Below are 57521 nucleotides of genomic sequence, written 5' to 3' on the forward strand. Positions count from 1 at the left end.
ATCAGATTGATAGTACTAAGCCAGTACGAGTGCAACTTGCTGGAGCTGAAGACACCTTCGTCGGCGAAGTGGAGCTGATTGAGGCAGTGAACCGCGCTGAATTGGCGAAAGACCAGGCCCAGGCTTTAGTGCCTGCGGTCGCCTCTAATTTAGTTGGCCAACCCTTAGCCAAGGTGACTGTACGCATTCCTCCTGCGCCTCAGCAGTCTCAGACCAACCAGTTTTGTGGCGTGGGCCAATCAGCTCGCATGACCTTTGGCACCAAACTGTTCGCAGGTAAGTAGTTTTGGGTTGCTTCGGGTTGCAATGGCGGTCGCCTGCTTCCGCAACTTTCAATTCCTTCCGTCCAGGCATCAGGGTGCAACGAGTCAGTCTCTCTCATGCTTTGTGCTGCTTACTCAGGAATTATTTGAGTCATTATGAAATCTACTGCATCAGCCACTCCTCAACCCCTGAGCGCCCAACTTAACTTGTTGGCATTCCTGTTTTTTCCAATCTTGGGTTTGACAGGTCTCTACGTCTTACAAAACCCTGGCAACTTAGCCATTTGGGATGTGTTTGGCCTGATTAGCTTGGGCGTAGTGGGTGTATGGCGCTGGGCTTGGTTTCTCTTACGCCTGTTGCGATCGCGGATTTACCTGCACTGGGTCTTTCCTAAGTGGCGGCGCTGGGCCAATAAAGTTCCGGTTGAGCATTTGCCCCACGTTTGTTTGCTCGTCCCGACTTATAAAGAGAAACCCTGGATTACCGAGCGAGTGTTTCGGGCGATCGCGCGAGAAGCTAGAGATTTGGTGCACCCGATTACTGTTTTGGTCAGTAGCAGCAGCGACGAAGAAAATGCCTCGATTGTAGAGATCCTCAAAGCCGAAGATCCAGAACTCAAAACCGTTCGCCTGGTTTTAATGACGCAGAAAGACGGTAAGCGCAAAGCGATGGCCGATGGTCTGCGGGAACTCGCGCAACTGAACTTGCCTGCGGATACGATTGTGGCGTTGATGGATGGTGACTCAGAACTAGCTCCCGGCACGCTGCGCCAGTGTCTACCCTTTTTCCTCATGTTCCCCAAAATGGGAGCCTTAACCACCGACGAGTTACCAGTGGTCCAAGGTTCTTACTTGTTCTCCGAATGGTTTCACCTACGGTTTGCCCAACGCCACAGCCAAATGTGCTCGGACTCGCTGTCGCGCAAGGTGATGTGCTTGACAGGCCGCTTTTCCCTGTTTCGGGCCGAGGCAGCGTTACATCCTACCTTTGCGATGCAGTTGGAAAACGACACGCTGGATGATTGGCTCTGGGGACAGTTTAAGTTTCTGTCTGGAGACGATAAGAGTACTTGGTTCTGGCTGCTGCAACGTGGCTATGAAATGCTCTACATCCCCGATGTAGTTGTCTACTCGATTGAGACGATTTCAGGTTCCTTTGTCGATCGCGCTTACCAGAACATGCGGCGCTGGTACGGCAACATGCTCCGGAACAACAACCGAGCGATCGCGCTTGGCCCTCATCGCATCGGCTGGACTGCCTGGTACAGCTTGCTCGACCAACGCATTAGTATTTGGACTTCTCTGATTACGCCTGGTCTACTAGTCATTTCGTTTCTACAAGGGAATTGGGTCGCGGTTGGGATTATTTCGTCCTGGATTTGCTTTAGCCGTCCGCTGATGTTGCTGCTGATTTTCTGGGGTCGGAGTTCTGAGCTGCGCCCGATTCACTTCCCCATTTTGCTGCTGTCGCAGTGGGCATCAGCTTTAGTCAAGGTGTGGACGCTGATGAATTTAGCCAAGCAGAATTGGTCCAACCGGGGTAATCAAAGTATTTCAGCAGAAGGCTCTGGTTTGGAAAGAGCCGCCAAGCTGGGCACTTCTCGATTTCTGCTGGGGGCTCAAGCTTTTAGTTTCGTGATTTTCCTCTTATGGCTATCTGGCTCCCTTAGCCCCATTTGGGATTTGGAGGGCTGGTGGCTCAACCGCCAAGTGGTAGCGCAGCAAATGCCGTTGGAAATTGTGGAGGCGATCGATCGCGGGGTGATTCCTAACGATAATCGAGACGATTCTGCCGCTTTACAGGCGTTAATTGCTCGCTTGCCGCAATCCAGTCAGGTGCAAATTAATTTGCCCATTGGTGAAATTGATTTATTCCAACCTGTAGAAATTAATCGCAGCGACATCAAGCTCAAGGGCCAAGGGATGTCGCGAACGATTTTGCAGGCTCATTTCGATCGCGAAGCTGGAGAGGCGGTGCTTTCTATTCAACCGAAGGGACAAGGCGATCGCGTCACGAAAGCTACAGCTCAGCCCGTCTCTCACACCGCTAAGGCCGTTGTAGACAAGCTAAGAAATGTGGAGTTAAGTGGCTTTACGATGCGGCAGATTTTGCCCAAGTCTGCGGTTGTTGCCGAATATGCGATCGATAGTATTTACTTACGACAAGTTGAGCAAGCCACTGTGAAGAATCTGCATCTGGAGCGGAGTGGTCGCAATCCCCTAGTGCTGAACTCAACGCAAGATGTAACGGTGGAATATGTAGCGGTAGATGGCAGTTTGAATCGGGGTGAGATTGTGATGGAGGATGCGGTCAATACCCAAACGAAAGGGGTGACTTTGCCGACTTCGTTGTCTCAGGGGGCTTAGATTTCATTTGCTAAAACCAAGTCCTTGAGGGCGCTTGCCCCCAAACCCCCGCTGAGGGACGCAACCGTCCCTCAGACTCCCTCCAAAAGTAGGTTTAGTTCAGTAGGTTAGCGATCGCTTCGCCTACTGCTTCAAGAGCGAAGGTTAGTTGACGGCTGCGACTGCAAAGTCGGCGAAGTCTACGTATACATCTTTGCGGGTGGCCCAGGAGGGGTCGTTGCCGCCGAAGAAGGTGGAGAAGAAGATACCGTCAATTTTAAGTTTGTCGGTGGAGCGGAAGGTAAGCCCCTCCTGGTCAAGCACTTGTTGGCCATCGAGCCACACCCGGACTCGCCCATCTTGTTGACCGGGTTGATTCAGTACAACTTCTTGCTCTAGGCGATACCAAACCCCTGGCTTAAAGCGCCATTGGCCGCGCCCGATGGAGGTGCCATATTCGTCGCTGGTTGGGAGGTAGGCGTACAGTTCTCCCGCTCCGTTTTTGCGCCACATGAAGCGGGTGGAAAAGCCATCGGTACCATCGGGAGTATCGCCACCGCTGTTGCTGTCACCCCCAAATAAGCCGGGAAGTTTGCCTCCCCGAATGTAATCGAAATTTTCTGAGAAGCGGACGTAGTAGCTGAGCCGCAAGGTGTCTCTAGGTTGCAAGTTGAGATCGGCAAGAAACTGGCAACCACCCAACGGAGCTTTGTATTTGCGGGCGACGGTGGGGCTGGCAGAACGAGCAGGATAGTTCACGCGCAGCACTTTGCTAAACTTTCCGGTTGGGTCTGGAATAATTTCGACGTTTTCGAGTCCCCAATCTTTGCGCTTGCTGGTGCCCCAATGCTGCTGCCAGTCGGCTTCGTCAAAGCTACTAGACCAGAGAAGATTGCTAGAGTTTGTGGCAACCTGCTCTGGTCTAGTTTGAGCAATATCGGTTGGTACGGGTGAGGAGTCTACTTGGATGGGGTCGAGGATGGCACAACCGCTCAGTACGGAAATGGCTAAGACTGTACCGAGGGTAATGGGTCGTTGGGAAAGGCACAGAAATGTCAATTGTCGGTGTAGTCGCTGAGCTAGCTGCTCTAATTTATGAAGCTGAGATAATTTTGAATTCAAAACGATCGCACCAATAGAATCGACGGCACAGTGCTAACTCATCAATTCCAAGTTAGTCAAGGGTAATGCCGCTGCTTTAAGGGCGATCGCGCTTACTCAAGCTTCACAAATCCATCCCTAACGACCAAGCAGTTTTACGCAACCGATGCCACCAAAGTAAAGCCCCACAACTGCTCCTCCTAAGAGGCTCTGAGTCAAAGGATCGGTGGAGGGGGTCAGCACTGCACCTAGAATGGCAGCGCCTAGAATGACATATCGCCAACCTGAAAGCATTTGAGCTGAGGAGACGATGCCTATCAGCCCCAGCAGCAATTGAATTACGGGAATCTGAAAGGCTAAACCAGTGCTAAACAGAAGCAGCAGGACAAACTCGAAGTAGCGATCGATGGACCAAAGCTGCTCAACTACATCTTCGCCGTAGGTAATGAAGAAGTTGAGAGCAGCAGGGATGAGAGCAACATACGCAAAAGCCAAACCCGCAGCAAATAGGACACTGGAACCCAGCACAATGGGTCCAATGAATCGGCGTTCACGTCGCGTCAAACCGGGCAGAACAAACTGGATGATTTGGTAGAGGATGAAGGGACTCGCAACCAGTAGCCCGCTATAACCCGCGACTTTGATGGAGACAAAGAAGTATTCACCTGGGGCCAGTTGCAGAAATTTAACGCCTTGGGCGGGAACTTCTAGTAGCTGGACGATGGGTTTAACGAAGACGAAGCAACCAATAATCCCGATAACTGCTGCAATTAAGGAATAGAAGATCCGTTGCCGCAACTCTTCTAAGTGATCGAACAAGGACATTTCGACTTCATCGGGTAACTCGTCGAAGTATTCGGTTTCGTCTTCACTAATAGGACTAACAGGAGTTTTGGGTGCAACGCTCAGATCCTGTGAGGCTGCGGGGTCTGAATTAAGGTCCAAACGCTGCTCGGATGCAGTCTCTAGTTCTGAGGGAGCCGTCATGGGTTTGCGTCAGTTCAGGGTTTGTTGACTATTGTATCTGGGGATTTGCAGGGTGGAACTTTGGGGTGCTAGGTGTTGAATTTGTTGAAATCCGAGCCTTGGGGGCACTCGCCCCCAAACCCCCGCTGAGGGACGGTTGCGTCCCCCAGCCCCCCTCCAAACGAGTTTAAGTGTGGGTGTTTCGAGTTTTAGGGTGGGTAGTTGGCTATTAGCTTTTGGCTTCTCACTCTTCACTCCTCTCCCCTCACTCTCTGACTCCTCACTTTTCATCCCTCCTCCTTCCCCCTTCCCCTCAACTCCGTCGGATCGTGAGCACAAATAATTTCTACTGTTCCTGCTTGTTGCTGTTTCAGTTGTCGTAGGCGCTCTTGGTTGTGGAGACGGGTTGGGTTATCGACTGCACCGACTCGCTGCACTAAGGCTAGACCAAATGGGCAATGGGGACGAGTAGGATACATTTCTGCATGGAAGTAGTAGGCGTCGCCTGCATGTAATAGCCAACCTGTGGGGGTTTGGATGGCTACGCCTGTGTGACCATGGGTGTGGCCGAGGAGGGGGACAAGGAGAATTTCTGGGGGTAATCCGGTGAGTTGCTGGATGCACTCGAAGCCGAACCAGCGATCGCCTTGCACTGGATAACGCACCCAGTCTGGCTCATGTTGCCATTGCAAGGGGCGGTAACGATAGCGATCGCGTCTGGTTTTGGGTTGGGTGGCAGCGAGGTATTCGGCGTCGAGTAGATGCACTTTGGCTTGAGGAAAGTCTGCGATGCCGCCTGCGTGATCGAGGTCTAAATGGGTGAGAATGATATGCCGCACGTCATGGCGGGAGAAACCTAATTGCTCTACTTGATAGACTGCTGTTTCTTCTGGGATGAGCTGTGGGCCTGCTAGAAAAAGGAAACCACTGCTCAGTCGCTGTTGAGGTTGGGCAATGTCTTGTAAGCCTAAGCCAGTATCGACTAAAACTAAGCCAGCCTCGGTTTCGATCAACAGGCAGTGGCTCACAATAGGAACTCGGTGGAATAAACCGCCTTTGCCACCGACTAATCTTCCACCTAGGATGCACTGCGTGGCACAGTTGAGGTGATGGATTTTCATACTTTTAACCTAGCGTTTTGTGGATAGGTTGGTTCAGGTTTATGAGGATGGCGGGTAGTCACGATTCTGACGTTGAGTAGACAGAATGGCTTGGGCAACCGCTAGACTATTGAGACAGTGCAAATGTACTCTGACTCTCCAGTAAATGAGTGTTGCACTGCTGCTTGAATGATTCCGTTGCAACTTAGTCTCAAAAACTTTCTCAGTTACCGTGAAGCGACTCTAGATTTTCGGGGTCTGCATACGGCTTGTGTCTGTGGCCCGAATGGGTCGGGGAAGTCGTCGCTATTGGAGGCGATCGCTTGGTCGCTGTGGGGGCAGAGCCGTGCTAGCTCTGAGGATGACATTATTCACTTGGGCGCGAAGGAAGCTCAGGTGGACTTTACGTTTCAGAGTCATCAGCAGATCTATCGGGTAATTCGGACGCGATCGCGGGGACAGGCGAGTTCTCTAGAGTTTCAGGTGGCGATCGCAGGGCTAAATGGGGGTAGTGCCGCACCGACGTTTCGACCTTTGACGGAGCGGGGGATGCGGGCGACACAACAGTTGATTTTGGATCACCTCAAGCTGGACTATGAGACGTTTGTCAATTCGGCTTATCTGCGTCAGGGTCGAGCCGATGAGTTTATGCTGAAGCGGCCCAGTGAACGCAAGCAGATTTTGGCGGACTTGCTGAAGCTGGATCAGTATGATGAGTTGGCGGAGCAATCGAAGGATTTATCGCGGCAAGCCAAGGGTCAGATTGAGCTGCTAGAGCGCAGTTTGGAGTCGATTCAGGAGCAGTTGCAGCAACGGGAGGCGATCGCCCAGGAACAAGTGTTGCTGGAAGCAGCTTTAGCGGCGATGCAAACGACGCAAACGGCGAACCAGGAGCAGTTGCAGCAATTGCAGGCGATGCAGCACCAGCGCCGCACTTGGGAGCAACAACTGACTTGGCAGCAGCAGCAACAGCGCAACCTCAGCCAGGATTATCGGCGGTTACAACAGGATCTAGCCAGTGCTCAGCATCAGGAGCAGGAGTTGGCGGCGCTTCTCGGGCAAGAAGAGGCGATCGCGGCAGGTTACGCGCAGTTTCAAAGTTTGCAGGCGCAAGAGGAGGAGGAATCGACTAAGTTTCAGTCGTACCAATCGGCTCAGACCCAACGGCAACGGTTGCAGCAACAGCAAGCACAGCAGATTGGTGAAATTAAAGATCAACTGCGTCAAGTGGAAGCTCAACTAGAGGCGTTGCGGCAACAAGAGCAAGATGTACAGCATACCTTGAGTAAGGCGGCTGAGGTGGAAACTGCGATGGAGCGGTTGCGGCAGGCTCGTGCTCGGCTGACAGAACTGGATCAGCTACAAACTCAAGTGGCACCGCTACTTCAGCGCCACCACCAATTACAAAGCCAGGTTGAGCGGGCTCAAGATCGCCTCACCGCGCGTTTGGAAGAGTTGCGAACCAGCACACGACAACTGCAAGCCCAGCAGGCTCGCCAACCCAAGTTGCAACAGGCAGCTGTGGAAGTGGCTGAGCAAATTGAGTATTTAGAGAAACGCCAAGTTTACCAGCAGCGAGTTCGAGAGAAGGGACTGGAACGGCGCAGTTTCTTGGAGCGGTTGCAGGTGCATCAGCGCGACTACGAAGCGCAACTGGCAGAACTCGAAAACAAAGTCCAACTGTTGCAGCAACCCAACGCAGCTTGCCCTCTCTGCGATCGCCCTTTGGATGAGCATCACTGGCAGTTGGTGCAACAGAAAAACGAAGCGGAGCACCAGGAAATTATTGATCAGCTTTGGGTGGTGCGGGAGCAGCTCGCCGTCTCAGACCGTGAAATTCACGTGCTACGGCAAGAATATCGCGACTTAGACCGAGAATTGGCGGAGCACAAGAGTTTGCTAGAGCGGCGGGGCCAATTGCAAGAGCAATTGCAGGTCAGCTTAGAGATGCAGGAAAAGCTGCAACAGGTGCTCGCGGAGCAGGAAAAGCTGCAACAAGCCCTCAGCGCAGGCCACTACGCCACGGAACTTCAGGAAGAATTAGCGACATTGGTGCAGAGCTTACAGCAGCTTAACTATGACGATCGCAACCATGCTTTAGCTAAAGGAGAGGCAGAACGCTGGCGTTGGGCGGAAATCAAACAAGCCGAGATTAAACAAGCCCAACGTCGCCAAGCCAACTTAGCGGCTCGCCAACCAGAGCTAGAAGCCCAAATTGCGGCCATACAACAGCAACTAGAGCAACAGCAAACCGACTCGCCACTACAACAGTCGATTAATGAACTCAATCAAGCGATCGCGGAAATCGATTACAACTTGGATCATCACAACGCTTTGCGGACTCAGGTGCGCCAAGCTCAAGCGTGGCAGTTTCGCTATCAATCTCTGTGCCAAGCGCAGCAGCAGTATCCCCAAGTGCAACAACGCATTGCTGAATTGAGCGAATTGCTAGAAGTGCGATCGCAACATCTCCAGCAAGCCACTACTCAACTGGAGCAACTCATCCAGCAGCTAGAGCAAATGGCTGATCCAGCAGAGCAAATTCGTAGTTTGGAGCAACAGATTCAACAGCAGCAAGCCCAACTCAACGGTCAATTAGCTCGTTTGGGCCGCTTGCAACAACAACAGCAGCACTTAGAAACGTTGCAAGTTCAGGCAGAAGCGCAACAGCAGCAACTCCAAACCGCGCGACGGCAATATCGGGTTTACCACGAGCTATCCCAAGCCTTTGGCAAGAACGGCATTCAAGCCTTGATGATTGAGAATGTTTTGCCGCAATTGGAAGCAGAAACGAATCAGATTCTGGCTCGCCTCAGTGCCAATCAGTTGCACGTACAGTTTGTCACCCAGCGAGCAGGACGCGGTAAAGGCACCAAAGCTAGCTCCAGGCTAATCGACACCCTGGATATTTTAATTGCAGACATTCGGGGTACCCGTCCCTACGAAACCTATTCGGGGGGTGAAGCTTTCCGGGTGAACTTTGCTATTCGCCTTGCTTTGGCCAAACTTCTAGCGCAACGCTCTGGCACCGCTTTGCAGATGTTGATTGTAGATGAAGGCTTTGGGACGCAAGATAGTGAAGGATGCGATCGCCTGATTGCCGCGATTAATGCGATCGCTTCTGACTTTTCTTGCATCTTGACCGTTACCCACATGCCCCACTTTAAGGAAGCCTTCCAAGCTCGGATTGAAGTCCACAAAACTGAGTCAGGCTCTCAACTCCACTTGTCGCTCTAAGGAACCGACACCCTCAAGGGTGCGGCTATTGCAACAAAGGCTGCGTAGGCAGCCTCAGTAAATGTGGTTCTATAAGTTGGCGATCGCATCGGGTAGCGCAAAGATGCCATCCGGTTCAGGTGCCCAGGATACAACTTGGGCGACAGCATCTAAGTTGAGAGGTCCGTAGATGTGAGGATAGGCTTCATCCCCAACCAGCGCTTCGTATTTAATTTCGGCTTGAACTTGATCAGAATTAATGCAGAGCAGTAGTAAATCAGTTTGTCCTGTAAAGTAACGATTCGCCACTCCCTCAACCTGCTGAAGTGTAGAGCAGTGGATAAATCCTTCGGATGCTAAGGTGTCCCCTTGGTAAATTCCTGCAAGTTGGGCTTGCTCCCACTGAGAGGTTGAGGTGATGTGAAAAATGACTGGCATCGCGATCGCGGCTGAGCGCTTCCCTAAACGATTGGCCTAAATATTATCCACCACAACTAAAGCGCCATATCCCAAACCCAAAACTCCCACGAGCAACACCACCAGGGTGAACAAGGGGTTGAAAATCCACAAAGCATTCACCAACCAGCACAGCAAGCAAGTTAGCAGGAACAAGACTACCAGTTCCATGAGAAATGTGAAATACACCATGACTCGAATTCCATACCAGCGAAAAATGCTGGAGAGAGAACTATCTCTGATCCTAGAAATTCGTTAGGGGCAACGCCTTCATCTGAATGGGGGAATCACTCAGATGATTCTGGAAATTGATGCTCTGGTAGATACTTGGCTGGAATGGGTTTGTCGCTCTGCTCATCGTCCCACAGCAGGTTCGTAATCCACCAGCGATCGCCATACCGCATCAGTTGAATGCTATGGATGCCACGAGCCGAGGATGAGCGGTAATCGGTGACCAAGCGGGTTTCAAACGTACTGAAGACTTGAGCAATATTGCCAAAGCTTTTAGTGTGACGAGCTAGCTCTGCTTCGATAAACTCAGTCAAGATGCCAGCTTGAATCTGCTGAACCAAGCGATCGATAAAGGTTTCCACATCCATCGTGTCCGCAGCATCCGTTTTGACATGAATTAGGTGGGCTCCAGGCATAAACAGAGAGCGTAGCCGATTCGAGTCAGGCTGCTCTCCAGCCCCAAAAGAAATCGAATTGTAAAGTGCGCTAATGATGCTGTCCACGGACTCAACATCAGCAAACTCAGAAGTTGGGATCGGCTGTGGTTCCTGCACCATAGTTTTGGCCCACACTCGTAGGTCGATAGGTTGGTTAGTTCTGTTCTATCTCTTCTGCGGACAATTAGCCAAACCGCACGCACGAAATTAGCTATATCAGTAGGGAGTAGGCAGGCTCGGAAACAGAGTATAGCGATCGCCTTCTGCACCAGATTGGTAACTTGCGGCGATCGCGCAAATCCTTTGGCAGAGCTTGATTTCCTTCGCCTCAAGGCAGAATAAAGTCAGTCCTCCAGCTTCCAAAAGTGAACCTGCTTAAACTGAAAGTACTGAAATGGAATATGAGAAGTGGCTGCAAATTCTAGGGGTAGCTATGTTTCCCCAGAAGCCTATTTGGTAGGGGAAGACAATAGCCCTGTGAAGCATGAGTACAGGGGCGGTCAGATTTACGCAATGGCAGGAGCGAGTAATGCTCATGTCCTGATTGCTGTCAACCTCGCCACAACTTTAAGAACGCATTTGCGTGGCAAAGGCTGCCTCACCTTTGCTTCGGATACCAAAGTGCATATTCAGGCAATCAACACGTACCATTACCCAGATGTAATCGTTACTTGCGATGAGCGCGATCGCAGCTTCAGCGACTTTGTCCGCTACCCTTGCTTGCTTGTGGAAGTTTTATCAGATACGACTGAAGCTTTTGATCGAGGTGATAAATTTGCCGATTACCGCCAGCTTGAGAGCCTTCAGGAATATGTTTTGGTGAGCTAAAAACGGATGAGTGTAGATGTGTTTCGTCGCAACCAAGCCGATCAGTGGGTGCTAACTCCTTATACTAATAGCGCCGAAATTCACCTGGCTAGCGTTAATTTCCAAAGTCCGATCGCAACTCTCTATGAGGACGTGGCGTTGATGGGCAACAGCGATTAAGCGCAGGATTTTATTCAGTGGTAGGGAGGATGAGTTTGCCTGATGCGATCGCCACTGTAATAATTTGCGAATCAATCAAACGGGTTTTGGCAGGAAAGGCACCTGTACCAGGATTGACCGGATAGGCGGGGAAGCAAGCTCCACTAATGCTGAGGCGGAGAGCATTGCCTTGAGCGATTTGCACACAAGTCGCTTGCAGCGGAATCGTGAGGGGAGCTATTGTTTGGCCTGGATTCACTCGCATGTAGCCTTGAGTCAAGTTGTAGACACTGCCATTCGGTTTGATTTCCGAGAGCACGACACACAGATCAAAGCTAGGTTGGTCAGCGGTGCAATGGATTTCTGCGATCGCCTCACCGACAATATGCAAATCTTCGATTAGCGGGGCAGAGGTATAGGTGACGATATCGGTACGGCAATCGAGAGTGGAGCGATCGTAGGAACCCGCAGGCAACGGAGCATGACCACCTGACGCTGGCACAGGTCGCCAAGGATCGTGCACAAAGACATCGGGGGCAATCGCTTCTGGAGGAGTTTCTACCAGAGTTCCTGTTTGGTCATCTAGGCTGGCAAGACCATTGCTAGCGAGAAAATAGGCTTTGGGTTTGCCTTCAGGCCATTGCTCAAAAAAGCTCCATTCGTTGCTGCCCATCTCGAATAGGCGGACAGGCAGTTCGTCCTGTAATCCTGTGTTGATGCCTTTGAGAAACTGGTCAAACCAGCGAATTTGTAGTGTGTCAATCGGGCTATTGGCTTCTGGGCCATAATCGATCGCGCCCAACTTGCGGCCCCAAGGCAAATGTGCCCACGGCCCCACCACTAAATGCTGAGGATATTGACTGCGAGCCGCTAAATCTTGATAGAGGTGGAGGGTTCCGCGCAGATAGGGGTCAAACCAGCCACCGATATGCAACATCGGCAAATCAATATCCTGATTTTGCATATGAGTTTTCGGCGACAATTTGGCCCAATAATCGTCTGGTGTGGGGTGCTCTAACCAATCGTGGTAGAAAGAATCGGGCGCTAAGTCTTTCAGAACATGGGGACGAGCAGGGATGGGCTCGTGCAAGGGTAAATTACGAGCTGCTACGTAAAGCTTTTGGAAGGCTGCTTCATCTCCTCGCAATCGGGCAGTTTCGGCAGCGAGTTGAATCGCCCAGCCTAGGTTTGCCTGCAAGCAAAATGCCCCATTTTCATAGGCCCAATCGCTGTAGAGGTCGTAACCAATCATGCTAGGACAAAGCGCTTTCAAGGCAGAAGGACGGGCGATCGCGGCATACAGCTGGGTCATCCCTTGATAGGAAAAGCCGTACATCCCCACTTGGCCGTTGCTGCCAGGTAATTCTGCCGCCCAATTGACGGCATCAAACCCATCCTCGATTTCGTGGGCAAATAAATCAAACTCGCCTTCAGAAGTGCCACGTCCCCGCACATCCTGAATCACCACGATGTACCCGTAGGCCGCATACCAAGTGGGATGGGCATACACCACCGTCGAAGCGATCGCCCGCCCATACGGTTGCCGCATCAATAAAACCGGAAACTCACCCACCGCATCGGGTCGATACACATCCGCATCTAAACGGACGCGATCGCGAGTCAGCATTGAAACGGTTTCTTTAGGACGCACAGAAAACATAGAAAGCCTAACGTGCCCCCCACCCATCCGATCGCTGCAAAACGGCTAAATCCTCCTCGTCCAATTCAACCGAGGTGCCACTACGAATCAGTTCGGCAAAGTCTTCGTTGGGTACCATGACACAGAGGGCGTACAGCCGACCCATGCCTATATTTTCAATGGCGTGGGTGCCTGTGGGCGGGACCAAAATACTATCACCCGTCCGAATCGCTACAACTTTGCCATCACAATGGGCCAGCCCTTCCCCTTTCAAGATAAAAAACATTTCCACGGCAAATTGATGTCGGTTAGGTGGGGTTTTGCCACCAATATCAAAAATCTCGACACACATAGTGACCGATGCGTTGGCAATATTGGGATCAAATACGATCGCCAAACGATTTGTATCTTGAGGGCTGATGCGAAAAGCTTGATAATCGTTGGGAGTTTTAGCAACCGGAATCACACAAGCATTCATGACATTAGACTCCAAGGTTGAGGGGGAAGGTAGCTATTGACTAGTTGCTGGTAGGGCTAATGGTTTTAATGCCATCAATCAGGGCATGGGAGTTACTGACAAAACCAAAGCACTGCTTGACGTTATAGAGTGTGGCTTGCCAGCAAAATTCTGGAGAAGTGGTCGCGGTACAGTCTTGCAGCAAGATGCAATCGTAGCCGAGGAAATTGGCATCCTGCAGCGTTGCCATGACACATTGGTCAGCATTGACGCCAGTAAAAAATAGAGTAGTTCGACTCAAGTTCCGCAAGATACTATCGAGCGGGGTATCCCAAAAGCCACTCATGCGGTACTTATCAACGGCAATATCTTCTGGCTTTAGTTCTAGTTCATCAACGACTGCTGCGGCCCAACTATCTTTCCTCAGCACTGGGGCACCATTTGGCAGGCGATCGCCCAAACCCACCCCATCACCCGTGGGATTGTAGACGTGTCGAGTCGCAGGACTGATATTCATCAAGTCGGGGCGATTGCCCCAGTTGAGCCAAATAACTGGAACCTGAGCGTTGCGGAGCACAGGCAGCAAGCCCTGCAACGGTGCGATCGGTTGTCGTGCTGGGCTAACATCTACGCCAATGGAGGCCAGCCAACCGTCGGGATGACAAAAGTCATTTTGCATGTCGATCACCAAGATCGCCGCTTTAGCCAGGTCTAGGCGTAAAGTTTTGGTTTCGGTAGCTAGTGTAATGAGTTGGTGATCAAGCGGTGGACGGGTAAGGTCGGCGATCGCAGCGTCTACATACCAAGCATTGGGTGGGACTCCGAGCGATCGCAACGAGGGATGATTCATAAAAAGCTATCAAAATAGTTTGCCAACAGTTCAAGCAACCTAGGATGAACCAAGTGTTTACAGCTTCACCTTAAACGGCTTTTGCAGTTGAGACAGCACTTTTTAATACAGCTTCAAAGCCTCAATCAGCAGTGAGAACGATACGTTCCTACTCCCCATTCCCTAGAATCAAGGCAGAGTCGAGCCCCCTCAAAACATCACTTGGGTCAGGTTTGTGAGCTTTACAATTCAGAATGTTTTAATCCCGGTTGACCAAACTTACGAGACGGTTAATGTCCAAATTAACGCAGGACAAATTGCAGCGGTCGGTTCTCAGCTAGAAGTGGTTGGGACAGCAGTAGATGGCCAAAATAAGCTGCTATTACCAGGTTTTTTCAATGCTCATACCCACTCCTCGGAAATGTGGCAACGCGGCATCATTCCGCCCGTTCCCCTGGAGTTATGGATTGCTGAGCTATACGAATTTTCTCCACTCAACCCAGAGCAAATTTATTTGAGTGCGTTGGGCACTGCGGTGGAAACCCTACTTTCTGGCGGTACTAGTGTGGTTGACCACCTAGTTTTAATTCCGGGACAAGAACTAGAAACCGTAGCTGCGGCAGTTCGGGCCTATCGCGAAATTGGCATTCGCGCCTTTGTCGCGCCTCTAATTCAAGATGAAGCTCTCAGCGCTGGGGTGCCTTCTGGTGGTGCAGCTATCGACCATGACCCTTACCTGCGCTCAACCACAGCTACTCTGAACCTAGTTGAGGAGATGGTGCAGCAATTTCACCGTCCTGCTGAAGGGATCAATATTTTGGTGGCACCAACCGGAATCCAACTTTGTTCGGATGCCTTGTTTAAGGGCTGTATTGAGCTGAGCGATCGCCATAACCTCTGCCGCCATGCTCACCTACTCGAAACCAAAGCCCAAAAGCTATTAGCCCAAGAAAAATACGGCTGTAGTGCGGTCGAACATTTGCAGCAGATTGGTTATCTCAGCGATCGCACTTCTTTGGCCCACTGTGTCTGGCTAGACGATGTTGATATTGAAATTCTGGCCGAGACGCGATCGACTGTGGTCCACAATCCTTTGAGCAACCTGCGTTTAGGTAGCGGCATTGCCCCCCTGCTGAAATATCGTCAGGCTGGAGTCAACGTCACGTTTGGTTGCGATGGTGCAGCCAGCAACGACTCGCAAGATTTGTTAGAAGCAATCAAAATTGGCTCACTTCTACACAACGTCACCGATCTGGACTACCAACACTGGATTACCCCCCGTCAATCAGTGGAAATGGCTTCCTTGGGAGGTGCCAAAGGCTTGAATGTCAGTGATCAATTGGGTTCTCTGAGCGTTGGCAAACAAGCAGACTTAGTAATGTATGACCTCACCAGCTTGTCTTTACTACCCCGCACTGATCCCGTCGGTTTATTGATCTTAGGGCGACCCACCAATGCAGTGGATAGCGTTTGGGTGAGAGGCGATCGCATTGTGGCGGCGGGTCAAGTTACCACCATTGATGTGAATCACTTACGCCAAGAACTATTCCAGCAAAGCGAATGGGTTACTCAACGGCGATCGCAGGAATTGCGGCAGGTTGAAGCTCGTTATCGCTCTGTCATGGGATTACCAGAATCGTCTTCAGGCTACTCATAACTTAACGAATGCCTCCATAAGTTTTCAGCAAACTCTACCTTTTGGTGGTGTTAACAACCGTGCAATTAAGTTATCTAAGAGTCGTTTAGTACAACTAATTCCGTATTTTCGCGTACAGTTTCGAGTTAGCTCTCTCCGGAAGTCACTCCCTAAAAGTGTGTATCTATAACTAGGCTGGAACCGAAATTCAGTTGGGACCAAATCTGTTTAGCTGAGTCCCCTTAAGGCTGCTAAACGCTCGAGACAAGGAACTATAAGCATGCCAGTGGCACTTTAGGGATCGAATCTCTCTGCGTGTAGGTGTATTCGTAAAGTATCCTAAGGCATTCTAAATCTGGCAAAATTACAGATCAGCCCAGCTGTGACTTCTCTCAATTTCAGGCTCCTCTGCCAACCTTTGCGTAAATCATATTAATCATTACTTTTAATTTGCTCCTGCAACTTATGATTACTTGTCCAAATTGTGCTCATCCTAATCCAGAGGGAGCCACTCAGTGCGAGGCTTGCTACACACCCTTGCCTGAAACCGTAGCCTGTCCCAACTGTAAGGCTGCTGTTTCGGCTGGAGCTGAATATTGTGGCCAGTGTGGCTATGCCATGCAAAGTGTTAAGTCTGTCCATAGCCCTGTACCCCAAACCATCGTGAATCCTCCCACCGCAGCCTCCAACCTCCAAGCCGAAGTGCAGCCCAGCCCTGTTGAGCCTGCCATAACGCCACCGCCACCGATCGCCGTCATGCCTGATGCAACTGTGGCACCCGCTCCGCTACCACCATCGCCAACCGCAGCTAAAACGCAGTTACAGCAATTTACAGCTCGCTTACTGCATGTGCAAAGCAATACGGTTCTGGAACTACCCCCGCATTTGGATGTGATTCATATCGGTAAACCCAATGATCGCGTGCCTCCGGATCTGGATGTGTCAGGTTTTGCAGATTCTGATATTGTGTCCCGTATTCATGCGGATATCCGAGCTGAAGCGGGTGCCTACTATATAGAAGATATAGGCAGTTCCAACGGTACTTATGTTAACAACCTGCCCTTGCGTCCCGGCGATCGTCATCGGTTACGTCCCGGCGATCGCATCTCACTAGGCAAAGGAGATAAAGTTACTTTCCACTTTCAAGCGTAATATTTCTAACCATAGGGGTTGTAACCCAGGTAGGAAGGGTTGGAAATTTTAGGTACCCTATACACAAGTCAACTTGCTAAGAATTCGTCACCCGCCTTAGCTCCAAGTTTGGTTCCTGAACAACTTTTTCATTCAACCTTTAAGGATCACTGATAGCAGGTCTGGATATTGATAGAGCCAACGGAAACTTGACTTAGACCACTGAGTTCGCAATTACAATCACGCCATCCTAGGGCTTGGCAGCAATGACGGGAATTTGAGGCAGTTTGATCATGCTTGTTTGTCCCCAATGTCAATTCGAAAATTCAGATACCAATAATTTTTGTCAGAAATGTGGCACTTCTCTGACCCAGAAAATTTGCCCAGACTGTGGTGGTTCAGTGCCATTTGAGCTTAAGCAATGCCAAAGCTGCGGCGCGACGACGGCAACCGTGTGGCAAGCGATTGTTTGTGGGCAAACAGCGATTAAAGTAGATAGCGTTTCGACTTGGGGCTACTTAGACTCCAACCAGCGTTACCAATTGCTAGAGCCTTGGCCAACCCAAGACGTTGCACAGCAGGGCTTAGCGATTAAAGTGTTGGATTGCCAACCGTTTCAGATGTCGCTTTTGGAGACTCTGTTCTACCAAGTCTACAGCGGCAGTGATGCCCAGCCTCCTTCAGAGACAACAGCAGAGATAACAGCCTCGTCCCCAATCACTTCTGAAGCAACTTCTGAGACCAATCTTCAGGAAATGATAGATGCAGAGGCGATCGCAGCTAGCGCGGCAACCAATGCGATGCCCTCAGAAGACGCAACGGCTCTAGCCATTCCAGCGATCGCGGAGCCTTATTTAGCTTTGCAAGCAGAGTTTTACCACACGTTGCCAGGAGTTCACGATGCTTGGCAACAAGACCAGCAATCGGTGTTACTGCTAGAGGACCGCTCTCACTTGCCACTGCTGGCTGATTTATGGCGGGATAGTGCGATTTCGCCATTGCAGATTTTGTATTGGCTCCGAGAAATCTCCGAGATTTGGGATGTCTTAGCTGCTTGGAACTGCTGTCAAAGCTTGTTGGAGATAAGCAACTTGCGGGTCGATGAAGACCAAGTCTTTTGTTTGCAACGCTTGTATGGAGACCTTGAAGGCTCATTGCCTACCTTGCAGAATTTAGGCAAACTCTGGCAAGGGTTATTCGAGCAGTCACAACGGACCCAGATCGCTGCACTGGCCCTGCTAATCCGCGACTTACAGGAAGGTAGTATTCAGACGACAGATCAGCTCCGTTCTCGCCTGCAAGCGATCGCCCAGGAACTTCAAAGCACTTTCACAGCCCCTATGATGAATCCTGAATTCTCTGACCCTAACTTCATGGATGCTGGCAAAGTGGGTCCAGTGAGTCACGCCCCAGCTCAAACTACAACTGTAGCGACCAACAGTTCGTCAGAGAGTTCTAGCAATCCTCTTGTTCAGCTGTCAACTCTGTCAGATACAGATGACAGTAGTGCCGACGATGCACCCACAGTTGTCCTGCCAATGCAGTTAGTCAATCTTGAAGATGCGGGCCGCACCGACATTGGACGACAACGCGAGCACAACGAGGACTATTTTGGCATTCACACCGAACTCAAGAAGATCGAAAGCCCCCAGGGACGAACGATGCAGGGGAAAGGTCTATATATTCTCTGCGATGGCATGGGGGGTCATGCAGGCGGTGAAGTGGCCAGTGCACTGGCTGTAGATACGCTACGGCATTATTTTCAAACTCGTTGGCTAGAACCCCAGAACTCAGACAACTCAGAGCGGCGCGAACCGCCTCTCCCTTCAGAAGCAGAGATTCGGGAGGCTGTTCGTCTAGCCAATCTAGCCATTTACGACATCAATCAAGAAGATGCTCGTTCTGGTAGTGGACGAATGGGAACCACCTTAGTCTTGGTCTTAATCCAAGGCACCACTGCTGTCGTGGCCCATGTGGGTGACAGCCGCCTGTATCGTCTCAGCCGTCGTCAAGGTTTAGAGCAAGTGACGGTTGATCATGAAGTCGGGCAACGAGAAATTCAACGAGGCGTTGAACCCGAAATTGCTTATGCTCGCCCAGATGCTTATCAACTCACCCAAGCGCTAGGGCCACGGGACGAAAACTTTATTAATCCCGACGTGCAATTTATCGATTTGACTGAGGATACTCTGCTGCTACTTTGCTCTGATGGCTTATCAGACCATGACTTGCTAGAAACCCATTGGCGTACTCATTTAGAACCCTTACTGAGTTCTCAATCCAACTTAGAGCGGGGTGTTAATCAACTGATTGATTTGGCAAACCAATACAACGGGCACGACAACATTACGGCGATCGCAATTCGAGTCAGAGTACGGCCCAATTTAGCCCAACTGCGCCAATCTGCTGCTTAAGTGGCAAGCCGAAAGCCCAACTACTCCCTTACAATAAAAGACTAGATTGATACCTATCGTGGCAAGGATTTCCCGATGTGGTTACCTTGACCTTATTAGAGCCTCAAGCCCTGATTCCCCCTCAGCGTTGGTGTTTCGAGAACGAGCCAATTATTCGCATTGGTCGCTCTCCTGACAACCACATAGTGCTTAATAGCACCCTTGTCTCTCGCTACCATGTAGAACTGCGACAGACCGATGCGACCGATCTCGAAAGTCCTTGGGAGATGGTGAACCAAGGTAGAAACGGTACGTTTCTCAATGGGATCTTGGTGACCCAAGGGTTGCTGTTGGACGGAGCCTTGTTGCAGTTAGCTCAAGGTGGTCCTACGCTCAAGTTCCAAGTTCAAACCACCATAGTTCAGAGTTATCAACTTCCGGTGGCGGGATGCCCACATCCGGGCAATCCACCAGACAATCTCTTTTGCCTTCATTGTGGTCAACCCTTAAGAGTGGAGCGGCAGATCCATCAGTATCAAATTCTCCGGGCTTTAGGTCAAGGCGGCATGGGCACAACTTATTTAGCTTGGGATGCGGCCAACGCCTCAACAGCCCAAACCGCTCCGCAGCAGCTAGGAAGGTCGCCACTCCGGGTGTTGAAAGAAATGAATGCTGATATGGCTACAGTGGCAAAGGCGCAAGAATTATTTGAGCGGGAAGCTCGAATTTTGCAGACTTTGCAGCACCCTGGCATTCCTCAGTTCTTTGACTATTTCGTTGAGGATGGCAAGAAGTACCTGGTGATGGAAATGATCCAGGGTCAGGACTTGGAAAAGCGGATTTACCAGCAAGGCCCAGTCGGACTTAAACTAGCTCTAGAATGGATGGTTCAGGCTTGTCAGGTGCTGGATTACATGCACAGGCAACACCCTCCGGTGATTCACCGAGACATTAAACCCGCAAACTTGATGGTGCGCTACCGCAATCAGCAAATTGTGGTGCTGGATTTTGGAGCAGTCAAGGAATTTGGCACTCCGTTGGGCACCCGCATTGGGGCAGAAGGATACAGCGCTCCTGAGCAAGAGCAAGGTCAACCTGTGACGCAGTCTGATTTATATGCGATCGCCCCTACTCTAGTATTTCTCGTGACTGGGGAAACTCCTTATAAGTTTTATCGGAAGCGAGGCACTGAGTATCGCTTTCGCCCAGAAGGAATTCCCACCATTACACCAAGGTTACAAGCGGTGCTAGAGCGAGTTACCCATCCGCAAGTGGGCGATCGCTACCGAACAGCCCAGGAATTAGCCCAGGCGTTGGCTAGTTGTCTTTAATTCAAAGTTTGGGCTTACACGTTGGTGAACTAGAACTATGAAGGCAATCGCCCAAGATTGCCCTCAAGCTATAGCTGTTTTCGTGAATTACTCTTCGTCTTCCCAAGCCTCAACCTCTAAGAGGTCAATAACTGGATCTTGCATTGTGAAATCGTAAGCTTGCAGTTCTTGCTTCCAATGGGGCCACTCATCGCCATATAGAAAGGCGATTTTCCAGATGCTGTCGGTTGGCTTGATCAAATTTGAGTCAACCAGCGATCGCACCTGACGCTGCAGCTTCACCATTGGGTGAATAACCTGTTGGTTCATAACAACTTTCGTCATCGATAAATTTTGCAAATACTTCTACTGACCAACTTCCCAGGTAGATTCAGCACCTACGCGTAGATCTCTGTGCTGACGGGAAATCTTGTTCCAACTTCTTAATATAGCACAAGTGTTTGAAAGCGCCAGTCCCCAACAAAAATTTCTGAGTTTGAGCAACATTTCAAGAGGTTGGTGACTCTAGAGGTGCGATCGCAGAGCCATCTGAGTAAGAACGGGTACAAGGAGCCAACGTGATTAGATCTTCGATGTTGCGGAGCATAGTGCTGCAAATGGCATCCAGCGGTAAATCGTTGGGATCGCGACCAAAGGGATTTTCAATTTCAATTCCAATTTCTTCGATGCCAAACAAGGTAAAGCTAACCAGCGCTACCACTGGCCCCGTAAACCAAGCGATTTCAGCCACTAGGGGAAAAGGCAATAGGAGGCAATAAATCAAGAGCAACTGTTTGAGGTGAATAGCGTAAGCCATCGGCATCGGAGTTTTAAGAATCCGTTCGCACCCACCCAAAGCGTTGACCATTTCATCAAGGAGGTGGAGCATGCCTGAGAGTTGGTAGGGGTTGAGGCGATCGCGACTATATTGCTCCTGTAGATAATCCCCAATCCAGAAGGCGATTTCTAACGGCGGGTGATTCATTTCCTGGAGCTTGAAATATTGCGATCGCTGCACTAAGGGTTCGAGCTCACTATTAACGGGTTCTTGGCGCAGATGCAGCTTGGTAGCAACCGCAAAGGCAACGAGTAAGCGTAGGGCAGCAATTTTATTGGTGCGGTCTTGGGGACTTTGCTCTACGACCCCAATCCAAATCTGGCGGGCGAGGTTCCGTACCGTGTTAACTAAGTGTCCCCAGCACTTACGACCTTCCCAAAAGCGCTCGTAAGCAGTGTTGGTCCGAAAAACGAGCAGCAAACCTAGGACGATGCTAGGAATCACATTCGCGAAAATCGGCTGCGCCACTGGTAAGCCAAAGTGGAACAGAATGGAAATAAAAACGCCAAAAAAACCACATAACAGGGTTCGAGGAAATACAGACGGAATGACTGAGCCTTTTAGCTGCAAAGCCATTTGTAGCCAACGTCGTTTCTCCATTACCATGCAGCTTGAATATTTGAACGTTACTTGCAGCTAGTCTACCCGCTCTAGCTGCCAGAGGATCTGGTTGCCTTCACGGCGCACTCGCGAGACGACCCAGTTGCGCCAAACCCAGTTGTCACCTCGGCTGGTCACGGCGCTGGCGTTGACATCCATCAAATCAGCTAATTCGGAACTACTAATTAAATATCCCTGCTTAGCAATCTCATCCGAGATGCGGAGCGTTTCAATTAAGTTGCGGAGTTGGGCAACACGAACCTCGCGGGGCAAATTATCGAGGTTTTCTAAAGGGGCGGGGGCAATGGAATCTGTCATAGTCACATCCATCGTGGAAAGCTCAGCAAGATTGACACTGGATTGTACGGCGTTGGTGCTAGCAATGTCAGTTGTGTCTGATTCAGATGTGGCAGTTGTGGGCAACCCTGAGGGTGTATTCGCGACTAAGTCTAACTCTGGCTCTAGGGAATTTTTAGAGTTTGCTGTTTGGGGCGAGCGTTGCTTCAAGGCTATAGGTCTGCCCAGAGAAAAGCTACGAGCGATCGCATCACAGCGTTCGTTCCCCACATCTCCCGCATGGCCGCGAACATATCGCCACTCTACCTGTTTCGAGTTCAGTTCATCTAGGGTTTGCCACAAATCTTGGTTCAAGACGGCTTTGCCCTGCGCGGTTTTCCACCCTTTCTTTTTCCAACCCGCGACCCATTTGGTTACGCCATTTTTGACATACTCGCTGTCGGTGTAAAGGCTAATCGGTTCGCTTTGTTTAGCAGTGGCAAGAAACTCTAACGCAGCGATCGCGGCTTGCATTTCCATGCGGTTGTTGGTGGTTGCCGCTGCGCCACCGCCTAATTCCTGCCTGGAACCATCGGTGAAGTAAACGACGACTCCCCACCCACCGGGGCCAGGATTGCCAGAGCAGGCTCCATCGGTGTAAATGCTTTGAATTTTGGCAGAATCAGGCATGAGTCATCAGTGCAAAGAGAGACGCTGCATCACTCTAGCAGGTTGTGTTTCCGATGGGTTTTGAGAGGCTGTTTAAAATAAACGTAGGTCCAAAAAATTTACGATCGCGTCAATTTGCATCGAATAAACTTAGAGCGATCGCAGGCCGCAACCATGCTGACAGAACTGATCCAAGCGCTAGAGCAAGATCCTCAAGAATGGATTGAGCAAGATGTCTGCCTACTCATGAATAAGGTGAGTTGGCTCTACTATGCTCACTTACTCAGCAAGTTTCAGGAAAATGCTTCACTACGTCTCAACTATTTGGATGGAGTTTTAGAAATTGTGGCCCCAGTCGCCGCCATGAAGGAATTAAAAAACGGATTGCGACGCTGTAGAAGCTTAATTTTGAAGAAACTGATACTGAGTACTTTCCGCTTGGCTCGACGACACTCCGCAGTGAGGCTCAAAAAGCAGGAGGTGAACCAGATGAAAGTTATTGTTTGGATACAGAGACGCCAATTCCTGATTTAGTGATAGAAGTAACGCTGACCAGTGGCGGCATTGATAAGTTGGCAGTTTATCAACGGTTGCGGGTACCTAAAGTTTGGTTCTGGCAGGACGATAAGCTGGCAGTTTATTGTCAGCGAGGAGAGCAATACGAACGGAGCGATCGCAGCCAGTTACTTCCTGAGTTAGATTTAGAAGCTTTGCCTACGTTCATCAACCATCCCCAACCTCTCGCAGCGGTTAAGGAATTTCGTCAGAGTATTCGCAACAAGACAGAGTGACCTATATAGCTTTTGGGCCTAACTCTAATCAACTTAGCCTAGATGAAAAGTTAAAAAATTTACCAGAGATTTGAACCTGCCTGATTCATTAATCGTTCCAAGAAATCTAGCTTGTCAAATTCATAACTTATTTTTTCGAGCCTATATTCAAGATATTCAACAAAAGCCTCTAGCTCATCAACTTGCTTGATCAACGTGTCATCATTATTTTGCAAAGAGGCTGTGAATTCTTTTCTGAGTTTCTCCTTATCCTCAGTTAAGGTGCAGATCTGCTCAGCTGCTATTTTGGACTGCTCTCGTATGTCTATTTCTTCGTTCTCGTAATGTGTTTTATTTACTTGATTCTTGTGGGCTGGTTGAAGCTTGATTTGATATGTGGAATTTAGTGTTGTAATTTTATTTTCCCGAAGGTCGGAAATTTCTGCTTGAAGCTCCCTTATCCATGCTTCAAGGTCTATGGTTTTAGTAGTTAAGGATTTGTTTTCTAGTTTAGCTCTTTCAAGATGAGCACATAATTCATTTTCTTTTCGATTGAATTTATCTGATTTTGACTTTAAAGTTTGATTTAAGTCTATTAGTTCTTTATGCAAAACTAATTCCTTCTTAAGAGCTTTTCTCTCTCGGTTTGAGCATTGTTTTTCTCTAAAATTAGGGACTTGACTTTTGTTGTCATCCATACCCACGTCAATAATTCCTTGTCTGTTTCTCCATAAGTTCCATTAAGCTCTTCAATCAAAGCTTGCTTGTTTACTTCGAGCTCAATTAATTTTGCGTTTAGGGAGTTATTCTCAGTTTTTAAATTACTAGATGCTTGTTTTTCTAGTTTGAGCTCTTTTGTCAAGTTTTGCTTGTCGTTCTCAAGCTCAGATTTCTTCTTACTTAAAGATGTGTTCTCAGTTTGCAGTTTAACTACTTGATCTTTTGCTATTTGAATTTCTTTTGATAGCTTATTATTTTCTGTTTGTGCGATTTTAAGATTCTTCTGTGCTTTTCTAAGTTCTTGCTCGGCTACCTTAAGCCTCTCCGGAATCTCCTCGGAATTGCTTGAGTTTTGAGCAAATAATAACTTAGATGCTGTAAAACCTAATAACAAAATAGAAAAAATCAAGAGCGGTGTAAAAGATGGATTGCTAAGCATACCGAATTAAGCCCGATTTTAGATCATGAGGACTTCATTAGTTTTCCCTTTTTAATTTAAGCTTTACCTTTCATGACGTAAAACCATAGTAAAGCCCTGAATTGTTGACTCACTTTCCTCGCATATCGAAGCCAATCTCACCCGCTGGTACCACGCCGAACTACAACAAGCGAGTTGAAAGGACGATCGCATTCCTCACACAATCTCGAAATCACTACGATAAAATAGACTAAAACGTTTGTACTATTAAGCCTTTTAAGCAATCCTATCTGACCTAGCGTTTGGCTACGCAGAAAACTTGCTTTCAAACTGTAGGATTGCAGTGGTTAGAGTATAGAACTCTATACTGATATCTGCTCTGCCATTGCCGCAGATTTTTTTGACTCCCGAGCTTTGGGACTGCCCTTAAATCAATGCCCTACGAACCGCTACACCACAAATATCGGCCCCAAACTTTTGCAGAACTTGTGGGGCAAGAAGCGATCGCCACGACACTCACCAATGCTTTGCGGCAGCGGCGGATTGCTCCCGCTTATCTATTTACTGGAGCGAGGGGAACGGGTAAGACCTCCAGCGCCCGAATTTTGGCTAAATCGCTGAACTGCCTGCAAAGTGACGTACCCACAGAAACCCCTTGCGGCAAATGTGAAGTGTGCCGAGCGATCGCCAACGGTTCTGCCCTAGACGTAATTGAAATCGACGCAGCCAGCAACACCGGGGTAGACAATATTCGGGAATTGATCGAGCGATCGCAATTTGCCCCGGTTCAGTGTCGCCACAAGGTTTATGTGGTCGATGAATGTCATATGCTTAGCACTGCCGCATTCAACGCGTTGCTGAAGACGTTGGAGGAGCCGCCCGATCGCGTGGTGTTTGTGTTGGCGACAACTGATCCGCAGCGGGTACTGCCTACGATTATTTCGCGGTGCCAGCGGTTCGACTTCCGACGGATTCCCCTAGAGGCGATGGTGCATCATTTAAGCGCGATCGCGCACAACGAATCGATCAACATTGCTCCCGATGCGGTGCAGTTGGTGGGGCAAATTGCCCAGGGCGGATTGCGGGATGCCGAGAGCTTATTAGATCAACTGAGCTTGCTAGAAGGACAAGTGACAGTTGAGCGAGTTTGGGATTTGGTTGGAGCGGTGCCAGAGCGAGACTTGTTGGCTTTGTTGCAAGCGATCGCCACCAACGACCCTGCTCAAGTTCTAGATGGGGCACGTCACTTGATGAATCGGGGTCGTGAACCCCTGATCGTCCTGCAAAATCTAGCCAGTTTCTACCGCGATCTACTCATTGCCAAAACTGCGCCGAGTCGAGGAGATTTAGTTGCCATCACGCCGCCGACTTGGGCGCAATTGTGTCAGTTTGCTCGGCAACTCCCGATCGCCCTAATTTTAGAGGGGCAAAAGTATCTCCGAGCTGCCGAGGTGCAAATTAAAAACACCACCCAGCCGCGTCTATGGCTGGAAGTCACGCTGCTAGGTTTGTTGCCTTCTGAGTTAGGGGTAGAAACGTCTGTCGTGAGTGCTGCTCCTGTTGCACCCCAATGGATTCCAGCTCCACCGACAATTCAACCTGTCACAACATCTTCAACTTCCTTAGCTGTTAAACCAACAGCGATCAGCTCGTCTAATGGCAAAACACCTAATGTGGCTGGTCAGTTGCAGCAATTGTTGACTCAGGTTGCCAGCAAATATCAGCTCTCTACTCCAGCGGCAGATTTGGAAGTTTTGGCAGGTGCGATCGCCCAAGCTCTCTTGCACGACCAGGAATTTCGCAGTGCATTAAGTGCGTTAATTTCTGCCCCTCAGCCCACTATTGCATCGATTTCAGAAACGGTAGAAACCAGCAGTCATATTCAAGCGGCAGTTGTAACTGAAACTGTAGTCCATGAAACCGCTCAGAATGGCGCAGCTCATGTGGTTGAAACCACTCATGTAGAAGTTGATAAAGCGATCGCCGCTGTAGAAACCACAGCAATCGAATTGACAGAGCCTGAACCTCTGATTACCTCTACTGACGAACCCGATAATTGGCAGGAAGCGGCTGCACAGGAGGCCGTATTAGTTGATCCGACAGACAACGAAATACCAGTGGCTGAGGCGACATCAGCATTGAATTTAGAGCAGTTATGGCAAAAAGTTCTAGGTTGTATTGAGTTACGGGGTACACAAGCATTATTGGGTCAACAGTGCTACCTGCTAGGGCTGGACAAACAACAAGCTAAAGTGGGAGTGCGATCGCAACCTTTGGTCAAGATTGCTCAGCGCAGTTTGCCAATAGTCGAGGAAGCGTTTCAGAAAGCCGTGGGATATCCCGTCAAAGTAGCTCTAGTCGTAGCCACTGCCGCTGAACCCGCGCCTGCCATCCAAACACCTCCTGAGAACAATGCTCAATCTTCTGGAGCGATCGCACCTCAGCCCCCTCGACTGACCGAAAGACCACCACAAAGTAGTTCTCAACCTCCAACCCCAGGGCCACAAAACGCTAGTCGTCCTGTTGTTGCTCCTGAGTCGAGCTATTCCCAGCCGACCCAAACTACATCTACCACCGCTGCTCCATCAGAACCCGTTGCCACAGCAGATGCGAGTGCCGCGATCGAGCCGCCATCACTGCAAAACATTCCTTGGCAAGAAGAAGACGAAGTCACACGGGCAGCCAAGCGGCTAGCAGAGTTTTTCGGAGGCAAGGTAGTTGATTTAGAAAGCGGTTGGACTTCTGACGGTGATGAGTTAGTAGTCGCGCCCCCGATTAGCGAGTGGGATGAAACCGATCCAGGCGCAGAAGCAGATGAAGTGCCATTCTAAATAAAAAACGGCTGGCATAACACCAACCGTTTCCAGAAATTCTATTTACAGCGATCGCGATCGCCCTTTCGTCCGCTTAGGTTTGCTTTGGCAGATCAAGCCAAACTTCATCTTCAGCGCCCTGATGGATGGTCTTGATCCACTTCAAGCGCTTCGGTCGCACTGAAATACGCGCCGTTGTGCTGGCTACAACCACCAACCAATGGAACATATAGATAGTTCCTTGCAAAGATTGCGACAGCCTCGTCCAGAAAGAAGTGTCTAAATCTGCCTGAGCCTCTACTGAAGTTGCCGCTAGTTTAGGTTGTTGGTAGCGGCGTAAACCGACAAACATGCCCATAAACGAGAGCATCAGCGTTAAGCTAGCCAGCGGGCTGAGGAGAGGTGAGCTATTACGAGCGATCGCCATCAGCAAATCAGGTACGGAAGCGGTCGGCAAAATGTACTGAATCAGCCAAAAAACGAATAAATCAAACGTCTTCCGAGGGCTGAGGCGACGATTCCGAGCCAAAAAGCGCCAGTAATCCAAATACCGCTGGTAGCCCCCTTCAGCCCAACGATTGCGTTGATGCCAAAGGGCTACTGAGCGAGTCACCCCTTCTTCTTCAACCGCAGGCACCGCTAGAAAATCGATGTCCCACTGATCGAGGTGTAAGCGGAAGGTGAGGTCTAGGTCATCTGTAATGGTTTCCTCATTCCAACCACCACACCGCTCTAGAGCTAAGCGCCGAACAAACTGACCATTACCGCGCAGCTCACCAATTCCGCCAAGGGCAATACGTTGCTCTTGGAAAAAAGCATCCAGCGCCATTTCAATCGATTGCCCTCGGGTCAAAAAGTTGGCGCCAGCATTCGCGATCGCCTTTCGCACCTGCACCGCACCCACTTGAGGCCGTTGAAACATGGGTAATACACGCTTCAGCAAGTCCTGAGACACCTGAGCATCTGCATCAAAAACAGCCAGAATTTCCCCTTGAGTTAAGGGTAAAACTTGGTTTAAAGCTCCTGATTTACCACCACCTGCACCTGCCGCTCGGTGCAGAACCTTAAGTTGCGGGTACTCCCTGGCCAACTGATCAAGCAAAATTGGGGTGCGATCGGTGCTGCTGTCATCAATCACCCAAAGCTCGTAGCGATCGGCAGGATAATCCAGATTACACAGCGTCTTGACCAGCTTGCCAACCACTGCCTCTTCGTTTTTGGCTGCAACCAGCAGAGAGACGTAAGGCCAATCTGCTTGATCCGCTTCTGCCAGAGGTTCTGGAGTTGGTAAAGGTCGTGCCAGCATGATCCGCAGAGCGTGGATTCCCACAACCGTGGTTAAGCCAATCACTACCCAAATGCCCCAAGAAAATAAATGGAGGGCGATCGTGCCACTCCAAATCATTGTGAGTGTAAAAGCAGCTTTGCGTCGCCGACCTCTAAAACCCTTATAAGAGGGAGTTTCTAAATCCTCTTCTACCTCCGATAAGTCAGTCAAAAGAGAGCCAAGGGACTCAAACTCGCTGAAGGAATCGTTTCCGGGCCAGGAATTCTCCCGCATAGGTTATTTGATTCAACCACCAATATTTATCTACACCCTTGAAGAAGCTGGGAATGAGATAGCACCAAACCGTACAGCCTTCACAGACAGATAGTTTGCCCTGCGACTGACGATATTCCTCTACCACCTCATTTTGGCGATAAAGTTCATACAGCCGTCCTTCAATCGGGACACCCGTTTGAGCAAAGTGATAGCAGGGTAGGAGCAATTTGTCGTCGGGTGAAATAGCGATCACAGCATCCACCGCTTTGCAGCGTGGATTTTTGGTGTCATTACCACCAGCCTCAATAAAAGCCAGGGCAGCCTTATTGTAACCAACATTGTTAAATTTCTTAGCAGCTGCTTCGATCGCGGCCACCATATCAGGCGTTGGGTTTTTCTTATCGTTGTAGTTGCTGTGAGCGGTGAAAGCAGGGTTGAGCCAAACGCGCGCCCCTAGCTGAAGACCCAGTTCACCCACTTCGCCAATACGCTCATAATTTTGAGCCGTCACTGTATGGTTAAGAACCGGGTGCTCTCCTAAGGAATGAGCGAGTTTGACCGACTCAACTAGGGTGTCAAAAATTCTCACACCCCGCGACTGATCATGGGTCTCAGCGTCGCCACCATCCAGTGAGAAATTAAGAAAATCAACCAGACCTTGAATCTCTTTCGCCTTCTTGGGATAGAGAATCGTGTTCGTCGTCATGCTGGTCTGGAAGCCCTGCTGCTTTGCTTCCGTATAGATCTGCGCTACATCGGCTCGCAGCAGTGGTTCACCACCTGTAAAGTCTACATATTTAACTCCTAGCCGTCGTAGATCTTGGAGATTCTGCTTAATAGTCTCAAAGCTCGCTTCATGTGGCGGCTCCAATGCCCAGATGTCACAGAAGTGGCAGCGGGCGTTGCAGCGATAGGTCAAGTAGTAATTTGCAACCAGAGGTGCCATAACTTTAATTCTGAAGCAGGTGTTAAATATCAGAATAGGCAATCTAGCTCCAGATGCAGAAAAAAATTCAGCAGAAGCATCTGGAATCCGGGTCGTTTGCCTAACTCGAAGCGTCTGGATCGAAGTGCATTAGGTCAACTCAGAATACTACAGCAAAGCCATAATTAATTGCCAGCTCTGCCGTAATTAAGGAGCGTCTTAGTCGAGTTGCAGGCAAGCTCACCCAAGACCAAGTCGCTCAGGTGTTTAAATACTGAAAGGAATCGGGAATACTATCTACTGGCAGTCATCAACTTACCAAGAAAGTTTCTAGGTATCCTGCCTGTCACGGGGTTTGAATAAAGCCGAAATTAAGGAAAATTCGAGCATGTCCATCGAACAACTCCAGCCAGCTGCTAGCCGGGATGTCAACGTCTATATGCCCTACTATCAAGGCAACAAGCGAAATGTGCTGCCCCTTGCCATCAGCCTTTATCAGAAGGGAGCTTTAGAAGGACAGCGCAAAATTGAGGGCGGGGATGGGATTCCATTTATTGCTACTTGGAACGTATCCATGCTGCCCGCAGACTTAACTCGTTGCCGGATGCAGTTTGAAGGCAATGCGGAGCTGAGCTACGAATTAATGATGGCTAACTTTGAGTTTGTCGATTGCTTGATTGACTTGTTGATGACCTTCAAGCGCAGTCGCAATGCTGATTTCTCGCAAGCCTTCTACCGCAAGCTCTTGCGCTTAGAGGACTAAGTTCAAATTCCGAGTCGAGCATTCTATCACCGTACAATAAAGGGGATAGCAAACGAAGTTCAAAGCGGTTAATTCAGGAGTGAGGACGTGCCAAAGTCCCCGAAATATTTGTTAGTAGGATCAACGGAAGCTTACAGTGGTAAGTCAGCCATGATCCTGGGTGTGGCTTACCAGTTGAAAGAGCGAGGCCTAGACATTGCCTATGGTAAGCCTTTGGGCACCTGCTTAAGTGAATCTGGAACGGATGCGCTGGATGAAGATGTGCGGTTTTTCTCTCAGGTTCTAAATTTATCTGAAAATCGCTTGCAGCCAACGTTGCTCTCTTTGGATGAGCAGACAGTGCAAAATCGGATTCAAGGTTTGGACCACACCAATTACCGCCAAATCCTGACGCAATACCTGCAGATGCAGGGAGGAGACCTGGTGCTTTTAGAAGGGCCAGGAACGCTGCAAGAGGGGAGTTTGTTTGATCTTTCGCTCCTCCAGGTAGCAGAAACGGTGGATGCGTCTGTGTTATTGGTAGCGCGTTGTCACTCGCTGCTGCTGGTGGATGGGTTGCTGGCTGCCAAGCAGCAATTGGGCGATCGCTTGATTGGCGTGTTAATTAACGATATTCCCAAAGAGCAGTTAGAAACGGTGGACAAGGTGGTGCGGCCCTTTTTAGCGCAACATGAAATTCCTGTGCTAGGGCTATTTCCCCGCAGTGATTTGCTGCGGAGTGTCAGTGTGCGCGAACTGGTCAATCAGCTCAATGCCGAAGTACTCTGCCGAGGCGATCGCTTAGATCTGATGGTGGAAAGCCTGACGATCGGGGCGATGAATGTTAGCTCCGCTTTGAAGTATTTCCAAAAAGCGCGCAATATGGCGGTGGTCACGGGAGGCGATCGCACAGATATTCAGCTTGCTGCTTTGGAAACCTCCACGCAGTGCCTGATTCTGACTGGGCATTTGCCACCTTCACGTACCATTATTAGTCGCGCAGATGATCTGGAAATTCCTATTCTCTCCGTAGACCTCGATACACTAACCACGGTAGAAATCATTGACCGTGCTTTTGGTCAGGTGCGTCTGCATGAGCCGATCAAGATGCAGTATGTCCAGCAAATGGTAGCGGAGCATTTTGACATTAATCAGCTCATGGCAAAATTGAATCTAGAACCCGCTGTAACCCTCCAGTAGGTTTTTGGCTTAGTTTGGTTGCCAGGTGCCATGAAAACCCAAGGGAATGATACTAGGCAACGCTAGCCGACAAACCGGAGCATCATCCAGGCGATCGCTAGCAAACACTTGCACTTCGCTGCGATCTGCCTTGCTGTCAAACACTACAGTCAGAATCCAACCTTGGTCGGGATTTTCGCAATCCGACGCGTAGATGGGTTCTGTGGGGTAGCAGCGATCGCCTAAATCAGCGGTCATGGTTTGCCCAGTTTGGTGATCAAAGCGAGCGATCGCCCCAAACATTTCTTGGCTAATATCTATCCCAGGACGATGAGCGGAGAGATAGGTAAAGCGAGAGGCTTGCCCGACTTCTTGGGGATTCACCACAGGAAATTCGCAGCCGCGATCGAACAATTCAGTCATGGCGAGAACTTTGCCAGACTCAGCGTGTAATCGGAGTTGCCATAAAGTGCCTTGAGCGATCGTGTGGGTCTGCCCAGATGCGACTTCTTGCAGATACCGATTCGTTTGGAAGTTTGGATAGCGAACTATATCTACAACAACTGCGCCATCGGGGCCTACATAGCCATTGCCAAAGTGCCACTGATACCAAGGATCTGCTTCGCCACGGCTCACTACAGCGAGAGTGTCCCGATCCAGAACTAAAATTTGAGTGCCGAGTCCGGGCTTCCAGGTCAGGGCATCGCTGTAACTTTGCAGTTTTAGCAGGACAGGGAAAGGATTGAGCCGCACAGGGGGGATGCAAAAGATCAGATACGGCCCTGCTAGGACAAAGTCATGAATTAAGGGGAAACCATCCAAGGCGATCGCATTGTGCTGGCGAATTTGGCCTGTTTTGTCGCTGCGATAAACGTGCAGTATGCCTGTTTTGCCATAACCCACACCAAAGTTAAAAATCTCGCCAGTTTGCGGGTCACGTTTGGGGTGAGCCGAATAGCGTTTTTCTCCACCCAATTGGCCCAGACTATCTATGCCTAGTGTTTCTAGGGTTTGGGGATTTAGGGCATGAGGCTGTCCGCCTTCCCACAGCGCTAGAAGTTTGTCCGACAGAGCCAGCACCGAGGTATTTGCAGCATTCTTCGTCCCTTTTGTCAGCCGATCCCATAGGGAGCCTGAGGGCATGGTGCCATAGCCGCCATAGAGCAAGCGACCCGCTTGGGCTTCTGCTTGGTAGTCTGCTGTTTGAACAAAGCGGTAGGCTCCAGTGGCACCCCCATCGCTAAAATGCACGCCGAGAATTGCGCCATCGCCATCAAACCAATGCTGGGCATCGTAGCCACCTCGTTCTAGGCGAGCGGGGCCATTGCGATAGAGTGAACCTTTTAATCCGGGAGGAATTGCCCCCGAAATCACCGATAAGGGCGTGAGGCCAAATTCTTTAATAGGTTGAGCGATCGCATTGGTGCTGGTGGGGGGAATCGCCTTAGACCATGCTGTTTGAGTTTGCGTCGGTTGGGCCGTACTAACCATAAGAGAGTTACTCCGGGGTTGAAATAGCTGAAATTTGAGATTTAAGCTATTCGAGATACATTGATATGCAATAAGTTGAATATGTAAACCAGTTTATATGCAAAAAATTGCATATGTCAATTATTAAGAACTATGTCTTTGGCTCATGCAATCTTGGTGCTTTTAACCGACTCTGCTCAGAGTGGCTATGACCTGGCAAAACAGTTTGACGGCTCCGTAGGCTTTTTTTGGCAAGCCAGTCATCAGCAAATTTATCGGGAGTTAGGCAAGCTAGAGGCACAGCAATGGGTTGAGGTAGAAGCGATCGCTCAGGCTGGCCGACCAGATAAAAAGCTGTACCACGTCACCGAACTGGGTAAGCAGCAATTGATTAATTGGATGGGGCAAGCTAGTGACCCGAGCCCAACCCGAGAAGCCTTGTTAGTCAAAATGTTTGCAGGCAACTTAGTGCCTCGTGCCGTAATCTTGCAAGAACTAGAGCGACGTCGCGACTTGCATGCCAAACAGTTAGCCCTCTATCGCAGCATTGAGGAGCAGCATTTTGCTAACCCTCAAGCGTTACCAATAGAGGCTCAGTTTCGCTACTTGACTCTCCGCAAAGGCATCGGCTATGAGGCAGATTGGCTAGCTTGGTGTGAGGACGCTATGCAGCTACTCAGTTGAGTTATGTGCGACTTGAGCATACAGGCAGTTAAATCAAGGTTCTGTCTGGTAAAATAGCGAGGTTGTTCAGCCTGAGACTGGCTTTGAGTCAATCGATAGATCTGCCTAAAGTAGACGATTTCTTACAAGAGCTGGCGACCATTCAGCAAACAGGGTCTAAACGCATCGCCTTGCTGGGGTCACGTCACGTTCCAATTACTCATCAACACTTAATTGAAATGATGAGTTATGCCTTGGTGCTATCCGGTAATCGTCTCATTACCTCCGGGGCAACAGGAACCAATTCCGCAGCGATTCGGGGTGCCATGCGGGCTGACCCAAACTTGCTGACGGTAATTCTGCCTCAAAGTTTGGAGCGCCAACCCCGCGAATCTCGCGAACAATTGGCTCAGGTGATGCACTTGGTAGAGAATCCGGAGAATGATAGTTTGACTTTGGCTGAAGCAAGTGCGCTGTGCAACCTAGAGATTGTTTCTCGCTGCCAGCAGCTAATTTGCTTTGCCTTCCATGACAGTCAGACGTTGCTCAAAACCTGTCAAGACGCTGAAGAGCAGCGCCGAATTATTACCCTGTTTTACTTTGACTAACTCTTTGTTGAGGTAAACAATGTCTCTGCCATTGCCAGTTTCAGCACTCCTGCTCTACAGCATTGCTGGGGCTGCATTGCTTATCTATATTCCCTTTCTGGTTGTCGCCTATGGTCGGCTACAGGTTGGGTATGATTCTAGAGCGCCACGAGCGGTTTTTGAGAAGTTACCTGCTTACGCTCAGAGAGCAACTTGGGCGCACCAGAACTCATTTGAATCGTTTATGTTGTTTGCGGCAGCAGCTTTGATGGCTTATGTGACGCAGCAAGATTCTATTTGGGTGACGGGAGCGGCGATCGCGTATTTGGTGGCACGGCTGCTGTTCTCGCTGTTTTACATTCTGGATATTCCGCTAGGGCGATCGCTAATGTTTGGCATTGGTACTCTGTGTATTGCCACATTGATGGGTACGAGCTTGACTTCCCTGCATTAATCTAAATTTGAACGTTTAATATTCTTTGTGGTTCTATGGCTGCTACTTCTTCATTTGATGTTGTGAGTGATTTCGATCGTCAAGAGTTGGTGAATGCGATCGATCAAACAATTCGTGAGATCAAAAGCCGCTTTGACCTAAAAGACACCAAGACGACGGTCGAGCTTGGTGAAGATGTCATTACGATTAATACAGATAGCGAGTTTACGCTGGATGCCGTTCATACGCTGCTACAAACAAAATCTGCAAAGCGTAATCTGTCGCTCAAAATCTTTGACTATGGCACCGTGGAGTCGGCGAGTGGCAACCGAGTTAGGCAGGAAATTAAGTTAAAGAAAGGAATCAGCAAAGAGATTGCAAAACAAATTTCTTTGCTGATTCGTGATGAGTTTAAGAAGGTGCAGGCATCGATTCAAGGAGATGCGGTGCGGGTGTCTGCGAAGGATAAGGATGATTTGCAGGCGGTGATTCAACGGCTAAAGCAGGAGGATTTGCCTGTGGCTTTGCAGTTTAATAATTATCGCTAGCAACTTATTTTAGATTCTTAGAATCAAATGCCTTGGGGGCGCTTGTCCCCAAACCCCCGCTGAGAGACGGTTGCATCTCTCAGGTTCCCTCCAAAAGGGTATGAATGGTTTGCTTACGGGCAGGGGGTAGAAGGTACAAGAGTTTTTAGGTGGGGCGATCGCTTTCTAGAACATCCTCTAGGGGTCGTTCTGTGGGAGCGACAAAGGGAATAGCGGTGCCTTGGTAGGGGGTTGGTTCAGGAGTAGATCCGTTTGCGCCACCTTCGGCCCAGCGCTTAGCAACTGCTACAAAATCTGACGGCATCATGATGATGGTGGTGGTGTTATTCTCGGCCCCGATTTCTGTCAGCATTTGCAAGCGTCGCAGTTCTAGGGCAGATGGATTTTCGGTAATGTTTTTGGAGGCTTCGGCTAATTTAACGGAAGCTTCTTGTTCTGCGGCTGCTTTGATGATTCGCGCCCGTTTTTCTCGAATGGCTTCGGCTTCTTTGGCCATTGCTCGTTGCATATTGGGCGGAATTTCTACGTCTTTCATTTCTACCCGCTCGATTACTACGCCCCAAGGTTCAGTGATTTCATCCACGATTTCTTGAACTTTGAAGTTAATTTTGTCGCGGTTTTGTAGCACATCATCTAAGATGTTTTGTCCTACAACATTACGTAAAGTTGTGAGGGCAATTTGATAAACTGCCATCTCATAGTTTTCAACTTTATTGATGGCTTTAGCAGGGTCGATAATTCGATAATACAAAACTGCATTTACTTTAATAGTGACACTATCAGCAGTGACAGTTTCTTGGGGTTCAATATTAACGGTTTTAGTCCGGATATCTAACTGAGATTTTTGGTCAACCCAAGGAATAATCCAATACATTCCTGGGCCTTTAACTCCCCTGATTCGACCTAGGCGGAAAATTACCCCACGCTGGTATTCCCGGTCCATTTTCAGGCCCGAAGTGGTTAAGAAGAAAAGAATACCTAAAACTAATAAGGTTTGTCCCATGATGGACTAATCCAAACTTGGATACCTGTATTCTAATCTGGGCTATTGAGAGAAAATCCCGAGAAATTGCTTAAGGATGATTGAGCGAGGCTTTCATTGTCGGAACCAGTTTAAGGAGTGAACTTGCAAAGCTCCACTTTTGATTTTGCACTGTCCTTGATTTAAGGTTGGTTAAAGGGCGCGATCGCTAGACAGCTTAATTACTCGTCCTAGATTTTGATTAATGTTGATATTTAAGGCTTTCGCAACTCTAATGCTGGAGTTAGAAATTTGGATGCCAGTATAAAATTTGTTGGCTTCTAAATTGATCGCTGCACTACCATCCCACTGGCCTAATTGAATACAAGCAGGACCATTGTAGTTACCTGGTAAACCCAGGGATGCTGAGTAGCTTAAGGAGTTGTCTGTGGCTTGAGTCAGCGTTGATGGGGCGATCGCTACAACTAAACCACCTGTGAATCCAATTAAAGCACTCAAAAATCTCATGTTGGTATTCCAAAAATTAGCTAATGAGCTAAGCTTCCCGAAATAACAACACAAATTTTTGCTCAATAAGAATAAATAGTAGACTTTTGATAAAAGAGGTATAAAGCTCTAGCGAGAGTTCCTCTAATATTCAAAAAATTGGAGCTTGAGATGAAAATAGACAAATTTCATCATGTAGCAATTACTTGCTCGGACTACGAGTAGTCCAAACATTTTTATGTAGAGATTTTAGGGTTTCCAATTATCAAAGAAACGTTTCGGGCGGAGCGTGATTCTTATAAGTTGGATTTGCAGGTGGGCGATCGCGACCAAATCGAGCTATTTTCGTTTCCTGAACCACTGACTGGGAAACGGTTTACCTTTTTTCAAGACCCGGATGGCTTACCGCTTGAACTATATGAGCACTAACCAGCGTCCTCTTGACAGGCTCCATGATCCGAGGATTCAATCTCAAATTTTTCGGCAATACTTTCCAAAATCTTAGCTTCTTGGGGTGTGACCTTGCCATTCTGACAGGCAATTTTTCGGCTCTGGGTTAATAGAGGTACGGCAAAATCGGGATTGAGTTGATTGAGCAGAAGATATAGGGGTTGGGGATTTTGCAAATTTTCGGCGATGGTCTTCAGAGATGAGGGATGCAAATTAAGCGTTTTCAGGGTCGGTAGAATTTCGTCCCAAGAGCGTTTGTCGGTTCCGGCTAAAATCATATGCACCAAAACTTGATCCATAATCGCTTGCTGAGCGATCGCCACTTGCAAATACTCTTGGCTTGCTTGCTGCACTTCAGAGAGTTTGGCGTCTGAGACATCTTCGTTGAGTTGGGCTTCGTAAAAGCGGCAAGCTGCGTAACCCAGTGAGTACAGCATGGCGGCATTTGCACTCGCCCCTACCAAGGCTCCGGCGATCGGCGTATTTCGCAGTAATCCTAGCCCCAGTTTGAGCGCACGGCCCCCACCCAAAGCCACCCCGAAAATAGCTAGAATCTCGCCTTTACGAGCTGGGTCACGCAGGTCTAAGCCATAAGCTGCGGCAATTTGGTAGACCATTTCGGCCTGCAAAGCCATGTTGGCTGCTAAGTCTACTGTCAGGAGCGCTGTGGCGATGCCCGGAATCATGCTGGTTGCCAGACCCACGCCCCCTGCATACACCGCTTTCTGCATCATGAGCGTATGGGCAATTTGGCTAGGGCTATGGTTGGGGTGCTGGCGTCGCAAGTCCTGAACGGCAGCCTCAGCTTTCGCTAAATCAACCTGATTGGTGGCATCTAGCAACCAACCCCAATTAAGGCGAGTGCCAACTTTGCGTAAAACTGGGTTATTGCCGACGAAGGCTGCGGCTTCTCCTGCCCCTTGAGTTGCCTGAGTCAAGAGTTGCTGAGTTTGCTTAGCTGTGATTTCCCCCAGTTCGACGGCAGCTTTACCCGCTTGAAGGCCAGCTTTTAGAGTCGTATGGGCGATCGCACCTCCCACTCCTGTAGCTGTGTTTCGAGCTGCCTTCCCAACTTGATTGGCCCGATTACTGACTGTATCACTCAGATTGTGCAGATTGTGAGTTACGGCTGACCACAGCGAGGCGTGTTGTTTGGCAGGAAGCTCTGCGATTCCATCCTCTGCATCTATCGGTGCATCCATCGGTAGCTTTGCCTCTGCGATCGCTTCTGGAGTATCTAGGGTAGATACAACCTCCGGAGAAGCGGTTGCACTCTGCTCAGTCGCATTTGTGGGAGGCGTATTGACGGGAGGAGTGGAAGAATTGACGGCATGATCAGTCATGATCAAGGGTGCTCCAGACGACTAAGTAGGCAAAACTGAGCATCGCTCTCACGACTGCTAGCTATATCGGCGACTCTCACAGATCTATTAAAGGCTGACCCAGACTACTTCTTCATCTCCTCTGAGTCAGAAAAAGTACGGGTTTCCTATCACTTTTGATACTCTAACTTCTGCAGTCAAATCTATTAATTTAGACAGATCCATATCCGCTCTATTCAGAATCTATTGGTTTATTGGTCCAATACTACTTGCGGTACCTGGGTAGCTTTAGCAGCATCTAATACACGACTGTCTAGTTTTTGAGCAACTTGATCTACTGAAATCACGGGTTTGTCGCCGTCAAGATACATAATCCAAAGAAACGCGCCGATTTGGTTTCGCCGGAAGACGACTAACTCGATTCGCATTGGAATAGTTTGAATGTTACTTGTAAAGCCAAAGCCCGCGATCGCATTACCAATACCGTCTAAGTTCTTCAAAGCGCCTTTGTTGGAAATTTTAATGCCAGCTGCACCCTGTTGAAATCCTTGGGCAAATTGCTCTAGAAAACCAGCTTGGCGTAGTTCTGAGTCAAAAGCAGCTTGTGCTTCTGGTGTCGATAGGGGAGTGGTGAAGCCGATGATGTATTCGAAATGTTCGGCTTCTTGAAACGCAAACAAGCTTTCAGTTTCATACCCGCCTGCCGACAAGCTTTGGCTCAGTTCTGCCAGCTCTGGTCCTGAGAGCGGCTGAAACCCAGGTGGCAAGTCTTGCAACATTAGAGTTGGTTTAGTTGGTTTGCTGTTTTGAGCTTGATCGCTCACAGGGCCATCAGCAACTAAGAGCGATCGCGGCTGAGTTTGGGCTGGCAGTGGCGTCTGAACTGGAGCTAAAAAAGCTTTGGAACTTTCAGCTTGAGCTGTTTGACCTGCCCACAGACTGCTCGTGACCACCCAAACAACAAAGAGAACAGACTTTTGCATATCAGAGAAACTTCCCGGCATTACAACAGGTGGGTGAACAATAAAAAACAGCGATCGCGCTGAGTTGCTAGACTGAGCCACTGCTATCAACTGTTAAGTTGCTTCTCAAGATACTTTTCTAGGTGTAGACAGCACAGCCTTCCCCGGTAAGTTACTTGTTGTCGTAATTTCGCTTTACAATCTTTGCATCCTGTAAGTCCGAATTCCGAATCAAACAACGGTCTATCCTAGAATTTCTATGAGCATCGGATATCTTGCCCTCGTCCTGCACGCGCACCTACCTTTTGTCAGACACCCCGAAAGTGACTACGTTCTGGAAGAAGAGTGGTTGTATGAAGCAATTATTGAAACTTACGTGCCCTTGTTGCGGGTATTCGAAGGCTTAAAACGGGATGGGGTTGACTTCAAAATCACGATGAGTATGACGCCACCCCTGGTGTCTATGCTGCGTGACCCACTATTACAGGAACGCTTTGATCACCATCTCGCCCAACTAGAAGAGTTATTAGAGAAGGAAATTGATCACAACGAGCACAACGGGCATATCCGTTACCTCGCTGAATACTACGCCAAAGAATTTAAGGAAGTTCGGCAAACCTGGGAGCACTACGATCGCGATTTAGTTAAAGGATTTAAACAGTTTCTAGATAGCAATAACTTAGAAATTATTACCTGCGGGGCAACTCACGGCTACTTCCCGCTCATGAAGATGTATCCGCAAGCCGTGTGGGCCCAAATTAAAGTCGCTTGCGAGCATTACGAAGAAAACTTCGGTCAACCGCCCAAAGGCATCTGGCTCCCAGAATGCGCCTACTACGAAGGAGTAGAGCGGATGCTGGCCGACGCAGGGCTGCGCTACTTCCTCACCGATGGTCACGGTATTCTCTACGCTCGCCCTCGGCCCCGGTTTGGCACTTATGCCCCCATCTTTACTGAAACTGGGGTCGCTGCTTTTGGACGGGATCATGAGTCTTCTCAACAAGTCTGGTCCTCAGAAGTGGGCTATCCTGGCGCACCGGAATACCGCGAGTTTTACAAAGATTTGGGCTGGGAAGCCGATTACGACTACATCAAGCCCTACATTATGCCCAACGGCCAGCGCAAGAACGTAGGCATTAAGTACCACAAGATTACTGGACGCGGTCTGGGTCTAGGGGACAAAGCTTTGTACGACCCCTATTGGGCGAAGGAAAAAGCGGCAGACCACGCCAGCAACTTTATGTTCAACCGTCAGCGTCAGGTCGAGCACTTGCATGGCATTATGCAGCGACCGCCAATCATTGTGTCACCCTATGATGCTGAACTCTTTGGTCACTGGTGGTACGAAGGTCCTTGGTTTATTGACTACCTGTTCCGCAAGTCTTGGTACGACCAGCAAACCTACCAGATGACCCACTTAGCCGACTACCTGCGCCTCAACCCAACTCAGCAAGTTTGTAAACCCTCTCAGTCAAGCTGGGGCTACAAAGGTTTCCACGAATACTGGCTAAATGAAACCAATGCCTGGATCTATCCGCATTTGCACAAAGCGGCGGAGCGGATGATTGAATTGGGCAAACGAGAGCCTGCCGATGAACTAGAGTGGCGTGCCCTCAACCAAGCCGCTCGCGAACTGCTGCTGGCACAATCTTCTGACTGGGCTTTCATTATGCGGACTGGGACAATGGTGCCCTATGCCATCCGGCGGACGCGATCGCACCTGATGCGCTTTAACAAACTCTACGACGACCTAAACCAAGGCAAAGTCGATTCAGGCTGGCTAGAAAAAGTTGAGGAGATTGACAACATCTTCCCCAGCATCAACTACCGCGCCTATCGACCGCTTTAACCAACTCGTGTAATGGCCCGAATGGATTTATCTATATCTTAATAGGGGTGGATTGAGCCATAGACCTCCAGAGTTCCAGGAGATCTGTGCATCAAATCCACCCTTTTTTAGGATGGTACTCACCTGGAACTTACTAATCTCCCTCAGGGTCTGTCTGATGAGGGAAAGACAAATTTGTATAATTGCTTTAACTTCTACTATTGCGAGTTGCTTAGAGTTGGTACGAGGCAAGCTATGAAGTTATTTCTGGGTGGACTGATTGTCAGTTTGGGACTGTGGACTTTGCCAGCGCAAGCGCAAGTCTCGAGCGCTCAGGTAAACGCACTCGTAGAAGCAATTCGACAAGCCGCTCCGCAAACCGGAACCTCTCAGGATGGTTTGTACAGCGATTGGCAAGTGCAGCCGGGAAATATCCCTCGTTGGGCAAAATTTTGTACGGGTCGAGAAGTGACTCCAGAACAATTTGGCGCTAACGCTAATACGGCGCGAACTATTATCACCTGCATCATCAAAGATGCCTTACAAGATGAGTATCCTGCGAGTGGCAATAGTGAAGCGATCGCAGTGCAACGAGTTGCCGCTTGGTGGATGACGGGCGATTCAACCCGCTACACCAACGCCGCCACCAGTCCTTATACCAACAAAGTGCTTAGTCTTTATCAGAAACTGAAGTCACCCAACGCCGCCTCTAGACCTGCGGCTGTTTCTAGGAACGCGGCTTCTACTGCTACTTCTACTTCCGCCTCCGCTACTCCTGCTAATGCCGCTTCCCCTGCTTCTCAAAACGAATATGAGCGCTACATGCAGGCTGGCTATGCCGCAACTAAGAAGGGAGACTACCCTTCAGCGCTGTTGAACTTTAAGCGAGCTGTAGATGAGCGTCCGAATGATACTTATGCTCAAAAGGCAGTTCAGAACGTGGAGGGATATCTAACCCGGAGCCGTTCTGGCTCAGCCCCTACTAACCAAAACTCTGCTCAGCCACCAGCCACCCAACCTGCGAGGAACCAAAATGGCTCCTCCCCGAAAACCTCAGGAGTGGTAGTGCCCACTCAGACAGGTGCAGCCAATAATGCGGCTCTCTCACAGAATCAAGCGGTGGGGCTGATTACGGAATGGCTGGCAGCCAAGTCACGCATTTTCGCTCCCCCCTTCGATCGGCAACCTGTGCAGCAGTTCACCACGGGAGAACTGTATGGTTCCTTGGTTAGGGACGATGGCGCGATCGCCTGGCTCAAAGACAACCAAGCTTACTACCGCTTTGGCGTGCAGAAAGTAGAGTCGGTCGAGCGATTTGTGGCTGACCAAAACAAAGCCACGGTAGAGCTAAAAATCACCGAAGACCGCACCCTGTACCGTGACGGCAAAGTTGATCCGAGCCAAACCGATTTTCAAACCAGATTGGTTCGCTATAGCTTGGAATCAATCGACGGAGCCTGGAAAATTGCCGATTATAAAACCGTGGATGGTTCAGTTTTAGAACGTGCGGTTGGCACCAACGCCCAGGACAATTAAACATAGCCGTTCCTGAAAGACTCAATGCTTATGCGACATTTGCTCAAATTAGCTGTGACTGCCGCTCTACTGGCTCACGCTCCCACAGCCTTAGCCGAAAAATGGGTCCAAGTCACCGTCAACTCAGTGGGCGATCGCTTTCTAGTAGATGCCAGTTCCATTGAAAATCGCAGCGGTAGCGTGTGGTATTGGGAGTACCGCGACTTCAAGCAGCCTAACAACGTGTTTCTAGATTCCCCAGTCAACCAACCTGTTTACGGCGCTGTAATTTACCGCTCTGTAGACTGTAAGGCAGGCACTACTCGGCTGCGACGGCTCACTGCATATGATAAGAGCCGTAAAGTGCTCCAGAAGTTTGACTATAGCGATCGCGGTAGACTCGCAAACCCTGCCACAGGCAGTAGTGCCAAAGCCGTTATTAATTACGTTTGCGCCAACGCTCCCCAAGCGGGGTAAGCACAAGATTTTATAAGACGGATGGCGATCGCTGTCCTATCAATGGGTCCTAATCAATGGGGGTTGAACTTGCTTCAGCTCCCATTTTTGCTTTGGTGCCCGAATTTGGGTCAGAGCACTTGTATCCCTTTTACTAGCAACCCTAAAATTGACCGCTTAAATTCTCCGTATTGGAGAAACTAATTGAGTTCCCCATACGTCCATAAGCTAAGAATGTCAAATGTCAACTTAGGCCAGAAATTGCGGAATTTTAGGTAATTTGTCATTGAAATCACTGAATTTCTAACCCTAGATAGTTTTAGGAACAAATTACCTCTTATAAGGTCTAGTTGATTAAGATAACGGATTTGCTTCTTGTTTTTTGGAGAACGCCCTCAATATGTCTAGCTTCAACCGTTGGCAGTCTGGAACCGCTGCATTTTTAGCGCTGAGCACCATTGCCGGAGCATCTGCCCCAATGGTTATGATGATGCCTGCTCAAGCACAAACCACTAGCTTTTCTGACGTTTCTTCTAGCTATTGGGCCGCTAGTTTTATTCGTGAACTCTCTGAGCGAGATGTCATTGCTGGATTCCCTGATGGCACCTTCCGTCCCGACGAGCCTGTAACTCGCGCTCAGTTCGCAGCCATGATCCGCAAAGCCTTTAGTCGGTCTCAAGAGCGGTCTGCTGTAAACTTTGTGGACGTGTCTCAGAGCTATTGGGCATATAGCGCGATTCAAGAAGCCTATACAACTGGCTTCTTAGCTGGCTACCCTGGTAACGTCTTCCGACCCAACCAAAATATTCCTCGTGTTCAAGTTCTGGTTTCCTTGGCAAACGGCTTAGACTACTCCGTTAGCACTGAAGTAGAAACCGTCTTGCAACAGTACTACACTGATGCAGCTGAAGTTCCCAGCTACGCTCGGAGCAGCGTCGCGGCGGCCACAGACAAGCAGATTGTGGTTAACTACCCCAACATCAGACTGCTGAATCCTAACGAAGTCGCGACCAGAGCTGAAGTTGCAGCTTTTATTTACCAAGCTTTGGTTAGCTCTGGACAAGCAACGGCCATTACCTCTCCCTATGTCGTAGGCCAGCGTCCCCCTGTCCAAACGCCAACTCAAGTCAGAATTCCTTCTGGCACCACCATTCCGGTGAAATATGGCGAAGCTGAGAGAATTTTGGTCACGCCCGATGAAACCGCGCCTTTGACCCTCACAGTCGCTCAAAACATCACCACTTCTCAAGGGACTGTACTCATTCCATCGGGAAGCCGAGTAGTCGGTGAGTTGCGCCCCGCTGAAGGTGGTTCTCAGTTCGTTGCCCGAGAACTCGTCTTGGCCAGTGGTCAGCGAATTCAACTGAATGCTAGCTCTGAAGTAATCACCACGACCGAAGAGGTGCGTAAGGGCGCTAGTGCGGGCACCATCGTCAAGGATGCTGCTTTGGGTGCTGCTGCTGCCGCAGCGGTGGCTGCTGTGACTGGAGACCGAGCGATCGCCACGGAAGAAGTGTTGGGTGGTGCTGGCATCGGTGGTCTAATCGGGCTCTTCCTAGGCCGCGATCGCGTTACCTTGATTCGAGTCGATCCCAACCAAGACCTGAATCTAACGCTGAACTCTGATTTGGTTCTCCCCACAGGTTCTACCAATCAGTAAGCTCAATTAGCGCCATAGTTAAACTGCAAACATTTCAGTTTGACTTAAGCACTCCAATTTAGATACGCAACTTCCCACTCAACCAAACAGCGATCGCGACCTTCGTAGTTGCGATCGTTTTTGTTTAGCAGCTTTTTGTTTGAGGGCTTTTTTAGGCGGCTTTGGCCGTTGAAGCGAGCGGTAACCAAACGACAAAAGCGGTTCCTGGTCCCACCGTCACGGGAAGAGGCCGCACAAAATGCACAATGCTAGTTTGCTGCGCGGGGCTAAACACTTGAATCTCGCCTTGCATTTGCTGCACCAAATCATGGGCGATCGCTAAGCCCAACCCAGTCCCCGGAATCCCAGTCTGGGCTTGTACCCCCCGGTAGTGTCGCTCAAACAAATGCGCCAGATCTTGAGGAGGAATCCCTGGTCCTGTATCCCAGATAGCGATGCCTAACCAGTCAGCATGGCTGCGGGGTAGGGGCACAGACCAGCCTGTACTGACTTCCACATAGACTTGCCCTTGCGCAGGTGTGTATTTCAGGGCATTGTCCAGTAGGTTACTTAATACTTCTCGGAGCGCCTTGGCATTGGCTTTCACCCAAGGCAAGTCAGATGGAATATGGGTATACAGTGCTAGTTCTCGTTCTTGGGCGATCGCGCTAGCCGAAGCAACCAAAGGCTCTAGGATACTAGCGATCGCGCAGTGCTCTAGCTTGAGATTGGCACCTGTCAGAAATCCAGCCGCAGGCAGTAAAGGCACAGAAGGCCCGGATCGAATACTACTGGCTCGATTGACACTTGACTCAGAGCGGTCAATGGCAAAGTCAACCGACGACTCAAACTGTGAACTGGCAGGCACAGCGGTATTGGGTGGTGTAGAGCTATCTGTCTGAGCAGGAGCGAGTGTTAAAGGCGTTGAATCAGCTCTACCCAAATCAATGGCTTGATCGAACTGTTGTAACAACTCCTGTAAGCGATCGCTCTCCCGCACAATACTACTGGCCACATCCCGGTTTGGGTCTCCGGTGCTAAGGCGTCGCAGCAAGAGCTTGCCGAAGGTTCGCATTGCCGTTAAAGGATTGCGAAACTGATGTAACAAGGTGTCGAACAGATTATATTGCTGAGCCTGGAGCCGCCGCTGTTGATGCTGTTCCCGTTCTAGCCATTGACTGCGTTGGTCTAAGACACAGCCCAACGCTAAGGTATGGGCCACTTGTTCAATTTGCGATCGCTCTTGTTCACTCCAAGCGCGATCGTCTCGCTCGGTCACGAGCAATCCCATCACCATGCCCTCATGCATTAAAGGCAGTACAACTTGGCGTTGGTGCTGTAAAGCCTCGTTATGGAATTGTTTTGGATTGGAGCCAACTTCATCCTCTGCCAAGAACGGTGGGCTTAAAGCAGCCTGAGTAGGCATAGCGGGGCTAGCATCTGCCGCTAGCAAGCGTGGCAGTGTTGCTTCTGCGGCAGGCAATAAAAAGTGCTCATCATCCCAAGCAGCAGCGCTCTCAGGATAAGCCACCACTGGAATTAGCTTGGCTTCAGTGCCATCTGCCATTTCTTCGGTCAGGTAAACCACGCTGAGCGAAGCTCCTAACCCCTGGGTCAAGAGCTCTACCTGAGCGCGACAAAGCGCCACAAATTCTGAGCTAGTAGGTATCAGCATGCAGACAGTCGCAGATGGTTTACCTCAAAACAAACCCTTCTACATTCCCTGAACTAACACTCCGTTGTTGGGCATGTTTTGCCACCATATACATCTATCTATCGGCTCTTTATGAGTTTCTAGCCTAGTTTTGTGTTTTTAATATAAAGAATTTTAAATTCTTATTAAGATTATCAGGCATTCATCTGGCTGATAGGACCTTTCAAAAGGTCTATCTAGTCTTTGTTGAAGCCAGTTGTAGAGTTTTGTATCAACGACTTAAAAGAAGTTGAAATTTTGAACTCAAGCCGATATACTTGCGACGGTTTTGTAACTATCACTACACCTGTCGGCAGAAAGAGGAGGTATCGAGATTGGCCAGGAGACGCAAGCGCAAAAGTCGTCGTCGCCTAGAAGGGCGCAGGATTCTGGAGTTAGTGCCTCAGTTTAGCATTGAAAGTGGCGAAGAAAAACCAGTTACAGCTGCTCGAAAATTCATTCAAGCACAAGCTATTCTTCCCCCAGCTTTGCTACTTGTAAGGCGGAACGAGCATACCACGGACCGGTACTTCTGGGCTGAAAAAGGGCTCTTCAGTGCGCAGTATGTCGAAGAGAACCATTTCTTGTTTCCCAGTTTGAGAGTATTGATTGGTGATACAGAAGATGCACCTGTGGCTGTCACCAGTCACTAAAGCTCAATTGGTCGAGCTTGCAAATGAGTCTGTTGGGAACATTTAATACTTTGCTGACACGGGAAATCAGTTGGACTGATATAAACAAGGACCCCACTCAAACCACAACGTTTGAATGGGGTCATTTGATTTAGCTCTCAAGCTTTCTCTAGATATTAGGGCGCAGGAGAAGCGAATTAATCACAAGCTCTTAAGTTAAGGGCTCGCTGCAATTCAGCCAATTCATCTCGATGAGCTGTGACTGTAACGCGGCTCCAAGATTGAGACTCTTCTGATTCAAGGGGTTCAATCTTAAGGGAAACTTGTTCTGGACGCTTCGCTTTTTGCCAGTAAAAGAAGCCTGCTAAAGGTGCCAGAAGCACGGTCCCTAGAAAAATCTGTGTCAGTCCAGGCAAAAGCATTGACAGTACTAGAGCCAGACACAAAATGCCTGCAGCAGCCAATATCGTTAAGAAGACGGCCAAAAACCAGCTAGGCCGTACCACGCCTTGAAATGTTACTTGGTTTTGGGCTGGATCGAGGGCTGCAACTTTGTAGGCGCGTTGGTCAAAGTATTGTTGCACTCGGTTGAGTAACGATTCCTCTGCCTGTTCTGCAATCAGTTGTACTGCTCGCGTTCTGTCTTTGACGGAAGCTCGAATGAAAAACATGAGACCCACCACCATCAGTAAGGTCATCACGAATATAGATGGCAGAATGGCAGCGTTCATAAAGATGGGGTAGGAACAACAAACGATATCCCTATACTTTACATAAGTATAGAAAGGTTTTAATCTGCTTCTAGTTGGTAGTAGGTGAGACCGCACAACCTTAGCTCTGTTTGGGACTAGCGCGATCGCAGCCTTACGACAGATTCTAGGAACTACGGCCCACCAAGCTTAGTTGTTGTCACCGGGTGGCAACTTGCCAGTTGCATATCCTTGCCAGAGACGAGATAATTCTTGAGCCCGCTCAGACCACTCTGGACGAATTTGATACATCCGGCGTGGCCGTCCGCGTCCTTCTACCTTGCGCCAATAACCCTGGATGGCTCCTTCATCCTCCAGAAATTTGAGAGCGCTATAAAGGACTGTATCTGAGAGACGGTAGGTGCGATACTCGTTCTCTAAAAGTTGAATCAACTCGGTTCCGTAAGAATCCCCTCGCTGCAATACTGACAGGACGTAACAAACGGCGAGTTCTTTATTGAGATAGATCGGTGGGGGATCTTGAAAAAACTGGTAGATATCTTCAAATCGCATGGTTAAACCCATAATTAATCAATCCACTTTAAAGCTAGGGTGTTGACGTTACAGTCTTAGACAACAGCAATAGCGCAAGAGTGCCAACCCATCTGATTAGTCCTCTGTTGCTATCTATTTGCCCTTAGTTGGTGTAAGCCTGTGGTGCCTAAACTCGTGGCTAGTTTCTAGAACAGTGAGCTTGGCATGACTTAAAGGAGAGTAGATGCATATTCTCGAAAAGCTCTAGATAGTGCCGTTAACTCTCACACTAGATTCAGAGAGTCATGTTGAATTTAGCTTGGTAATTACAGACTAGAGTGCCCGTCCTTCATCCCCTCTACTCAAGTAATTAGAGGGCGTAATATTAATTCTAGACATTTAATTCTGAGTTCGTCTGCCAGATTTTCATCAGATTTCACCTTTCATCCAAATGGATGATCTGCATGGATTAAAATCTGAGGAGCAACTAAGGGTATAGGCGAGGTTAAGGATAGCAATTAGGGTTGCAGAACAGAGAAATAGGCTGGATTAGAGCGATCGCTTGTAGGCAATTCATCACTTTGCGACTCTTAGCCCAAGGTCGTTAAAACAATTCTTTTGACCTACGCCACAAATGGCTGAGCCTGATAACAAATAAAGTTATGCTTTAGTTACCTTGGATAGATGAACATCCAGGTTATTACGCCCGTTTAGAGCATCATGTTGAATCAGCCAGACTCTTCTGCAATTCCTCCTGCAATTCGTCAAATTGCCACTAACTTCCGCTGGACTGGCTGGATTAGCCTCAGCATCCAAGCAGTCTTAGGGGTTGTTTCTACCGGGGTTTTAATTCTGGCTAGCTTTAGCGGTCGAGCTGGAGCAGCTTCCAATGCCACGCGAGCGGGGACTGGCTTTGGCATTTTCTTTGCTGTCTGTGGATTGGTGGCTTTAGGGATCAGTATCTACTGGTCATTTCGATATGTGCGGATCTCTCGTCAACTACGAGCGCCTAATACTAGCCTGCGCCCTAGTAAGGCAGATACGATTCAACTTTTGCAACTTGGCATTGTGCTCAATCTGGTCGGCATGTTGTTGACCATTGTAGGAGCGGAGGCCATCGTCGGTGGCTTGATTGCCCGAGCGATCGCCCAGCCTCAAAATTCTCCTCTTTTATATGGTGTAAATAATATTCCGACTATTCAGCCCCTCGACTTTTTTGTGGTGCAAGCTAACACAAATACGATCGCGGGTCACTTTGCGGGACTAGTTTCTTCTTTTTGGCTGCTAAATCGGGTTAATCGCTAGAAATTCTCAGAGTTAGGGGTGGCGGTACCTAGGCCAAGATTTGCTCAATCATCCGGTTGGCTTGTGATTCGTAGCTGCCGCCAAAAAGATTGAAGTGGTTCAAGACGTGGTAGAGGTTGTAGAGCGTTTTTCGCTGTTTGTAGCCTGCCTCTAGAGGCCAAGCTTGGTTGTAGCCTTGGTAGAACTCCGGTGGAAAGCCCCCAAATAGTTCGGTCATGGCGATGTCTACCTCGCGATCGCCAAAATAGGTAGCAGGATCAAAAATCACAGGTTCGCCAGTTGCAGCCACCGCAGCGTTACCCGACCATAAGTCTCCATGCACGAGAGCAGGTGGCGGCTGGTGATTGGCTAGCAGTTCAGGAATAGCAGCTAGTAGCCGATCCTGCCTTGGAAAGTGCCCTCCCCGTCGCTGAGCTAGTTTTAACTGATAACCAATGCGGTGTTGAGTAAAAAATTCTGCCCAATCTTTTGTCCAAGGATTGATTTGGGACGTGGAACCAATGGTGTTAGGGCGATCCCAACCGAAACCCACTGGACTGGTTACTTGGTGCATGGCAGCTAACTGGCGGCCCATTGCTTCCCAAGACTGGCGATCGCCCCGTCCCAACTCAATCCACTCCAAAACTATATAAGCGGAGTTTTCTGCCACGCCCCAACAAATCGGTTCAGGAACCCGGATCGTCGGCTGGATTCGCATTTGTTGCAGCCCTAAAGCCTCGGCCTCGAACATAGTAACCTGGGCCGCTTGATTTAACTTGACAAAGTAAGTACAAGCAGTTGGGTCGGATGATTTGTCAGAGCTAGGATTGCCCTTCAGATAACCCTGTAGAGCGTAGCCTTGGTTAATACAACCGCCCCCTACAGAGCGCTGATTGCTGACTTGGAATTCGTATCCTGTGGCTTGAGTGATCTGGGCAGCGATGGTCGTCCACATAACGCTGATTAGAGTCTGATTTAAGCAGCAGGTTTCAGTACCACTACTCCGTAAGCATCGGTGGATAGGTAGCGCTGGGCCGAGGCTTGCAAACTGACCGCATCCAACGCTTGAATGTGCGCGGGGTAGTTGAGGGCTGGAGCCAAATCTCCCACCATTGCTTGGTAGTAGCCATACAAGCTGGCGCGATCGCTGGGGGTTTCGTTGCCAAAGATGAACCGATTCGCCACTTGAGTCCGAACGCGGGCAATTTCTGCTTCGGTGACGGGCTCAGTTTGAATTCGACGGATATGGTCGGCGATCGCGGCTTCTACGACTGGAATGTTTTCTGCTGGCAACTGGGCCGAGATATAGAAGGCTCCCTGCATCTCAAAGGTGATGTTGCTGGCAGCAATGCTGGTGACCAGTCCTTTCTCTTCTCGCAAGTCGCGGATCAAGCGAGCCGTGCGGCCTTGACCCAAAATGGTCGCCAAGATATCCAGCGCATAGGTTTCTTGGAGATCGGCTAATCCAGGGGCGCGCCACGCCATTACCAAACGAGCTTGCTGCAAGCTATCATCTACGACTTCTTGCCGCACAATTCGGTCAAAGGCAGGCTCTAGGCTGTAGCTGGGCAAATCATGGAGAGAAGATTGAGCAGCGATCGCGGGCCGATGCGCTTGCACCTGAGCGAGGGATGTTTCCACAATCTGGATCAGCTCCTCTACAGGCAAATTGCCTACCACTGCCGCAGTCATCGAGTGGGGCTGATAATGCTGGGTGTGGAAATCCCGCATTTGCTGGGGAGTTAGTTGCTCGATCACTGAACTAGGGCCAAGCACGGGACGGCGATAAGGTAACTTCTCAAAAGCGACTTCCATCGCTTTGGCAAAAGTACGGCGACGCGGATTATCGTCTGAGCGGCGAATTTCCTCTAAAATCACTGATCGCTCTCGCTCAAAGGCTTCATCTGCGATTTCTGCATTCAGCACCACATCCATTTGTAAAGGTGCTAGCTCGGCAAAGTCTTTGGGAGCCGTCGTGATGTAGTAGTGAGTGTAGTCTTGGCTGGTGGCAGCGTTCGTCACTGCGCCCCGCTCCTCTATCAAGCGCTCAAATTCTCCACTTGCTAGCTGCGCGGTTCCCTTGAACACCATGTGCTCTAGAAAATGGGCCATGCCATTGATGGCGTCAGTCTCAATCGCTGAGCCTACATTCAGCCAGAGGTTGAGGTTGACCGCTTCAATCGGTAGCTGCTCTGCAACGATCGTCAGGCCATTCGCTAAGCGACGAACCGTGGGTGCGTTCAGTCGGGGAGCCTGGGGCGATTTGATCAGGGTTGGGGTCATGAATCTTCCGAACAAGCTGAGTTCTTCATCTATCTTAGTAAGCGCAGGAGTGCTGTTAGCTAAATGATTACAAGTCCACAACAATTCGTGAAATTGCTAGTGGAGCTGAAGCGATCGCTAAGCAGAACGAAACCAACACTAAAGAAACTGCATGAAATTCGACATGGCATCCGCCAAGCAGCAGCCAAAACCACGACGGTAAGAAGATGCAATGGCCGTCTGAGCGATTCGGTGTGAGTCTAACAAACCCTGAGTTTAATTGGGGTTCAATTTGGGCAACCATTTCTACCGCCACTATAGTCTGAGCACCGTCTGAGAACTGAGCCGTTTCTTCAAGATTCCATGTAGAAACGATTTGTATTTGTTGAAGTTGGTTTGCTGCACTGCCTCTAATGCGTTATCAGCAGGGCGATCGCTGGTTTTAATGCGAGTTCAAGGCGGCAGTTCAAAACACCCTTTCGTTCCGGAAAAAACAGCACCCGCCTATAATTTATTAAGAAATATAAAGAAGTTAAGAATTTGCGTTTATGGGCAGCAAGGGCGATCGCGTGGTTGTGGTAGGAGCAGGCATTGGTGGTCTGACGACAGCCGCATTACTGGCTCATCGTGGTTATCAAGTTCTTGTTTTAGACCAAGCGTTAGTGCCGGGAGGCTGTGCTTCTACCTTTAAGCGTCGCGGCTTTACCTTTGATGTGGGAGCGACTCAAGTTGCGGGGCTAGAGCCAGGCGGCATTCATCATCGGATTTTTAGTGAGCTAGAAATTGAGCCTCCGGAGGCAACATCCTGCGACCCTGCCTGTGCCGTTTTGCTTCCGGGTGAAACTGAACCGATTCATGTTTGGCGCGATCCAGACCAGTGGCGAGCTGAGCGACAGCGACAATTTCCGGGCAGCGAACCGTTTTGGCAACTTTTAGCTGATTTGTTTCGCTACAGTTGGGCGTTCCAAGGGCGCGACCCAATTTTGCCGCCCCGCAATATTTGGGATTTTTGGCAGCTCACCAAAGCAGTACGGCCTGATACGCTTCTAACTTTGCCCCATACTTTTTCGACCGTGGGGGATGCGCTGCGTGGCTATCGCTTAGCTGATAACTTGCGGCTACGAACTTTCTTAGATTTGCAACTGAAGCTTTACTCCCAAGTAGATGCAGAGAACACAGCTCTGCTTTACGCGGCCACGGCTTTGGGGGTCTCTCAAGCGCCCCACGGGTTGTTTCACTTACAGGGCAGTATGCAGGTGCTTAGCGATCGCCTAGTGCAAGCTCTAGAGCGAGATGGGGGCCGTTTACTGATGCGCCACAGCGTCGAGCAAATTCACGTAGAAGCGGGGGTGGTGAAGGCAGTCACGATTCGCAACCAGAAAACCAATGACGTTTGGACAGAACCCGCTGATCAGGTGGTGGCAAATGTCACGGTGCAAAACTTGGTGCCGCTGCTGAGCGAAGCCATTCCTTCGGGTTACCAACAACGAGTTGATAAATTGCCTCAAGCGTCTGGAGCGTTTGTGATTTATCTCGGCGTGGAGCAAAGTGCCATTCCTGACGGATGCCCGCCCCATCTTCAGTTTCTCTACGATTACGATGGGCCAATTGGGGAAAATAACTCGTTGTTTGTCTCGGTGAGCCATCCTGGGGATGGCCGTGCCCCAGAAGGCCAGGCTACTATCGTGGCTTCTTCTTTTACCGATCCGACGCTGTGGTGGCAGTGCCCCGACTATGAAAGCTTGAAGCAGCAATATACCGAAACGGCGATCGCTCGGCTGGGTCAATTCTTCCACTTCACCCCAGAGCGCATCCTGCACCAAGAATCGGCCACGCCCCGAACTTTTGCCCACTACACCGGACGCGAACAGGGCATTGTGGGTGGGATTGGGCAGCGAGTCAGCACCTTTGGCCCTTTTGGGTTTGCCAATCGCACGCCGATTCAGAAGCTTTGGTTAGTAGGTGACTCCACTCATCCAGGCGAGGGCACCGCAGGAGTTAGTTACTCAGCCCTGACAGTTGTTCGGCAAATTGAGGCAAACTCAGAGAAGGGCAGGCCGTGAGCTTGCCATGATTTCTCTGGCGATCGCGAATTCCTATGGAGTCAACTTGGGCAGCGCGGCATCGTGAAGCAGTTTCCCTCCAAGCGCAGGGCCGCTTTCAAGCAGCAGAACAGCAATATCAGGCCATTTTGCGAGTCCAGAGTCAAGCAGACGCAGTTTGGCACGATTTGGGCTGGCTTTATTACCAAATGGGGCAGTACCAATTAGCGGCTCAAGCGCTGCTGAAAGCTCTCGAACTCAATCGCCAGCAAGCTAACTATCACTACAAATTAGGCTTAGTTCTGGAGAAACTAGGCGATCGCGATCAGGCGGTCCAAGCCCACCGCAACGCTATTCAACTCGATGAAAAATTGAGTAATGCCTACAGCGAACTAGGGCGATTGTTAATGGCATCCAGTAAGCTCGATGAAGCAGAAAGGGTATATCAGCAGGCGATCGCCGTTCATCCCCAGCAAGCTCAGAGCTATTTCCAGCTAGGTCAAGTGCTGGCGGCTAAAGCTCAATTCCCAGAAGCGATTAAAGCTTATGAAGTAGCGCATCAGTTCAATCCTGCCGACCCCCAGATTTTGCAAGAATTGGGTCAAGCTTTGGATCTACAAGCTAGTCGCTATCAAGCCAGAGCCGCTTTCTACCGAGGGTCAAGTTTCTACTGCCAAGAGAAGTATGCAGCAGCAGCAGAGCAATACCAGGAATTCATCCACATTCCCAACCCTGAGGCAGCCGCCCCAACAATGCAGCGGGCTTATAAGTACTTGGGAGAATGCTTACAAAAACTAGAGCAGTCTGCCGAGGCGATCGCCCTGTATTACCAAGGGATCCAACGCTATCCAGAGGCTAGTGAGTTTTATTACGAGTTGATAGCACTGCTGCAAAATTCTGGACAGGTTGAGAAGGCGATCGCAATTGCTACCCAAGGCTTACAGCATCTTCCCGATGATCTACATCTGCTGCGAGCACAGCAACTAATGCTCCCCATTTTGTATCAGAATGCAGCTGAGATTGAACAGTGGAGAGAGCATTTTATTTCAGGGTTAAATTACTTAGTAAAAACTACTGATTCAACAACGCCTGAAGCAGCCCAAAAAGCACTTTTAGGAATTGGCTACCAAACCAATTTCTATTTGCAATACCAAGGCCGAGATGATTTATTGCTCCAGGTTCAGTATGGGCAGCTAATTCATCAAATCATGGCCACCAACTATCCTGATTGGGTCAAGCCGCTTCAGGTAAAACCTCGTTCTCTACAGCCTAATCAGCAGCGAAAGAGCCGAATCGGTTATATTTCAAATTTTCTGTGGCAGCATACAGTTGGCAAACTCTTTGTTGGCTGGATTCGTCATCATAATTCAGACCAATTTGAGCTGTACTGCTATCACCTGGGGCCAGCAGTTGACCAGATAACAGAGCAAATTCGTCAGCATAGTTATGAGTTCAATCATTTACCTTTGCAGGAAGTTCTAGAGGCAGATTTTCAAAATATTGGAAGCAAAATTCGGGCTGATCAACTCGATATTTTGGTGTTCCTAGACATTGGCATGCATCCTTTTGTGACCTCGCTTGCGGGATTGCGCCTCGCCCCAATCCAATGTGTCACTTGGGGACATCCGATTACGTCTGGTTCCCCCACAATCGATTATTTCCTTTCTAGTGACTTGATGGAGCCAGAAACCGCAGAAGTTCACTATTCGGAAAAGTTAGTGCGTTTGCCAAATATTGGTATTAGTTACACCAAACCACAACTGCCACCCTTATCCAAATCACGACCGGATTTTCAGATTCGGCCAGATGCGATCGCCTATTTGTGCTGCCAATCTTTATTCAAATATCTTCCCCAATACGATTACATTTTTCCGGCGATTGCTCAGCAGGTACCCCAAGCTCAATTCACTTTTATTTCTGGTTTTGATCCCGGATTAACTCAGCAATTTGAACAACGTTTAGAAGCTGTTTTCACTCAGTATCATCTCAACTACCGATCGCACTGTGTTATTTTGCCGAAACAAAGCCAGACTGACTATTGGCAAATTAATCTGCTGTCAGATATTTTTCTAGATACTTTTACTTGGTCTGGCGGTAATACTACCTTGGAAGCGATCGCCTGTAACTTACCTATCGTCACTTGCCCCGGTGAGTTTATGCGAGGACGGCATTCCTACGCGATTTTGCAGATATTGGGTGTAACTGCAACAATTGCTAAAGACGAAGCCGCATACATTGAAATAGCCGTTAAATTGGGTTTGGATTGTGATTGGCGAAGTCAAGTTGTGCAGCAAATGAGCGATCGCCAGTCATTTCTTTATGATGATTTAACTTGTGTCACAGCTTTAGAGGACTTCTATCAGCGCGTCATTGGGAACCACTAAAGCAATAAGTTTTGGTCATTGTAACTACTTCTAGTTTAGAGCTGCCTAGAGTAAGAGAACAGCATGGAAAATTGGAAAAGTTTGTATCAAGAAGCAACAGCTCTGCAAAAACAAAATTCTTTAACAGCAGCAGAACAGAAATATCAGCAAGCCCTGCAATTGGAACCCAAGCAAGCAGAAATCTGGAGTGACTTAGGACATCTTTATTATCGGCTGGGTCGCCATCAAGAGGCTTTTTCAACGCTATCACAAGCGTTAGAAATTAGCCGATTCACGGCTCTGCATCATTACCGTTTAGGCATGGTATTTGAGCAACTTCAGCAAACCGAATCAGCGATTCAAGCTTATGAAAACACAATCAAGCTAGATGCCAACTTGGTAGAGGCTTACTTAGCTTTAGGACGAATTCTCGTTACTCAATCACAATTTGACGCTGCCATTAGCAACTATTTAATCGCTCACGATCGCAATCCTCGTGATGTCAAAATTTTAAGTGATTTAGGGCAAGCCTATGAATTGCAAGCTAATGAATCAGAGTTGAGGTCTGATTTTTATCTAGGATTTAGCTATTACCGTCAAGGCAATTATGCAGCCGCGATCGCTCATTACGAGAAGTTTCTCACATCTCTTACACCAGCAATTGCTCCAGAGGCCATTGAGCGAGTATATCGCTATTTAGGCGACTGCCTG

55 protein-coding genes and 1 pseudogene (2 of these 56 running past the window's edge) are annotated in these 57521 nt (G+C 49.3%); 29 read left to right on the plus strand and 27 right to left on the minus strand.

Annotated features, from left to right (window positions below):
- Together NDA01_RS05310 and NDA01_RS05315 are read left to right on the plus strand one after the other, a co-directional pair.
- A protein-coding gene (locus tag NDA01_RS05310) for an HlyD family secretion protein (protein WP_348227130.1) crosses the window boundary here: on the plus strand, window positions 1–284 show its end. It extends 1021 nt beyond the left edge of the window; 284 of the gene's 1305 nt are visible here — the last part of the coding sequence; the start codon falls outside the window, past its left edge; its stop codon occupies window positions 282–284.
- Between the two features lie 135 nt (window positions 285–419).
- A complete protein-coding gene (locus tag NDA01_RS05315) occupies window positions 420–2630 on the plus strand; it encodes a glycosyltransferase (protein ID WP_348227131.1) in 2211 nt (736 codons plus the stop codon).
- A gap of 144 nt (window positions 2631–2774) precedes the next feature.
- Here the strand turns inward: NDA01_RS05315 and NDA01_RS05320 are convergent, their stop codons facing one another.
- The 3 genes from NDA01_RS05320 to NDA01_RS05330 form a co-directional block, all read right to left on the minus strand.
- Window positions 2775–3731: a polysaccharide lyase gene (locus NDA01_RS05320; protein WP_190556354.1), complete on the minus strand. Its 957-nt coding sequence runs from the start codon at window positions 3729–3731 to the stop codon at window positions 2775–2777.
- A 117-nt stretch (window positions 3732–3848) separates the two neighbouring features.
- Entirely contained in the window at window positions 3849–4697 is an 849-nt protein-coding gene (tatC, locus tag NDA01_RS05325; RefSeq protein WP_348227132.1) for a twin-arginine translocase subunit TatC, read from the minus strand.
- 266 nt (window positions 4698–4963) lie between these two features.
- A complete protein-coding gene (locus NDA01_RS05330) occupies window positions 4964–5797 on the minus strand; it encodes an MBL fold metallo-hydrolase (protein WP_348227133.1) in 834 nt (277 codons plus the stop codon).
- A 168-nt stretch (window positions 5798–5965) separates the two neighbouring features.
- Between NDA01_RS05330 and sbcC the strand changes: the two genes are divergently transcribed.
- Window positions 5966–9013: an exonuclease subunit SbcC gene (gene sbcC / locus NDA01_RS05335; RefSeq protein ID WP_348227134.1), complete on the plus strand. Its 3048-nt coding sequence runs from the start codon at window positions 5966–5968 to the stop codon at window positions 9011–9013.
- A gap of 69 nt (window positions 9014–9082) precedes the next feature.
- Here sbcC and NDA01_RS05340 read toward each other — a convergent pair whose 3' ends face one another.
- From NDA01_RS05340 to NDA01_RS05355, 4 genes are all read right to left on the minus strand, one after another.
- On the minus strand, window positions 9083–9430 hold the full coding sequence (locus NDA01_RS05340) for a DUF952 domain-containing protein (protein ID WP_348227135.1): 348 nt from the start codon (window positions 9428–9430) through the stop codon (window positions 9083–9085).
- 36 nt (window positions 9431–9466) lie between these two features.
- Window positions 9467–9640, minus strand: a complete 174-nt coding sequence (locus NDA01_RS05345; RefSeq protein ID WP_348227136.1) for a hypothetical protein — start codon at window positions 9638–9640, stop codon at window positions 9467–9469.
- 95 nt (window positions 9641–9735) lie between these two features.
- Window positions 9736–10236: a hypothetical protein gene (locus tag NDA01_RS05350; RefSeq protein ID WP_348227137.1), complete on the minus strand. Its 501-nt coding sequence runs from the start codon at window positions 10234–10236 to the stop codon at window positions 9736–9738.
- A gap of 96 nt (window positions 10237–10332) precedes the next feature.
- Complete coding sequence (locus tag NDA01_RS05355) at window positions 10333–10479, minus strand: hypothetical protein (RefSeq protein WP_348227138.1); 147 nt, start codon at window positions 10477–10479, stop codon at window positions 10333–10335.
- Between the two features lie 45 nt (window positions 10480–10524).
- Between NDA01_RS05355 and NDA01_RS05360 the strand changes: the two genes are divergently transcribed.
- Window positions 10525–10944, plus strand: coding sequence for a Uma2 family endonuclease (locus tag NDA01_RS05360; protein ID WP_431193322.1), 420 nt, complete (start codon window positions 10525–10527; stop codon window positions 10942–10944).
- Between the two features lie 6 nt (window positions 10945–10950).
- Complete coding sequence (locus tag NDA01_RS31840; RefSeq protein ID WP_431193323.1) at window positions 10951–11103, plus strand: hypothetical protein; 153 nt, start codon at window positions 10951–10953, stop codon at window positions 11101–11103.
- A 10-nt stretch (window positions 11104–11113) separates the two neighbouring features.
- On the opposite strand, the gene NDA01_RS05365 is transcribed toward NDA01_RS31840, so the two are convergent.
- From NDA01_RS05365 to NDA01_RS05375, 3 genes are read right to left on the minus strand one after another with little or no spacing between them, the layout of a single operon-like run.
- Window positions 11114–12742 (minus strand): CocE/NonD family hydrolase, encoded by a 1629-nt coding sequence (locus NDA01_RS05365; protein ID WP_348227139.1) that lies wholly within the window; start codon window positions 12740–12742, stop codon window positions 11114–11116.
- Between the two features lie 7 nt (window positions 12743–12749).
- On the minus strand, window positions 12750–13199 hold the full coding sequence (locus tag NDA01_RS05370; protein ID WP_190431286.1) for a cupin domain-containing protein: 450 nt from the start codon (window positions 13197–13199) through the stop codon (window positions 12750–12752).
- A gap of 40 nt (window positions 13200–13239) precedes the next feature.
- A complete protein-coding gene (locus NDA01_RS05375; protein WP_348227140.1) occupies window positions 13240–14028 on the minus strand; it encodes a cysteine hydrolase family protein in 789 nt (262 codons plus the stop codon).
- Between the two features lie 214 nt (window positions 14029–14242).
- Between NDA01_RS05375 and NDA01_RS05380 the strand changes: the two genes are divergently transcribed.
- The 4 genes from NDA01_RS05380 (at window position 14243) to NDA01_RS05395 (ending at window position 20498) form a co-directional block, all read left to right on the plus strand.
- Entirely contained in the window at window positions 14243–15664 is a 1422-nt protein-coding gene (locus NDA01_RS05380) for an amidohydrolase (RefSeq protein ID WP_348227141.1), read from the plus strand.
- 444 nt (window positions 15665–16108) lie between these two features.
- Entirely contained in the window at window positions 16109–16795 is a 687-nt protein-coding gene (locus tag NDA01_RS05385; RefSeq protein ID WP_190554078.1) for a double zinc ribbon and FHA domain-containing protein, read from the plus strand.
- Window positions 16796–17067: 272 nt separating this feature from the next.
- Complete coding sequence (locus tag NDA01_RS05390) at window positions 17068–19188, plus strand: serine/threonine phosphatase (protein ID WP_348227142.1); 2121 nt, start codon at window positions 17068–17070, stop codon at window positions 19186–19188.
- A gap of 77 nt (window positions 19189–19265) precedes the next feature.
- Window positions 19266–20498 (plus strand): protein kinase domain-containing protein, encoded by a 1233-nt coding sequence (locus NDA01_RS05395; RefSeq protein ID WP_348227143.1) that lies wholly within the window; start codon window positions 19266–19268, stop codon window positions 20496–20498.
- A gap of 87 nt (window positions 20499–20585) precedes the next feature.
- Here the strand turns inward: NDA01_RS05395 and NDA01_RS05400 are convergent, their stop codons facing one another.
- The 3 genes from NDA01_RS05400 to rnhA form a co-directional block, all read right to left on the minus strand.
- Window positions 20586–20807 (minus strand): DUF4327 family protein, encoded by a 222-nt coding sequence (locus NDA01_RS05400; RefSeq protein WP_190431960.1) that lies wholly within the window; start codon window positions 20805–20807, stop codon window positions 20586–20588.
- A 178-nt stretch (window positions 20808–20985) separates the two neighbouring features.
- Window positions 20986–21915 carry a bestrophin family protein gene (locus NDA01_RS05405; RefSeq protein ID WP_304941009.1) on the minus strand — a complete coding sequence of 310 codons (930 nt, stop codon included), beginning with the start codon at window positions 21913–21915 and terminating at the stop codon, window positions 20986–20988.
- A 36-nt stretch (window positions 21916–21951) separates the two neighbouring features.
- On the minus strand, window positions 21952–22881 hold the full coding sequence (gene rnhA / locus NDA01_RS05410) for a ribonuclease HI (protein WP_348227144.1): 930 nt from the start codon (window positions 22879–22881) through the stop codon (window positions 21952–21954).
- A 114-nt stretch (window positions 22882–22995) separates the two neighbouring features.
- Between rnhA and NDA01_RS05415 the strand changes: the two genes are divergently transcribed.
- Together NDA01_RS05415 and NDA01_RS05420 are read left to right on the plus strand one after the other, a co-directional pair.
- Window positions 22996–23394: a hypothetical protein gene (locus NDA01_RS05415; protein WP_348227145.1), complete on the plus strand. Its 399-nt coding sequence runs from the start codon at window positions 22996–22998 to the stop codon at window positions 23392–23394.
- A pseudogene (locus NDA01_RS05420) lies at window positions 23346–23651 on the plus strand (Uma2 family endonuclease); the annotation flags it as partial. The gene NDA01_RS05415 and the pseudogene NDA01_RS05420, both read left to right, overlap by 49 nt.
- Before the next feature lie 59 nt (window positions 23652–23710).
- On the opposite strand, the gene NDA01_RS05425 reads toward NDA01_RS05420, so the two are convergent.
- Both NDA01_RS05425 and NDA01_RS05430 read right to left on the minus strand, forming a co-directional pair.
- Entirely contained in the window at window positions 23711–24334 is a 624-nt protein-coding gene (locus NDA01_RS05425) for a hypothetical protein (RefSeq protein WP_348227146.1), read from the minus strand.
- On the minus strand, window positions 24244–24789 hold the full coding sequence (locus NDA01_RS05430) for a hypothetical protein (RefSeq protein ID WP_348227147.1): 546 nt from the start codon (window positions 24787–24789) through the stop codon (window positions 24244–24246). Before NDA01_RS05430 ends, NDA01_RS05425 begins: the two co-directional genes overlap by 91 nt.
- A 413-nt stretch (window positions 24790–25202) precedes the next feature.
- Between NDA01_RS05430 and NDA01_RS05435 the strand changes: the two genes are divergently transcribed.
- Window positions 25203–27599, plus strand: coding sequence for a DNA polymerase III subunit gamma/tau (locus NDA01_RS05435; RefSeq protein WP_348227148.1), 2397 nt, complete (start codon window positions 25203–25205; stop codon window positions 27597–27599).
- A 76-nt stretch (window positions 27600–27675) separates the two neighbouring features.
- On the opposite strand, the gene NDA01_RS05440 is transcribed toward NDA01_RS05435, so the two are convergent.
- Together NDA01_RS05440 and NDA01_RS05445 are read right to left on the minus strand one after the other, a co-directional pair.
- Window positions 27676–29142, minus strand: a complete 1467-nt coding sequence (locus NDA01_RS05440; RefSeq protein ID WP_348227149.1) for a glycosyltransferase family 2 protein — start codon at window positions 29140–29142, stop codon at window positions 27676–27678.
- Window positions 29096–30070 carry a radical SAM protein gene (locus NDA01_RS05445; protein ID WP_190431276.1) on the minus strand — a complete coding sequence of 325 codons (975 nt, stop codon included), beginning with the start codon at window positions 30068–30070 and terminating at the stop codon, window positions 29096–29098. Before NDA01_RS05445 ends, NDA01_RS05440 begins: the two co-directional genes overlap by 47 nt.
- Window positions 30071–30437: 367 nt before the next feature.
- On the opposite strand from NDA01_RS05445, the gene ebsA reads away from it, so the two are divergent.
- Both ebsA and NDA01_RS05455 read left to right on the plus strand, forming a co-directional pair.
- Entirely contained in the window at window positions 30438–30812 is a 375-nt protein-coding gene (gene ebsA / locus NDA01_RS05450; protein ID WP_190431275.1) for a type IV pilus biogenesis protein EbsA, read from the plus strand.
- Between the two features lie 87 nt (window positions 30813–30899).
- The gene (locus NDA01_RS05455; protein WP_190554423.1) at window positions 30900–31991 is read left to right on the plus strand and encodes a DRTGG domain-containing protein; all 1092 of its coding nucleotides are present in this window, start codon (window positions 30900–30902) and stop codon (window positions 31989–31991) included.
- 9 nt (window positions 31992–32000) lie between these two features.
- On the opposite strand, the gene NDA01_RS05460 is transcribed toward NDA01_RS05455, so the two are convergent.
- Window positions 32001–33461: a carotenoid oxygenase family protein gene (locus tag NDA01_RS05460; RefSeq protein WP_348227150.1), complete on the minus strand. Its 1461-nt coding sequence runs from the start codon at window positions 33459–33461 to the stop codon at window positions 32001–32003.
- 132 nt (window positions 33462–33593) lie between these two features.
- Here NDA01_RS05460 and NDA01_RS05465 point away from each other — a divergent pair, with 132 nt between their 5' ends.
- The 4 genes from NDA01_RS05465 (at window position 33594) to NDA01_RS05480 (ending at window position 35671) form a co-directional block, all read left to right on the plus strand.
- Window positions 33594–34124 carry a PadR family transcriptional regulator gene (locus NDA01_RS05465; RefSeq protein WP_348227151.1) on the plus strand — a complete coding sequence of 177 codons (531 nt, stop codon included), beginning with the start codon at window positions 33594–33596 and terminating at the stop codon, window positions 34122–34124.
- An 83-nt stretch (window positions 34125–34207) separates the two neighbouring features.
- Entirely contained in the window at window positions 34208–34711 is a 504-nt protein-coding gene (locus tag NDA01_RS05470) for a DNA recombination-mediator protein A (protein WP_190431271.1), read from the plus strand.
- Between the two features lie 19 nt (window positions 34712–34730).
- Window positions 34731–35144, plus strand: coding sequence for an MAPEG family protein (locus tag NDA01_RS05475; RefSeq protein WP_348227152.1), 414 nt, complete (start codon window positions 34731–34733; stop codon window positions 35142–35144).
- Window positions 35145–35179: 35 nt separating this feature from the next.
- A complete protein-coding gene (locus tag NDA01_RS05480; protein ID WP_190554419.1) occupies window positions 35180–35671 on the plus strand; it encodes a YajQ family cyclic di-GMP-binding protein in 492 nt (163 codons plus the stop codon).
- Between the two features lie 145 nt (window positions 35672–35816).
- On the opposite strand, the gene NDA01_RS05485 is transcribed toward NDA01_RS05480, so the two are convergent.
- On the minus strand, window positions 35817–36674 hold the full coding sequence (locus NDA01_RS05485; protein ID WP_348227153.1) for a slipin family protein: 858 nt from the start codon (window positions 36672–36674) through the stop codon (window positions 35817–35819).
- A gap of 171 nt (window positions 36675–36845) precedes the next feature.
- Window positions 36846–37160, minus strand: coding sequence for a hypothetical protein (locus NDA01_RS05490; RefSeq protein WP_348227154.1), 315 nt, complete (start codon window positions 37158–37160; stop codon window positions 36846–36848).
- A 282-nt stretch (window positions 37161–37442) separates the two neighbouring features.
- Here NDA01_RS05490 and NDA01_RS31845 point away from each other — a divergent pair, with 282 nt between their 5' ends.
- Window positions 37443–37568, plus strand: a complete 126-nt coding sequence (locus NDA01_RS31845) for a hypothetical protein (RefSeq protein ID WP_431193324.1) — start codon at window positions 37443–37445, stop codon at window positions 37566–37568.
- On the opposite strand, the gene NDA01_RS05500 is transcribed toward NDA01_RS31845, so the two are convergent.
- Both NDA01_RS05500 and NDA01_RS05505 read right to left on the minus strand, forming a co-directional pair.
- The gene (locus NDA01_RS05500; RefSeq protein ID WP_348227155.1) at window positions 37565–38932 is read right to left on the minus strand and encodes an EcsC family protein; all 1368 of its coding nucleotides are present in this window, start codon (window positions 38930–38932) and stop codon (window positions 37565–37567) included. The genes NDA01_RS31845 and NDA01_RS05500 overlap by 4 nt on opposite strands.
- A 230-nt stretch (window positions 38933–39162) precedes the next feature.
- Window positions 39163–39975 (minus strand): hypothetical protein, encoded by an 813-nt coding sequence (locus NDA01_RS05505; protein ID WP_348227156.1) that lies wholly within the window; start codon window positions 39973–39975, stop codon window positions 39163–39165.
- Between the two features lie 157 nt (window positions 39976–40132).
- Between NDA01_RS05505 and NDA01_RS05510 the strand changes: the two genes are divergently transcribed.
- The 4 genes from NDA01_RS05510 to NDA01_RS05525 all read left to right on the plus strand — a co-directional run bounded on the left by NDA01_RS05510 (window position 40133) and on the right by NDA01_RS05525 (window position 45332).
- Window positions 40133–41722 carry a glycoside hydrolase family 57 protein gene (locus tag NDA01_RS05510; protein ID WP_190431264.1) on the plus strand — a complete coding sequence of 530 codons (1590 nt, stop codon included), beginning with the start codon at window positions 40133–40135 and terminating at the stop codon, window positions 41720–41722.
- 234 nt (window positions 41723–41956) lie between these two features.
- Window positions 41957–43237, plus strand: a complete 1281-nt coding sequence (locus tag NDA01_RS05515; protein ID WP_348227157.1) for an ARC6/PARC6 family protein — start codon at window positions 41957–41959, stop codon at window positions 43235–43237.
- A gap of 24 nt (window positions 43238–43261) precedes the next feature.
- On the plus strand, window positions 43262–43693 hold the full coding sequence (locus NDA01_RS05520) for a surface-adhesin E family protein (protein WP_242016724.1): 432 nt from the start codon (window positions 43262–43264) through the stop codon (window positions 43691–43693).
- 379 nt (window positions 43694–44072) lie between these two features.
- On the plus strand, window positions 44073–45332 hold the full coding sequence (locus NDA01_RS05525; RefSeq protein ID WP_190431262.1) for an S-layer homology domain-containing protein: 1260 nt from the start codon (window positions 44073–44075) through the stop codon (window positions 45330–45332).
- 151 nt (window positions 45333–45483) lie between these two features.
- On the opposite strand, the gene NDA01_RS05530 is transcribed toward NDA01_RS05525, so the two are convergent.
- Complete coding sequence (locus NDA01_RS05530; RefSeq protein ID WP_348227158.1) at window positions 45484–46986, minus strand: GAF domain-containing sensor histidine kinase; 1503 nt, start codon at window positions 46984–46986, stop codon at window positions 45484–45486.
- A 353-nt stretch (window positions 46987–47339) separates the two neighbouring features.
- On the opposite strand from NDA01_RS05530, the gene NDA01_RS05535 reads away from it, so the two are divergent.
- Window positions 47340–47657 carry a DUF3155 domain-containing protein gene (locus NDA01_RS05535; RefSeq protein ID WP_190431260.1) on the plus strand — a complete coding sequence of 106 codons (318 nt, stop codon included), beginning with the start codon at window positions 47340–47342 and terminating at the stop codon, window positions 47655–47657.
- A gap of 176 nt (window positions 47658–47833) precedes the next feature.
- Here the strand turns inward: NDA01_RS05535 and NDA01_RS05540 are convergent, their stop codons facing one another.
- The gene (locus tag NDA01_RS05540) at window positions 47834–48367 is read right to left on the minus strand and encodes a cofactor assembly of complex C subunit B (protein WP_348227159.1); all 534 of its coding nucleotides are present in this window, start codon (window positions 48365–48367) and stop codon (window positions 47834–47836) included.
- A 168-nt stretch (window positions 48368–48535) separates the two neighbouring features.
- Window positions 48536–48898, minus strand: coding sequence for a PadR family transcriptional regulator (locus tag NDA01_RS05545; RefSeq protein ID WP_348227160.1), 363 nt, complete (start codon window positions 48896–48898; stop codon window positions 48536–48538).
- 681 nt (window positions 48899–49579) lie between these two features.
- Between NDA01_RS05545 and NDA01_RS05550 the strand changes: the two genes are divergently transcribed.
- Window positions 49580–50164 carry a DUF3611 family protein gene (locus NDA01_RS05550; protein ID WP_190431258.1) on the plus strand — a complete coding sequence of 195 codons (585 nt, stop codon included), beginning with the start codon at window positions 49580–49582 and terminating at the stop codon, window positions 50162–50164.
- Window positions 50165–50192: 28 nt separating this feature from the next.
- Here NDA01_RS05550 and NDA01_RS05555 read toward each other — a convergent pair whose 3' ends face one another.
- Together NDA01_RS05555 and NDA01_RS05560 are read right to left on the minus strand one after the other, a co-directional pair.
- Entirely contained in the window at window positions 50193–51098 is a 906-nt protein-coding gene (locus NDA01_RS05555) for a fructosamine kinase family protein (RefSeq protein ID WP_348227161.1), read from the minus strand.
- A gap of 20 nt (window positions 51099–51118) precedes the next feature.
- On the minus strand, window positions 51119–52426 hold the full coding sequence (locus NDA01_RS05560) for a M16 family metallopeptidase (RefSeq protein ID WP_348227162.1): 1308 nt from the start codon (window positions 52424–52426) through the stop codon (window positions 51119–51121).
- Window positions 52427–52489: 63 nt separating this feature from the next.
- Between NDA01_RS05560 and NDA01_RS05565 the strand changes: the two genes are divergently transcribed.
- The 4 genes from NDA01_RS05565 to NDA01_RS05580 all read left to right on the plus strand — a co-directional run.
- Window positions 52490–52663, plus strand: coding sequence for a hypothetical protein (locus NDA01_RS05565; RefSeq protein WP_190431255.1), 174 nt, complete (start codon window positions 52490–52492; stop codon window positions 52661–52663).
- Between the two features lie 290 nt (window positions 52664–52953).
- Window positions 52954–54468 (plus strand): C-3',4' desaturase CrtD, encoded by a 1515-nt coding sequence (gene crtD, locus NDA01_RS05570; RefSeq protein WP_348227163.1) that lies wholly within the window; start codon window positions 52954–52956, stop codon window positions 54466–54468.
- Window positions 54469–54503: 35 nt separating this feature from the next.
- Window positions 54504–56831: an O-linked N-acetylglucosamine transferase, SPINDLY family protein gene (locus NDA01_RS05575; protein WP_348227164.1), complete on the plus strand. Its 2328-nt coding sequence runs from the start codon at window positions 54504–54506 to the stop codon at window positions 56829–56831.
- A 63-nt stretch (window positions 56832–56894) separates the two neighbouring features.
- Window positions 56895–57521: the beginning of an O-linked N-acetylglucosamine transferase, SPINDLY family protein gene (locus tag NDA01_RS05580; protein WP_348227165.1), read on the plus strand. The gene runs 1623 nt beyond the window's last position; the window shows 627 of its 2250 coding nt (coding positions 1–627); its start codon is at window positions 56895–56897; its stop codon lies beyond the right edge, outside the window.

Source organism: Trichocoleus desertorum AS-A10, assembly GCF_039962155.1.
GTDB lineage: Bacteria > Cyanobacteriota > Cyanobacteriia > FACHB-46 > FACHB-46 > Trichocoleus.

Coding starts and splice junctions, on each gene's coding strand:
- NDA01_RS05315 (WP_348227131.1), top strand. CDS start 420: ATGAAATCTACTGCATCAGCCACTCCTCAACCCCTGAGCGCCCAACTT.
- tatC (WP_348227132.1), bottom strand. CDS start 4,697: ATGACGGCTCCCTCAGAACTAGAGACTGCATCCGAGCAGCGTTTGGAC.
- NDA01_RS05330 (WP_348227133.1), bottom strand. CDS start 5,797: ATGAAAATCCATCACCTCAACTGTGCCACGCAGTGCATCCTAGGTGGA.
- sbcC (WP_348227134.1), top strand. CDS start 5,966: ATGATTCCGTTGCAACTTAGTCTCAAAAACTTTCTCAGTTACCGTGAA.
- NDA01_RS05340 (WP_348227135.1), bottom strand. CDS start 9,430: ATGCCAGTCATTTTTCACATCACCTCAACCTCTCAGTGGGAGCAAGCC.
- NDA01_RS05345 (WP_348227136.1), bottom strand. CDS start 9,640: ATGGTGTATTTCACATTTCTCATGGAACTGGTAGTCTTGTTCCTGCTA.
- NDA01_RS05350 (WP_348227137.1), bottom strand. CDS start 10,236: ATGGTGCAGGAACCACAGCCGATCCCAACTTCTGAGTTTGCTGATGTT.
- NDA01_RS31840 (WP_431193323.1), top strand. CDS start 10,951: ATGAGTGTAGATGTGTTTCGTCGCAACCAAGCCGATCAGTGGGTGCTA.
- NDA01_RS05365 (WP_348227139.1), bottom strand. CDS start 12,742: ATGTTTTCTGTGCGTCCTAAAGAAACCGTTTCAATGCTGACTCGCGAT.
- NDA01_RS05370 (WP_190431286.1), bottom strand. CDS start 13,199: ATGAATGCTTGTGTGATTCCGGTTGCTAAAACTCCCAACGATTATCAA.
- NDA01_RS05375 (WP_348227140.1), bottom strand. CDS start 14,028: ATGAATCATCCCTCGTTGCGATCGCTCGGAGTCCCACCCAATGCTTGG.
- NDA01_RS05385 (WP_190554078.1), top strand. CDS start 16,109: ATGATTACTTGTCCAAATTGTGCTCATCCTAATCCAGAGGGAGCCACT.
- NDA01_RS05390 (WP_348227142.1), top strand. CDS start 17,068: ATGCTTGTTTGTCCCCAATGTCAATTCGAAAATTCAGATACCAATAAT.
- NDA01_RS05400 (WP_190431960.1), bottom strand. CDS start 20,807: ATGAACCAACAGGTTATTCACCCAATGGTGAAGCTGCAGCGTCAGGTG.
- NDA01_RS05405 (WP_304941009.1), bottom strand. CDS start 21,915: ATGGAGAAACGACGTTGGCTACAAATGGCTTTGCAGCTAAAAGGCTCA.
- rnhA (WP_348227144.1), bottom strand. CDS start 22,881: ATGCCTGATTCTGCCAAAATTCAAAGCATTTACACCGATGGAGCCTGC.
- NDA01_RS05430 (WP_348227147.1), bottom strand. CDS start 24,789: ATGCTTAGCAATCCATCTTTTACACCGCTCTTGATTTTTTCTATTTTG.
- NDA01_RS05435 (WP_348227148.1), top strand. CDS start 25,203: ATGCCCTACGAACCGCTACACCACAAATATCGGCCCCAAACTTTTGCA.
- NDA01_RS05440 (WP_348227149.1), bottom strand. CDS start 29,142: ATGCGGGAGAATTCCTGGCCCGGAAACGATTCCTTCAGCGAGTTTGAG.
- NDA01_RS05445 (WP_190431276.1), bottom strand. CDS start 30,070: ATGGCACCTCTGGTTGCAAATTACTACTTGACCTATCGCTGCAACGCC.
- ebsA (WP_190431275.1), top strand. CDS start 30,438: ATGTCCATCGAACAACTCCAGCCAGCTGCTAGCCGGGATGTCAACGTC.
- NDA01_RS05460 (WP_348227150.1), bottom strand. CDS start 33,461: ATGGTTAGTACGGCCCAACCGACGCAAACTCAAACAGCATGGTCTAAG.
- NDA01_RS05465 (WP_348227151.1), top strand. CDS start 33,594: ATGTCTTTGGCTCATGCAATCTTGGTGCTTTTAACCGACTCTGCTCAG.
- NDA01_RS05475 (WP_348227152.1), top strand. CDS start 34,731: ATGTCTCTGCCATTGCCAGTTTCAGCACTCCTGCTCTACAGCATTGCT.
- NDA01_RS05480 (WP_190554419.1), top strand. CDS start 35,180: ATGGCTGCTACTTCTTCATTTGATGTTGTGAGTGATTTCGATCGTCAA.
- NDA01_RS05485 (WP_348227153.1), bottom strand. CDS start 36,674: ATGGGACAAACCTTATTAGTTTTAGGTATTCTTTTCTTCTTAACCACT.
- NDA01_RS05490 (WP_348227154.1), bottom strand. CDS start 37,160: ATGAGATTTTTGAGTGCTTTAATTGGATTCACAGGTGGTTTAGTTGTA.
- NDA01_RS05500 (WP_348227155.1), bottom strand. CDS start 38,932: ATGACTGATCATGCCGTCAATTCTTCCACTCCTCCCGTCAATACGCCT.
- NDA01_RS05510 (WP_190431264.1), top strand. CDS start 40,133: ATGAGCATCGGATATCTTGCCCTCGTCCTGCACGCGCACCTACCTTTT.
- NDA01_RS05515 (WP_348227157.1), top strand. CDS start 41,957: ATGAAGTTATTTCTGGGTGGACTGATTGTCAGTTTGGGACTGTGGACT.
- NDA01_RS05520 (WP_242016724.1), top strand. CDS start 43,262: ATGCTTATGCGACATTTGCTCAAATTAGCTGTGACTGCCGCTCTACTG.
- NDA01_RS05525 (WP_190431262.1), top strand. CDS start 44,073: ATGTCTAGCTTCAACCGTTGGCAGTCTGGAACCGCTGCATTTTTAGCG.
- NDA01_RS05530 (WP_348227158.1), bottom strand. CDS start 46,986: ATGCTGATACCTACTAGCTCAGAATTTGTGGCGCTTTGTCGCGCTCAG.
- NDA01_RS05540 (WP_348227159.1), bottom strand. CDS start 48,367: ATGAACGCTGCCATTCTGCCATCTATATTCGTGATGACCTTACTGATG.
- NDA01_RS05545 (WP_348227160.1), bottom strand. CDS start 48,898: ATGCGATTTGAAGATATCTACCAGTTTTTTCAAGATCCCCCACCGATC.
- NDA01_RS05550 (WP_190431258.1), top strand. CDS start 49,580: ATGTTGAATCAGCCAGACTCTTCTGCAATTCCTCCTGCAATTCGTCAA.
- NDA01_RS05555 (WP_348227161.1), bottom strand. CDS start 51,098: ATGTGGACGACCATCGCTGCCCAGATCACTCAAGCCACAGGATACGAA.
- NDA01_RS05560 (WP_348227162.1), bottom strand. CDS start 52,426: ATGACCCCAACCCTGATCAAATCGCCCCAGGCTCCCCGACTGAACGCA.
- NDA01_RS05565 (WP_190431255.1), top strand. CDS start 52,490: ATGATTACAAGTCCACAACAATTCGTGAAATTGCTAGTGGAGCTGAAG.
- crtD (WP_348227163.1), top strand. CDS start 52,954: ATGGGCAGCAAGGGCGATCGCGTGGTTGTGGTAGGAGCAGGCATTGGT.
- NDA01_RS05575 (WP_348227164.1), top strand. CDS start 54,504: ATGGAGTCAACTTGGGCAGCGCGGCATCGTGAAGCAGTTTCCCTCCAA.